The sequence below is a fragment of the Wolbachia endosymbiont (group A) of Oxytorus armatus genome, from assembly GCF_964027005.1.
In the GTDB taxonomy this organism is placed as follows: Bacteria; Pseudomonadota; Alphaproteobacteria; order Rickettsiales; family Anaplasmataceae; genus Wolbachia; species Wolbachia pipientis.
In genome coordinates this window covers 864,813-920,069 of the sequence record NZ_OZ034719.1, presented here as the reverse complement: position 1 = coordinate 920,069, position 55,257 = coordinate 864,813, and the positions used below count along the sequence as shown (strand labels likewise).

The following is a 55,257-nucleotide window of genomic DNA, read 5'->3' as shown; positions in this document are numbered from 1 at the left end:
TGGAATAGACCCTGGTACCACTACAGAATAAGGTGGCACTTCGCCGTAAAATACCTTGCTAGTTTCTCTATCAATAATCTTTGTTGATGCCCCAATAAACACACCTATGCCAAGGACTGATCCTTCTCTCACTACCACACCCTCGGCCACTTCGCTACGTGCTCCAATAAAGCAATTATCTTCTATAATGACAGGTGAAGCTTGAATAGGCTCAAGAACTCCACCTATTCCCACTCCACCGGAAATATGACAGTTTTTTCCTATTTGCGCACAGCTACCAATCGTTGACCAGGTATCTATCATTGTTCCTGAATCAACATATGCACCAACGTTGATAAAACTTGGCATTAGAACAACATTTGTACCTATATAAGCAGATCGGCGAACAAAACACCCAGGAACTACTCTAATTTTTAACCGGCGAAATTTCTCCTCATTCCATTCACTAAACTTGTTACCGATCTTATCAAACCAGCAATTAGTATTATCTATTATTTTATTTTCTTCGGTGAGAAAATGTAATAATATTGCCTGCTTTATCCACTTATGTACTACCCATTCTCCACTTGATAGCTTTTCTGCTACTCTAATTTTGCCACTATCAAGGAGCTCAATTACCTCTTTAATTGCTATTCTTGCTGTTTTCTTTAGATTACAGTCATTAAATTTTTCTCTATTTTTCCAAATATCTTCTATCTCACTCTGTGCTTTTTTTAGTTGCAAACCTTCCATTTGTTATATATATATTGATATTAAATTTGTAGCTCGTATCATTTGGGCTTGTTACTACTTTATACGTAAGTACTATGAAAATACAATGTTATAATTGTACTAAGACTTATTTAGTATCTCACGAGCAAATAGGTGCATCTGGAAGAAAGGTAAAATGTACGAACTGCAATCACATATGGTATGAATATCTAGAAGAAGTGTCAAACAAACAGCACTCTGCTAATATACAGGAAAAAAAAGTTAGTGGAAGGAATTTTTTACAAAATCTAGCATTTACCACTCTAGCTTTTGCAACAGCTACAGGGTTATGCGTCGTAATTGCTAACGGCATCTTTCCTAGAGAGATGAACAAAGCATACAAAACGATCAGTTCATATAAGGATTCAATAAGCTATAAATTAGGGTACAAAAAAGAACAAACAGAAAGTCCAAATGTAAAAAAACTTGCTGTAAATAAGTTTTATCAAGACTACCTTTTTTTATCTAATTTAAGATCTAGTTAAATAGGCATACCGATATCGGTCTCTAGCTACTCAGATGGTGCTTAGGGTGACAGAGTTTTAAAAATAAGTTATTTTTTAGCAAAAAAGGCAGCTCATGAGTATTAAAATTGCACCTTCTATACTTTCAGCAGATTTTGCAAAATTAGGGGAAGAAGTAAGAAAAATTAGCGATTTAGGTGTGGATTACATACACATAGACGTTATGGATGGGAATTTCGTTCCAAATATTACAATTGGTCCTAGCGTTGTTTCTGCAATACGTAAATATAGCAATCTTCCTTTTGATGTGCATTTAATGGTCAAATCTCCTGGTAACCACATTGAAAGCTTTATAAATGCTGGTGCTGATATTATCACTGTACATGCAGAAGCAGAGATACACCTTGAGAGGTTGATAAGAAAGATAAAGTCATACAAAAATGTAAACGACGAAAAAAAACCGATTCAAGTTGGAGTTTCAATTGTTCCTTCAACTTCTCCAAGTGTGCTTGAATACATAATACATGAGCTAGATATTGTGCTGATTATGACAGTCAACCCTGGCTTTGGAGGGCAGGAATTTATTCATTCACAGTTGAACAAGATATCTACTATAAAAAAAATGATACAGGAGCGTAATCTTAAAACACAAATTTCAGTAGATGGTGGAATTAACTTTTCTAACGCAGCTGATATAATAAAAGCAGGTGCTGATATTTTAGTTGCGGGATCGGCGATATTCAAGGCTGAAGATATTAAGAAGGCCGTAACCGATCTTAAAAATCTATTGTTGTGACCCTATATAGCTAAAGTGGCTTAGGTTTACCTACAATTTGAAAAACAACAAATTCGTCATTCCGCTACTCGTTAGCGGAATCTATGCTGAGATACCGCGGCGGTATGACGTAGAAAAACCTTTCTTGGGTTGTATCCGTTCAGCTAAGCGGTGTGAGAGATGATAGATAAGAGGTTTTGGAAAGCCCATTTGTTTCCATGTCAAGTATAATGAAATTATCCGTTCAAGTTCCCCGCTTCGATTGGGTAAAATATGAATTTTTGCGATAAACGACATAATGCCGTATCTGCTGTTCAGCATGGTTGTTTGTCAGCGGAATGTTTTCTGGGTCATCTAAAAAATTCCACATTATTCTTTCAGATTTCAAAATATTTTTTGCAACTCGAGAAGCTCCAATTGCTTCAGGTAAACGGCTTCAAGTAATATAGCCTTTCTTATAATAGTCCGAATGCGATAAGATATGTGTTTATGGCTATAGCAGGCCAGTAGCATATTACGGTCTGTTCGGATTATTGTAAAAAGAGCTATACCTTGTACGTTTTCGCAATTTTCTGGCACGTCTGGTAAATCTAAAAACATCTATCTCATTTTTTAGCAAGGCCTTTTTTAGTGCAAATAATTCAGTGGCTACGTTTCTTAAGTAACAGCCCAGAACTTTAACTTCAACTATGTGCTAATCTTTCAAAATCTCTTGATAAATGTGCCCAACAGATTTGCCTGTTCTTATCGGCAAAGTAGTTGTATGCTGCGTACCTGTCGTAAGCTATTGCGATTGCAGAACTTACTATTTTGTAAAACCTTCATTCCTCTTGACTCTGTCAATTTTATAAAACTTGCTGTATTACTGGCAAACATCCAGCACCAACCAAGTTTACCTTTGTTATAATGGCTCGTTTCATCGATATGCAGAACTTCACTTTTACTTACTTCTTGCTCGATTTGCTCATATGCTTCTTGGCATTTTTCTGCAACTCTAGCCTCGCTATTTGACACGCTACCAACACTGATGTCCAGGTTGAAAATATTTTTTATAATATTTGCTACTTCTCTTTTCGAGTTCTTGTAAAATCCGCTCAGCGCCGCAATTGTTGACTTAACTTTTGGACCAAATGTATCCGCAGTAACACCTTCTGGTAGCCTGCTACTTTTTCTTTTTCCACACTTGCAACAGCGGCCATTGGTATTCCACAACATAAGCTGGCAAATCAACTTTTTGATGAATGTATGGCTCTTTCGATATCGCAATTTCTCCTCCGCACTCGCAAGAACTCTATTTTCACCACTTCATCTGCTTCCATTTTAGGGCGATACTTTCCTTCATGCCCAATCTGTGCCCCTATTTTCCTGTCACTTTTTTTCTTTTTCTTCTTTAGCTTGTATAACTCTTTTGAGCTCGGTATCGATGAATTTTGTGAATTCAGACCTAGTCTTTCTTTCAATTCAGCATTTTCGATTCTTAGCGCCTTATTCTCAGATCTAAAATTTTCGTTTTCTATCTCTAACCTCTTTATCTCTGCTTTTAGTTGCTCTATCTCTATTTTAAAGCTTTCACAGAGCTTGAGAAGACTAGCTAGTAGATCAGACATATTTACCACACATACTACTTGTGATATTATGTTTTTAGCACTCCTTGTCTACTTTTTATTTTACCGCTCCGCTGAACGGATACCTTTTTTTTACTGTTTGAGTATGTAAGGATTATGACGACCTATCCCAAACCTCAACTATATCCTCACTAAACTCTATTATCTTTGTTTTTTTAAACTGATAACAGTTGTTAATGAATTGAATCCCTAAATCTCCTACAAAAGGAGTGGCATCATTGCCTAAAATTTTACCACTGCGGCATATTATCAACCTGTCGATTAAATTACACTTTAATAGTTCTGTGATTAACACTCCTCCACCTTCAACTAATAATCTTGTTATACCAATTTCTGAAACAAGTTTTAATGCCATGTCCTTTAGGCAAACCTTACCTGCGTTGCTTGAATTAACTACTAAGTAGTTAATGTTTTTTATTTTTTTCTCTACTTCTTTATTTGTGATGACCCAAGTTATTACTTTGTCTGCAGTCTTTGCAATGTTATGCTCTTCCTTTAATCTCCCTTGACTATCTATAATTAGCCTTATTGGCGATCTACCTCCGAGTCCTGGTAATCTGCAAGTTAAGAGTGGATCATCATTAATAAGAGTATTGCTGCCAATCATAATTGCATCATATTTCGTTCTGAGCTCATGCACCCAGTTTCTCGTATTTTCACTTGTTATCCATTTGCTATCGCCTGTAAATGTTGCGATTTTTCCGTCAAGAGTTGTTGCGACTTTGCAAGCTATAAATGGTCTATGTAATTCTTTAGTGGTGAAAAAACCGACATTCAGTTCTTTTGCCTCTTTTTGCATAATACCTTGCTCAACTTCAATTCCTGCTTCTTTCAGAGCTTTCATGCCTCTGCCTGAAACTCTACTATCTGGGTCAATAGTTGCAATTACTACTCTTTTTATGCTAGCTTTTATGATTTTTGCAGTGCAAGGCCCCGTGACTCCGTGATGACAACATGGCTCAAGAGTGATATATATAGTTGCGCCATGAGTTGAATCTTTAGCGTTTTGCAAAGCGACTACCTCCGCATGCGGACGCCCACCAATCCCTGTGTATCCCTCACTAACAATTGTACCATCCTTTACAATAACACACCCGACAGCAGGATTTGGTGCAACATTTCCAAGATTTTTTTCTGCAAGCCTTAATGCAATTGACATGAAATGATCATCAGTCATTAGAAAGAAGTCATTTCGTATGAGGTATCAAAAATTCTTCTGTGCTCGTGTATAGCAAATCTATCTGTCATACCTGAGATATAGTCACATATTATTACTGAACGCTGAGATTCACAAGCGAGTTTGCTCCACTCTGTGGGAAGTAATCCTGGGTTTTCATAAAAACATTGAAAGAGTTCCTGTATTATGCGTTTTGCTTTGTTCATCGTTCTACTCAGTTTATAGCTTCTGTATATTTTCTCCATGTTGAATCTTTTCATTTCTTTTGTAGCATTCGCAACTTCTGGTGAAAATGTGACTAGCATTTTATTTAGACTTCTTACGTCTTCTACGCTTTTTATTTTGTGATCTTCAATATTTCTTTCAGTCTGAGAAACAACATCACTTATCATAGTTCCTATAGTTCCACTCAGTGATTCATGTATGAGTTTGCTCTGAGGCAATTCTGAATATCTGCTCCTTATGTCTTTAAACATTTTTTCAATTAAAGGAACATTCAGCAAATCTTCGATGGTTACTAAATTCGCCCTGAGTGCATCATCAAGATCGTGAACACTGTAAGCAATATCATCGGCAATTGAAGCAACTTGCGCTTCAATGCTTGAAAATTCTTCAAGTTTTAGATCATATTTTTTGTTGTATTCTAATAACAGCTGATTACTTGTAGAAGACTCCGCGTTTTGACCAAGCAAGGGACCGTTATGTTTTGCAACTCCTTCAATCACCTCCCAACTTAGATTCATACCATCAAAATCAGAATGTTTTTGTTCAAGATAAGTTAAAATCCTTATAGCTTGAACATTATGATCAAACTCATACTTCTCGTTATCAAGATTCAAATCTTGAATTGATTTCTTTAGAGCATCTTCACCTGCATGACCAAATGGAGGATGACCAAGGTCATGTGCAAGCGCTATGCATTCAGTGATATCCTCATTTAAGCCAAGTCTACGCGCAATGGACCTTGCAATTTGTGCAACTTCAAGGCTATGAGTAAGCCGAGTGCGATAGTAGTCGTGCTCATAATTGATAAAAACTTGTGTTTTGTACTCCAATTTTCTAAACGCATTAGAGTGAATGATACGGTCCCTATCACGCTGAAAGCAGCTGCGATTCTCATCTTCTGGCTCTTTGAAGTATCTCCCTTTTGTTTTGCTTGGAAAACATGCATAATTTAATAGAAAATTATTGTTTGACATGTAAAATTTCTACTATAATAAGTTATCAATAATAAACGGTGGTTACTATGTCAACAAATTACAACATCAACTTAACTGATAATGCACTAAAAAAAATCCACTCTCTTGCAGAGCAGGAAGGAGATAAGAGTTCCGTTTTACGGGTTGCAGTTTCAGGCGGTGGATGTTCTGGCTTCAAATACAATTTTCTTATGGATCAAATGAATAAAAATCTATCTTTGGATGATGAAGATGATGATTACGATGATGAGTTTGATGACGAAGACGAAGATGATGATTATGAAGAAAGCGAGGACTATAGAAGCCATTCCAGTTTTAGCGAAAAAGGTAAAGATATAGTAATTAATGATGAAAATGGTAATCCTGTATTAATGGTTGATAATTGTTCAGCAAAATTTTTAAATAACTCAGTTATAGATTATACTGAGGATCTCAGTGGTTCTGGTTTTCAAATAAAGAATGCCTTTGCTAAGTCTCAATGTGGTTGTGGTAACAGTTTTTCGGTTTAATTATTACTAAAACTTAGATGCCTTCTGGATCTTTTAAACATGGGTGGTAATGTAGCACTAGAACTAACTTCCGTAGATAAAAGCTTCAAGAACAATTCTGCTGTTGTAAAGGATATCAACTTAAGTGTCACAAGAGGGCAAGTAGTAGCGCTGATTGGCGATTCAGGTGCAGGGAAAACAACTATATTGCAAATCGCAGGCTTGTTGGACAAGCCAACTTCAGGTATAGTTACGATAGATGGAATAAATTGCACACAAGCCAGTAATAAGCATAAAACTCATGTAAGAAGAAATTTTCTTAGTTTTGTTTATCAATTTCACTATTTGTTACAAGAGTTATCGGTGTTGGAAAATATTATGCTTCCTCAACTCATTGCAGGAAAAAGCAAAGCTGAAGCAAAAAAAAATTCGCAAGCAATGTTGGAAAAATTTGGTCTGGAAAACAAAGCAAGCAGCATGGTATCTGAAGTTTCGGGTGGGGAAAGGCAGAGAGTTGCAATTGCAAGAAGCATTGTAAATTCTCCAAAGCTTTTACTTGCAGATGAGCCAACAGGAAACTTAGATCCAACAAATTCTTTTAACGTGTTTTTACTGTTACATTCATACGTAAAGGAAAATAACAGCTCTATGCTTATAGTAACACACAATCATCTCCTTGCAGAAAAGGCAGACTGCATTTTCCAATTGAGAGATCGATCATTAGTGAAGTTGTGAATAGGAAAAATAGCACAATTTCTATGCCTTATACTTATCTAACCAATGATCATTAACAGAGTACAACTCGCATGAAATGCTTTCATTGCTTTTTATACACGGACTTTTTAACTTACGCTGTTTACTTAGGGAACACCCCGATAACATAAACACAGCTAAAACAAAAAATAATAGCTTTTTAAACATAACAAAACCTTTTCATTTATATTACTACACTCATTTCTCTTGTTTGTAAAGATTAGGCATATTCTTTTACCCTTACCTCTTTTTTGACCTTTTGAAAAGAAATAGTTGCACTATTCAAGCGCAGTTTTATATAATTGTCCACGATTTGAGTCACTTCCTCTTCTTTATCCTTTAGAAAGTGATTAGTATCATCTATTATATGGTATTTCATGTGATCACTTCTTACTGAATTTATCAACCTTTTTGCTAATTCTGTTACATCGCTTTCTTCTGAGATTGTATCATTACTGCTTTGTATTATAAGCCCAGAAACTGGACAGGGAGAAAGAAAAGAAAAATCGTACTTAGTTACCGGAAGAGAAAGAGCAATAAAACCCACTATCTCAGGGCGGCGCATTGTTAGCTGCATAGCCACCCATGCTCCAAAAGAAAAACCAGCGATCCAAATTGGAACATTGCTAGGATTATGTTCCTGAAGCCAATCAATGGCTACCGCAGCGTCAGTTAATTCTCCTATACCCTTATCAAAAGTTCCGGTAGATTTTCCCACACCACGAAAGTTAATCTTCAATGCAGAAAAATTGTTATCGATAAAAGACGTATATGTACTATGTACAATTTTACTATCCATATTACCACCATATTGAGGATGATGATGTAAAACCAGCACAACCGGCGCGTTGGCATCTTTGCTTTGGTGGTATTCACCTTCTATCTTTCTTGTTGCATTATTCAAAAAAACTTCAACCATGGTAACCCCTAATAAGAACCCGCTTGACAGGTATTAATGACGTGAGTTATTAATTATGTATTAATTTCGCTGTTTTTGCAATAAATTTTTTATCGTGTTAAAGCTAACGTACATAGTTATGGCTATAGTTGATGGTAAACTTATTTAAGTGACAGATGAGTCCATTCTCTTTAGAAAATAGTGGTTGCGTATATGCTGATTACAATGCAACTGCTCCAATTAGTGAAAATGTAAAAAAAAGTATATTTGAGGTCTTGTTAAAACAAACGCTCAATCCATCATCACTACATAAAAGAGGACAAGAAGCGAGGAAGATTCTTCAGGATGCAAGAGATAACGTACGTGGTGCTATTGGCGTCTCAAGTGATAAAGAAATAGTTTTTACGTCTGGTGCAACTGAAGCGAATAACCTTGTTATGAGAGGAATAGCAGGCTACCTGCATATAATTTCAGCTATAGAGCATCCTTCAATTCTTAATTCTGCATGTAATCCATATATAATACCTGTTAATCAGGAGGGCATTGTTGACTTTTTAGAGCTAGAAAAAATTCTAAGCGAACTTAAAGGAAACAAAGCAATAGTTTCAGTTATGATGGCAAATAACGAAACAGGAGTTATTCAACCTATTGAGGAAATAGCTAAAATAGTACACAAGTTTGGAGCAATTTGCCACACTGACACTGCTCAAAGTGTTGGGAAAATTAAAGTTAATATGGAAGATCTAGGAGTGGATTTACTCACTTTATCCGCCCATAAATTTGGCGGTGTAGCAGGCAGTGGAATTTTAATATTCAATAAAGAACTTGCGATAGAACCTATTATAATAGGTGGTGGACAAGAGAAGGGATTTCGTGGTGGTACGGAAAATATTGTTGCAATTGCAGGCCTTTCTGCTGCACTGCAAAATATTCCAGATCTTCTATCAAAAATGGATGAAGTAAAGGAGCTACGCGATCAATTAGAGTGTGAATTATTAAATCTTGCCAGTGACATAAGAATCTTCGGTAAAAACTCTAAGAGGCTGCCAAACACAAGTTTTATTTATATGCCAGGAGTAAAGAGTGATGTGCAGCTTATGCATTTTGACTTGAATCATATTGCAGTTAGTAATGGCTCCGCATGTTCTTCTGGAAAAGTTGAGCCTTCCCATGTTTTGCTTGCAATGGGGGCAACAAAAGAGCAAGCAGAGTGTTCAATTAGAATCAGTATAGGTCCAGAAACTAAACCACAAGACATAAAAAAAATAGTGGATTGTTGGTATAATATCTACAAGCAGAACTCCTTGGTATAGATAATACGTGATATCATGCAGGGAGCTATAAATTAGATGTAAAAAATTCCTTTACAAGTTTCGCCAGCCCCCTTATCATAACAGTGAAGCTATTTATTTATCTTCGCAATCTGTGCAGGTTAATGACAAAAAACTTAGGGTATTTGGCGTCTCATGTTTAATTTTTCGCACTACGTGCATCGCATGTCTTTAAAAATTTCTAGGTTTTTACCTATATAAGCTGAAACGCGCTTACAAAGCGTTTAAGACAGCAAAAAACGTCAAATTGACAAGGGAGAATTTGAATACTAGCTACCCTAGGGTTTCTTTGCCTTTTTTCCTGCTTGGTAAATTTCTTAAACACTTGCGGTGTAGGTTAGTTGCAAGTTAAAAGCAGCTAAATCGCTCTTAATCAAGCGTTTTAGAATAAAAAAAACGCCGATATTTTAGTACATAGTAAATAGCCAACCACCACGGGGCTTCTTTTGCCTTTTTTTTATTTAGTAAATTTCTTAAATATTTATGGCTAAAGCAATTTAAGAGACTGAAAATGGTGTCATTTCAGTGCCCCTGTAATGTCATCCCAGTGCCCTGACTACTTGGATCCAGGAATTTTATTAAGTTGGTGAGCATAAAAATAGCTGTTTTACGTTAAAATACAATGTTTTGATGATTATGGAAAGGCTGGATTCCAGTGCCAAGCACTGGAATGACATCCTCCCTTATGGAAATTGCTCTCAAATCACAATGTTCGTACAGCTATGGAATGAATCGCGGTATGACGGTTATCAGTAAACATGAATTACTTTAACTATGCAATCAGGCTTCCTAAAAACACTTTGTAGCCAATCAATTCTTGAGTATAAAAAGAATTCCTTTAATAATAAGGTATGCTAATCAGGAATTTAATAAAACAAGCAACTCAAGTAGGAAGCAGTGAAAATGCAATACGGTATGTCGAATATCTCTATCAATTTGAGAAGTTTAGAAACACATTAAACCTCACTTTATCACTAATAAAGCAAAACAGGCTCTCATTTGAAATATACCAAGAGGGATTAGTGGATATGGAAGAGGGAGTGTGTAAGACAATCAGGTCTTCCAGTGTAAATAGATATGTTATTGTACTGAGGAAGTCAAACCCATACATTATAGTGCATGAACTTTCACACATGGTTGAAAATGAACTGAACTTAAGTTTGGAACAGGAATTTCTCCATAAAGTTTACCAGGATATTGAGCAGAACCTAAAGCAAGCAAGTATTCTTGTGCAGAAAATTATCGGCCAAGTTATATTTAAGGAGATACAGGCTTATCAAACTGCAAAATCACGTGCATCTGAATTATTTGCACGCTATTTTGAGCTATTTGCTTGGGCGCAGGAGGTTTACCCTAAAGATAAAGAATACTTAATCCGCACTCAAGACTTAAACAAAGTGTTCCTTGCTACTGGCCAATGGAAAAAGAGCTACCTTGATTCACAAATGATGGAGAGAATAGATAAGGAAATCAAGGAATACAGCAATAAAACTGCCACTAAAGACGTAACCAAAGTGCAAAGCAGTTGGACTAATAAATTTTCTCCTGGGGGCAAAAAAATTAGCTCTATATTTGGAGATGATGATTAGCTTATAGTGCAGGTTTTCCTACGTCATCCCGCGATTCATTCCACGACTGTACGAACGTCTAGTTTAGTGATAAAATGTATATAACTATTGATGTCATTCGAGCATTTACATTTGTTACATCAGCACTCACATTTGTCATCTCAGTCTCCTCTTCCTGTCATCCCAGTGCGTGACACTGGGATGACGAGAGAGGAGACCTGGAATAACAAGAAAGTGCTCCATCTCAATAGCGCAATGTTCATACGATTGTAGATTCATTCGCGGTATAGATCCCGCTAACAAGCAGCGGGATGACGGTTGTCGGTAAATCTTTTAGCTGTAGAAGTTAACTTTGCAGTTAACTTCTACAGCGTTTCAAGATATAGTTTTGATAATAAAGTGCTCGAATATACATGAAAACCATTTTAGCTGTTGAAACAAGCTGCGACGAAACTGCAGTAGCGATTGTAAATAGTGACAAGCAAGTCCTTGCTCACGAAATTCTCTCCCAAGCAGAACACAAAAAACGTGGTGGGGTGATCCCTGAAATAGCTTCACGTGCTCATATGAAGCATTTAAGTGGTCTAATAAAAAGCGCCGTGGAAAAATCTAACCTTAACTTTTGTGACCTCAATGCAATTGCAGCAACATCAGGACCAGGACTCATAGGTGGATTAATAGTTGGTACAATGATGGCTAAAGCAATTGCGCATGTAGCACAAAAACCGTTCATTGCAGTGAATCACTTAGAAGCGCATGCATTGGTTATTAGGTTACTGCATGAGGTAAAATTTCCATTTTTAGTCCTACTAATATCAGGTGGTCACTGTCAATTTTTAATTGCACAGGATGTAGGTAAATACATTAAACTTGGAGAAACGCTCGATGATTCACTAGGAGAAGCATTTGATAAAGTTGCTAAGATGCTGGGTTTAAGCTACCCAGGAGGCCCATTAATTGAAAAGTTGGCTAAAAAAGGCAATGGCACAAGATTCAAACTGCCAAGGGCAATGATAAAACGTTCTGGATGTAACTTTTCGTTTTCTGGAATTAAAACAGCAGTAAAAAACTTAGTGCAAGAACTGAAAATGAGCGAGCAAGATGTGTGTGATGTATGTGCTTCGTTTCAAGAGTGTATTAGTGACATACTGCTGGACAGGGTTAGTAATGCGATTATTATAGCCGAATCTTTAAATATCAAAATCAATGACTTTGTGATTACCGGCGGAGTTGCAGCAAATAATTTCTTGAGAGAAAAATTAAAGCAACACATAAACTTAAACATATTTTTTCCTCCCAACAACCTATGTACAGATAATGCAATAATGGTTGGATGGGCAGGAATTGAAAGGTTACAGAAAAATTATATAGATCCACTTAATTTTGCACCAAGACCTAAGTGGGAGTTAGAGAGTTATTAAAAGCTCTCAATTCTGAATTATAGCTAAAGTGACTTAGGTTCTCTAATTGCACATAAGTCAACAATAATTTTCACACAAATCAAAACAGCATATCTTCTCCATAATCCTTGGTAATTTTACATAAGTTAAAAGTAGCATATGGTTCTTTCCGCGGTCTGAGATGACAATAAATTTGTCAAGCCGCATTATACTTGTTAGGCGGAAGTGGACGGCAACATATTTACCACGAAGTCTAACTAAGTTCTTGCTTGTCCCTTCCATCGGCATTGCTATCTTTATTTTCAATAAAATTATTGTCCTATGCTCTTTTGATGTTTGTTGATAATAAAATTCTGTTTTATCAACCAACATCCTATGCATAATTACAGCTAATTTTCTTGCTACTGCTACAATTGCTTTTTTCATTCCTTTTTTCTTCGCAACCCCAGTTTTTTAATTTAAATGTCCTCTTGGTAACTGTAAGCATTGTTTGTGCAGCTTCATATAACATACTTCTACATTCCGCTGGTCCCATCTTTGATATGCTGCCATGCCGATCAACTTCTCCAGAAGAATATTGCCTTGGTGTCAACCCTATATATGCTCCAACTGTATCAGATTTCTCAAACCTATGTGGGTTATCAATTGCAGCTTTATACGTCATTGCTACTATAATCCCCACTCCTGGAACAGTAGTTAACAATTTACAATCATCGTCTTTTTCACCTTGTTCTGAAAGCATTTTGTCAAGCTTTCTTAATGACTTTTCTATTGCTTCCAAACTACAAACTAACGCTTCAATTGAACTCCTACTGATTTCATCCAAATTATTTATTGCCTCTTGTATTCTTAAAGCGAAAGTTTCAAATTTTGATCCTTTATCGACCATGTATCTTCAACAACTCTCTTATTGTTCCAATAACCTGCTGTTTGCTACACATTAGCTGTCTTCTGCTTCCAAGCGCTATTTTAATTTGACAACTGATTTTACTAACACTTCTCATCATCTGCGCTATACCCCTCGCATCGTTTTTATCATTCTTATTGATTCTTGCAGACAACGCTGCTGCCATATGCCTTGCATCTACACAAATTACTGGTAATCCAAAACTCCTTAACTCTTTGCACATTGATATTGACAACTATCCACTTTCTATTCCTATGGGTTCGTATTTTTTGCCTTGGCTAATCTGCTATTGCCTTACTTTCGCTTGCAACAACTTCTTCCTTAACAACTTTTCCTTTCTCATCAACGATACTTATAAAAGTTTCTTTTAATGAGATCGCTATAATATTTCATGACCTACTGTAAAAGTTTAAATTATTTTTGAAGAACCAATTCATTGAATTTGTTACTTCGTGCTAAAATGATGGACTCCATCATTCAATAGCAATTACAGTATGTTTAGCTATAATTTGAAAAACAAAAATTCGTCATTCCGCTACTAGTTAGCGGGATCTAGAGGTACCGCGGCGGCATGACGTAGGATTGCTGTCATCCCGCTGCTTGTTAGTGGCTAAGAGATACTGTGAATAAATCACGGTATGACGGTTAAGTATCCCGCTACGTGTTAGCGGCTGAGATAACGCGAATAAATCGCGGGATGACGTGTTGCTTGGGTCAGCTATAGAAGCAAAACTCATCATTTTGAAAGAGGAGGAGATTTTTCCGGACCCTCAGCAGGGATTGATTTTGGATCTGATAATTCTGTATTTACCTTGATTGGCTCTAATGGAGTTTTCTGCTCTTCCGGTTTATCATCTGGAATTGGAACAGGCCAATCCATAATGTTTTGCGGTATAACTTCTGCTTCTTTAGCTTCTTTTTGACCTGTTGAAGATGATGCATCAACTCCTGCATTTTTAGTAACTTCTTGTTTGAGTTGTTTATTTTCTTCTTGTAATTGCTTTAAATTTTTCTTTAACTCGTCAATCTCTCTTATTTTTTGTTTTAATTGTTCAGATATAGTTAGTTTGTCTCTAGTCAATTTTTTGTTTTCTTGTCTTAACCCACTAGCTGTTCTGCTTGAGTTGTTGTTTACAGCTTGTATACCTTGGTCTTGCTGCTGCATGCTTGTTCCTCTACTTTCATATTCAACTTCAGTTTGAGTTGCCTGACCTTTTTCCTGCTGTAATATGTTCTGCAGTTGCTCTAGACTCTCTTTGGCAGATTTCAACTCTTCTTGTAACATATCTTCCTTTTCCTTAAGCTGACGTTGAAGCTTTTCTATTTCCCCCTTCGTATTTTCTTCGCTTAGCTCATCTGCAAGTGATCTTCCAGGTTCAAGTTGTCGAATTTTCCTCTCTAAGTCTTCCTTTTCTCTCTGTAATCCATTTAATTCTTTAGACAATTGGTTCGCCGTTTCAGCCAATGTATTGTTTTCCTTTTTTGTTTCCATTAACTGTTCTGCCAACTGCTTTTTATGATCATCGTTTAAACCTTCCACTATTTTCTTCAGGTCATTCTCCAAATTTGCATTCTTTTCCTTTAGTACAGTTAAATTAGCTTCACTTTGCTTCAATTTTCTCTGTAATTCTTTATTTGCCTCATTTGTTTCACCTTCCTTATCTTTCAACTGATCATTTAAGTTCTTTATTACATCATTTTTATCCTGTAGTTCTTCCTCTTGTTCCTTTATTCTTTGACCTCTTTCAAATATCGCTCGCTGTTGTTCATTGACTTTATCTCTCAAGGAGTCACGTTCTAATCTTAGATCCTCAAGCTGCTTTGCCTGCACTGCAAAATATTTAGCAAATGTTTCTTTTTCTTCCTCTAATTCCTCAACTTCATCTTTTAATCCTTCTTGCTCATACTCTTCTTCATCACCAGACATATCATCCTCAAATATTTCATCTTCATCACTAAATTCACTGCTGGTGGATATAGAACTTCTACGTGAAGAAGGTGTGCTAGGAGAGGAATACCCACTGCTGCTTGGTGTAGGTGACTGTGGTGATATATGTAGATCTTTTGTAAATATTTCCTCTGCTGGTACTTGCTGATCGTCTACACTCTTGGATATGCCAGTAAAAGCTTGATACAGAGTTTTTCCGTTGATAAAAACTTCTTTATTTTGTCCAACTAACTTTAATACTTCTTCTGAACTCGTTATTCCTCCAAATTTTGGCTCACCAATAACACTCTGTATACCACCAGAATCCAATTTTACGGTCATGCTACAGTCTATGCTGTTACCTTCAGAATCCTTAGCCTGCCAATTAATGGTCATTTCACATGAGCTTGAACCAGTAAAATCATAGTGCCTTTCGCTGCCTTTTTTGGTTGCAGTTATTTGACTATCTTTCCCTAAAGATATGTTATAAACCTTACCTTCACTGCTAGCTCTTAAAATATTGCTAATTTCTATTGGTTTTTCTTCATTTTCAAATCTAATTTTGAAGTCATTATCCTTTGTTGGATACACTAAGAAATTTTGACCAGGCAGAGACGACTTGAGTTCTTTATGCGTTGCGTCTATTGATTGCTCAAATTTTTGGAACTCCTTTTCCCACTTTAAATTTATCTGTCCTGTAATGTTCTCATCTTTGCATAAAGGACCAATGAAGTACCAGATGAGATTTTCTTCCTTTAGTTTTTTTATAAAATCCTGAAGATCGTTGCAAGATTCAATGACACTTAAAATATCGTTTTTCTTCTGTTCATCTACATCTAAACTTTGACTTTCAGCTATAAATACATTTTCGTTTTCCTGTGGCATAATTTTACATTTTAAAAAATATACTATAATATTAACAGATTTCTTTAAAAAATCAACTAATTGTTGGATAAATAAACTTGAGCATTTGGCCAAAATGTTATATAGTAGTCACTTCAAGAAGTACAGTATGGACAATACCATTATAAGAAAATACGATATTAGAGGTATAATAGGCAAAGACTTGCAGATTAATGATGGGTACGAGATAGGTAGAAAGTTTGGCCAAACCGTAGTTAGTGTTTGTGTCGGCTACGACAGCAGAATAGATTCACCAGGTATAGAAAGAGAATTAATTAGGGGCTTAACTTTATCCGGTGCAAATGTTATACGCGTTGGACTATGCTCTTCACCTATGCTTTACGCTGCAACACAAATCACACAGGCGGATCTTGGTATCATAATAACTGCCTCTCATAACCCCAGCGAATATAATGGCTTTAAATTTTTTAGTAATAAAAAAGTCTTCTCAGATCAAGAAATGAAGGAAATTATAAGCAGTCCAATTAAAAACAGCACAAGAATTGGAAGCTTAATTAACATAAATATATATAGTGAGTACATTAGCATATTGAAAAGTGCAGTGAAGAATAATACTACACAGAAATTAAAAATAGCCTGGGATTGTGGAAATAGTCCAGCAAGTGGAATTATAAGGTATATTGAAAAGATCTTGCCTGGTCATACGCACATCGTAACCAATAACTCTATAGATGGGGCATTTCCACTGCATGATCCAGATCCCATAGAGGAAAAAAATCTTGCTCAATTAATTGACATTGTGAAGGAATATGGATGTGATCTTGGCATTGCGCTAGATGGCGATAGCGATAGGGTGCGCTTAATTGATAATAAAGGCAACGTTGTTTCCAATGACCATTTATTTATAATTTTTGCACGTGAAGTGTTGGAGGAATATCCAGAAAGCAAAGTTATTGCTAACGTAAAAATGAGTATGAAAGTGCATGATTTTGTTAGCAAGTTAGGAGGGCAAGTTATCACCTGTGCTACTGGACATTCACTAGTTAAGAAGAAGATGGTAGAGGAAGAGGCAAAGTTTGCTGGTGAATTAAGCGGGCACTTCTTCTTTTCTGAGCTAAGTTTTGATGATGGGCTATATTCTGCTGTTAAAGCAGTTGACATTTTGCTTAAGAAAAACCAAAGCCTATCTCAGGTGATTGAGGATTTACCGAAGTTATATATCACTCATGAAGTGAAGATTGTAGTGAAAGATGAGAAAAAGTTTCAAATAATTGAGTCAATAAAGAAAACACTGGAGCAGCAAAATATTGTATTTTCAGATCTTGATGGTGTTAAGGTAACCGATAATAAAGGTTGGTGGCTTCTTAGGGTATCAAATACGCAAAACTGCATTACAGCAAGATGCGAAGGAGAGACTTTAGAGGGTTTTGAACTTACTAAAAAGGTTTTGTTCCATTACATTGATGAAGCAAGGTCTTTAAATTGTAGCTACTCACAGAAATAAATTTGATTTATAAAATTGACATGAAAGTATAAAGATAAATAGGCTAAATGTACTTATCATCTGGTCAGGCTGCAGCATTATTTCGTGTAACCGTTTGCGGGTCCACTTAATTCTGCAATTCTTTGATCTCACTCATGGGGAGGCCAGTAAACTTAACAATAGTGGTGACATCAACATTATTAGCTAGCATTGTTTTTGCAACTTCAATTTTTCCTTCCTTTTTAGCATCATCAAGTTTTTGTTCAAGAACAGCCCGTTCATCACGAATACGTTTTATTTCCTGTTCGTAGGCAATAAATTCTTTCTCTGACCAGTTGAATCTATTTAGTTCTTCATATGCCTTTTTAATTATTACATCACTACCTATTATCTTTTCCAATTCTTCTTCGCTAGTTTCATCTGCATATTTAAAATAATAGATCCATTTTTCAACTATACTCTCCAATTGGTCTTCTTTAGTTTTAGGAAATTTTGGTAACTCAATAAATGTAAAATAAAAATCTTTTAAATCATGTTCATAGCTATCTTTGTCTAACATTACATGATCTGACTTATACTCAGATTTATTAGGAAAGAGAATACAATCAGCAATAGCTATAAAAATGATTTCTTTAAGACCCTGATATTGATCACCTTTATCAGCTTGCCTTGAATAAGCTTTAGCAGCGTAATATTGAGCGCGTTTTTCAAAGCCTTTAGTTTTGGCAACTTGCATTTCGACTATTACTTGCACCCCATTTTCATCCCTGCAAAGAACATCAACGATACTTTGTTTTTTAGAGGCAATTTCAGCATCTTGAATAGTGCTGAGGAATTCTATTTCTTTTATTTCATCTTTGCCAGTGAACCCCAAAATATCATTGAGAAAGTGAATGAGGATGTCTTTATTTTTTTCAGTACCAAAAATACGCCGGAACGCAACATCATTCTTGGGGTCGAGAAATTTAGAAAGAGCCATAAAAAAATTTTTAAATGTATCTTTATATTATATATTCTTATTGATAATAATTCAATAATTTGTCATCTTTTTTGTTAACTTTACTGATGTTGCCAGAAGGAACGTTGTTGCCAAATTTTGTAAAATTTATTATCCTAAGGTTTCAAGTCTTCACAGGTTTATTGGAACTATATGTACAATGTGTTTATCAGTGAAAATCCGGAGAAAATGATGGGGGAAAAGTTAATACATTACTTTAGCCAGGGTAAATGCGAAGGCAATGCAGAAATGAAAAATCTGCTGGGAAGAAAGGGGGCAAATTTAGCAGAAATGTGCAATGTTGGCATTCCTGTTCCACCTGGTTTCACAATTTCCACCTCTGCTTGCAAAGTCTATTATCAAGACAATAGATCTTCTGTTATCCAAGTAGCTGACTACTCGGATCCAGAAAAAAATGTGGTCACGCACTGGAATGACATATGTAGTGGAATTAAAAACTACATGACGATGCTCGAAAATGACATCGGTTGTAAATTTGGGGATTTAAATAATCCCTTATTAGTTTCAATACGCTCTGGTAGTGTTAGTTCAATGCCGGGCATGCTTGATACTATTTTAAATGTTGGTCTAAATGATGAAACCGTTGTTGGGCTTGCAAAAAAAAGTGGCGAACGTTTTGCTTACGATAGCTACTGCCGTTTCATCATGATGTACTCCAATGTTGTACTACAGCTTGATCATCACCTATTTCAAGATGTTGTTGATAATAAGCAGCAAAAGAGTGGAGCAAAAAGCTTAGCTGATCTTGATGTTGATGTTTTAAAAGAAATTGTTAACAATTTCAAAAGGATAGTACATGAAAAAATAGGAAAACATTTTCCGCAGAACGTTGAAAAGCAATTGCTCAGCTCAGTGAATGCAGTATTTGCTTCTTGGAAAAATGATAGGGCTGTTTCCTATAGAAAAATACATAATATTCCTGAAAACCTTGGAACAGCGGTCAACGTGCAAGCAATGGTTTTTGGTAATTTAAATGATAATTCTGCAACTGGTGTGATATTTACACGAAATCCTTCAACTGGGGAAAAAAAGCTTTTTGGTGAGTTTTTGGTTAATGCTCAGGGTGAGGATGTGGTTTCTGGTGTTTATACTCCTATGCCAATTGACGGAGAGCAAAAAAACACCATGGAGAAGTTGCTGCCAAGTGTCTACCTGGAATTATGCGCGGTATGTGAAAAACTTGAAAGGCATTATAAAGACATGCAGGATATCGAATTTACTGTACAGGACGGTAAATTATGGATTTTGCAGACTAGGTCTGGCAAGCGCACGGCTGAAGCTGCTATTCGCATAATAGTTGATATGGTAAACGAAGGAACGATTACAAAAGAAGAAGGAATATTGAGAATTGATCCAAAAACCTTTGACAATTTATTGCATCCAGTTCTTGACGTTAAGAGTGACCAAAAAGTAATAGGGAAGGGGCTACCTGCTTCTCCAGGTGTTGCTTCTGGATATGTAGTGTTTAGTGCAAGTGATGCTGAAAAAGCTGCAGAGCAGGGTAAAAAAGTGATTTTAGTAAGGTCAGAAACGAGTCCTGAAGATATTAATGGAATGAATGCTGCAAGCGGCATAGTAACAGCACGGGGAGGGATGACCTCGCATGCTGCTGTTGTAACCCGTGGAATGGGTAAGCCATGCATTTGCAGTGTAAGTGGACTTTATATCGATAAAGATGGAATTTTCTTTTCTGTAGGGGATACAAAAGTAAATAAAGGTGAACCAATTACCATCAACGGAGGAACAGGGGGGGTTATGCTTGGCATTCTCCCTACAATTTCACCTGAGTTATCGCAAGAATTCAAAACGGTAATCAACTGGATAGATGAAATCAAAACGGTCAAAGTGAGAGCGAACGCTGATACTCCAAAAGACGCAAAAATTGCAAAAGAATTCGGTGCAGAAGGTATAGGCTTATGTCGCACAGAACATATGTTTTTCGCTAGTGATAGAATCGAATTCATTCAAAAATTGATAATAGCTGACGATGAAAATGAAAGGGCAAATGCGCTCATTAAACTAGAAGAAATGCAAAAGTCTGATTTCAAAGAAATATTTTCTATTATGGAGGGCAGGGAAGTCACTATACGGTTGCTTGATCCACCTTTGCATGAATTTTTACCCAATGATCAGTCTACTATAGAAAAAATTGCCAAATCACTTAGTAAGTCAGTTGAGTCAGTAAAAAATAAAATAGCACAGTTATCAGAAAAGAACCCAATGCTTGGCCATCGAGGTTGTAGACTTGCTATTTCTCATCCTGAAATATATAGCATGCAGATTAGGGCAATACTTAGTGCTGCAAGTGAATTAAAGAAAGAAAAGAAGATAGAAGTGGAACCTGAAATCATGATTCCTTTTATCATGAGTGAGAAAGAGTTTGTTCTGATATGCGAGCTAGCAAAGAAAGAATCCTCTGTCATCTCAGCTAGGATCAAGAAGCAGATTCCAGCGTCACGCGCTGGAATGACATCAGACAAGGCGTACTCAATTGGAACAATGATAGAACTGCCACGAGCGGCACTGATTGCTGATAAGTTAGCAAAACATGCAGAATTCTTTAGTTTTGGCACTAATGATTTAACGCAAACGACCATGGGACTTTCAAGAGATGATTCAGTTAATTTCCTCGATTCTTATAAGGAAAGCAACATATTCGAAAACGACCCATTTGAAGTGCTGGACATCGAAGGGGTAGGGGAGTTAATCAAGATGGCCATTGAAAGAGGCAAAAAAACCCGAAAAGAAATAAAACTGGGTATATGTGGAGAGCATGGAGCAGATCCAAAATCTATAGAGTTTCTCATCGAATCAGGGGTGGATTATGTTTCATGCTCACCCTATAGAGTACCGGTTGCAAAGTTAGTGGCAGCACAGTTTAGTGTTAGATCTAAATTTGCTAGGTAAGTATAGTGGCAGTGTTGGCTACTCATATGGTTTGAGCCCACCAGAGGGTGTCGTTCCAGCGCGTGACGCTGGAATCTAGTTTTTATTATGGCCTTCTGGATCCCAGTGTCTAGGCACTGGGATGACATCCTGTTACACGTTCAACTTCATTCTCTCTCATCTCCCTATAACTTGGTAATGTAGAATTTTTTACATGCAACCCGGTGTATATTGCAACCAAAGCAGCTATGACACTGCAAACTACTGCACCAGCTACAAATGGAACCATCACAGCAGCAGTAATGAATAATCCTGTAATAACAACTCCAACAACATCTTTTGTCAATGAGGTGTAAAAATCCTTTTTGCTCTCTTTATATTTAGTTTCTTGTTCATTTGGCATAGAAAATTGAGAATTTGTGAAGACATTTTTATTATTATCACAATCTGATATAGTAGTTTTGCCGGTATTTGTTTCTATTGTTAATACAGGCGTTTCGTTTTCGTTACTATGACCTGGCTGATCATTAACACTACTTGACACAGGTTGGTTAGCATTTGCTTCTGTTACTATAGGAGGTGCTGGTACTATATTTTCTTCTACATTCGATGTTTCTGGTGTAATAAAATTTAATAGTATCTGAGTAATTTCTTCAACTTGTGTAATTTGTTCTTTATCCATGGCCACCTTTAAAGCCTTTTGCATGTTTTCATCATTTACATGACCTAACAATAATTTAACTCCCTGGACATACTTTTGAGTAACAGCACAGAGCAAAGCGTTAAATTTTTCTTCTTCATTAAACTTACCACTATCCAGGAGTATTCTTACAACATCAGCTTGCTTAGTCGTTATAGCTTCGCTCAATCCAGCTTTTACATGTTTGAATTGACCAGTATTGCCTTCAGTTTTCAACTCTGTGAGTAATTTAATAATGTGTAGAAATATAGCACGATCATTGGTGTTGTCTGTAATATTAGGTCCCTTTGAATTAACAATATGCCCAAGTAAAGTATAATGATATTTATTTGTTTTTTTTATGTTTATCCTATTTTCTTTGAGCTTCTCACCAAACTCCTCAGCAGTTATATTAGGATTGTTAGTTACAATTTCCTTTATCTTTTCATAAGTCATGTCAAATTTTACCACTATTACTATCTAATTTATTATAGCAACTTTCCCAAAACCAGTCAAGGCATATTGCAGTTTCAAGCAGCATGATATATATTCAATGCTTTATTTATAGTTCTTGAAGCAAATGATGGAAGATTTAGCCTATAAATTAGTTAAAGTGACCGAAGCTGCAGGACTTGCTGCATATAGACTAGCAGGCTTCGGCGATGAAAAAAAGGCTGATCAGGTTGCAGTTGATGCAATGCGAACAGTGTTAAATTCTATGGAAATAAATGGTACTATCGTAATTGGTGAAGGTGAGAGAGATGAAGCACCGATGCTATATATTGGCGAGAAGATTGGCACTGGAAATGGTCCTGAGATCGACATTGCTGTTGACCCACTTGAAGGCACTACAATCTGCGCTCACCATAAACAAGGTGCAATGTCTGTTCTTGCTGCAACGAAAAAAGGTGATTTTTTACACGCACCTGATGTTTATATGGAAAAGATAGCAGTAGGAAAAAATCTTCCAGAGGGTGTAGTCTCACTAAAAAATAGCATTGAAAAGAATCTAGACAATTTAGCCAAGGCAAAAGGATGTAAAGTAAATGATCTTACAGTAACTATACTTAATCGTGAAAGGCACAATGAATTAATATTAAAAATCAGGAAGTTAGGAGCAAAAATTAAACTAATAGATGATGGTGATATTGCGGCCGTAGTTTCACTAGTAAATGGCAATCATGATATGTATATCGGAATAGGAGGGGCACCAGAAGGGGTGCTTGCGGCTGCAGCGCTGAGTTCAATCGGTGGGCAGATGGAAGGAAGATTGATATTTGACACAGATCAGTTAAAAGAAAGAGCAAAAAATTTAAATATTGATGACCCAGAAAAAGTCTACGCCGTAAAAGATATGGCAAGAGGTGAATCAGTGTTCATTGCAACTGGAGTAACAAGCGGAGAACTTGTGGATGGAGTTGATAACGTCTGTTCAACTAGTTCTTTAATAATTCTACCTAATAAGCTGATAAAGCTGCAAACAATGCAGAACTTATGTTAGCTTTTTTAGTTTCTAATTTTAGCTTTACAACATTTAGCATTAAGATATAATCAAGTTTACTTATAACAATAGAGGTGTGAAATGTTTTCTAGTATTATAAATCTATTTAATGGTTTGTACAAAAATTCGAGTACCAAGGAAAGTGAAGAAAAGTTGACTCTTCTATCTCCTCAAGCAAATCTTCAATTCGATGAGACTCAGGTACAAAGTGTGCTCTCAGATTTTGAGGAATTGGAGTTTAAGGATAATAAGTGTTTTGACAAAATAGCAGACGATTATGAAAAGAAGGGGAAGAGTTCCCTCTTTAATTACGTGATATTGAATAAGCGGAAAGAAATAATCGATATATTAGATAGGAATCTTCCTCTCCTCGAAGAACAGGAGGAGTTTAGAAAGAAATATGGTCAATATGTTCTTCAAATTGACAAAGGAATGAGTTATGGAAAAGAACTTCAAGATGGACTTCGGTCTTTTGAAGATAGGGCAGAAAAAGTATTATCAGATTTTGAAAGATTGAATTTTGATTTTAAGGATAATAAGTGTGAAGATTCTTCTGATTCCGTAAATTATAATAACGGTTGGCCGGCAGATCCATTTGACAAGATAGCAAATTATTATCGAGAGGATGATATTTTCCTTTTCAATTATGTAGTATTGAGTAAGCGAAAAGAAATAATGGGTATATTGGATAAGAAGCTTACTTCTAAAGATCAGGAGGAGTTAAAAGAAAATTTTAAAAAGAGGTTGGGTAGATATCTTATTCGAATTGGTGAAGGAATGAGCGATGGACAAGAATTTCTAAAAACTGGTAGTGCAATTGCTTTCTTTGATGTGTGTTATGTGCCATGTCCATATGCAAACCGTCTTCTTAATCATTATGACCATCTTAATATCAACATTACTAAACCTGAACAAAGTTTAGAAACCAGTCGTCTTTTCACTGAAAAAACTAAAAGAATGGAAGAAGAGAAAAGCGAGGTAAAAAGAGCAAAAATATACAGCAATGGTGAAAGAATAGTAACAATTGAGAAGAATGAGAAACAACAGAGGAACTACTCCTTTACAAAATTTGCAATATGTGACATCGAAATTAGTTGGGGTGCAAAAGATGAATCTGGAAAAGACCTTAACTGTACTGTTGTTCTAAATATAAATTTAGGTCAAGTTAGTATTAAAAAATCAACTATTGACGGTAAAGATGTTGAACCAAAGAAAATTTTAGAGTTAGCTAAGCAAAACGAGGCTGTGCTTATAAAAGGTAAAGCTTTACATGAAGTTTTAGCAGCACATTTCATTAAGCAAACACCATGTGAGGAAAAGAAGGATATGCAATCGCACGAGAATATCGTTGTACCTGGTTCCGGTGCACCTCGCTCTATTAATGAGGAAATAACTGTAGAGCATCCGTTCGGGAAAGCGGCAAATAAAGATAATCATAGAGAAATGTGAGTTTACAACAAATGGTGCCATGAAAGTAGCTGATACATAACTGTACGAACGTTTGTTTGCGAAGAAATGTTATAGCAGGTTTTGCCTCAAACACAAAGGTGTCATTCCAGTGCTTGACACTGGAATCCGGCCCTTTTACGCAGTCCCATTAAAAACGTTGTATTTTAACGTAGGATTAGCTACTTTTATACTCACCAATTTAATCTCTAATCAAAATTCCTGGATCCCAGTGTCTGGGCACTGGGATGACATCCTCCCTAGTGGATTCAAATCACAATATTCGTATAGTAAGCACTGACCACTTTTGCTTCAATATTTGCGATGCCCCTGAACAGATACAATTATTCTATTATCAGGAGGATGCCATTAATCGCTTTATATAATGCTACTTGTAACACTTATGCCCTGAACGGAGACAGTTTAGGCTGTTATGCCTGGCGGCTTTGTTGGAATAAGTTTTTCAACACTGCTAACAATAAAATTGATTGTATCGTCAGCTACCTTATCGAATTTATCATTTATCTCTTTTCCTATTTCTTGATTTTTAACATATTCGTGTAGAGCTAAAGCAGTTATAGCTGCACATGCTGCAATTAAGCCAGTTTGTGCTATAATGAATAGTGATAATCCTCCTACGAATATAGATGTTAATCCAATAGCCAGGTTTATAATTTTACTTTGTGTTGTTTGTTGCGTCGCTTGGCTTTGATCTGCCTGTTTATCCTCTAAAGCATTCGATATTGTTTTTAAGGCAACTTTTATCGCTATTGCTGCAACTGAAACCATAATTAGCCCTATAGCTATTTTTGCTAAAAGAAGAATCGACGGTAGCATCATTACAAATAATAGCGCGCCAATTCCTCCAGCTAACCACTTCTCATTTATTTTTTTTGATTGATTTGTACCAGTGTTCATTATTACCCTCCACTTTACTTATGATTTACCTATATCTAATACGAAATATGAAGGTAGTCAACTATATATTTTATATGAAAGATTGTATTAAAAGTTTTTCATGTTATTTTTTGCTGCTTCGTGGTTAAATTTGGAATTTTAGAAAGAGTTACGTATTATTTGAAATTCTTGTATACTGTTTTGAATCAGTTAAATAGATAATGAAGTGCAGGACGCAGTTTTAATTTTACAAGATGGCAAGTGCTTTTGGGGAAAATCAGTAGGTAAAAAAGGCAAGTGCATAGGCGAGGTTTGTTTTACCACTGGTATGACCGGTTATCAGCATACTATAACTGATCCTTCTTTTGCCGATCAAATTATAACGTTCACTTTTCCTCATATTGGTAACATTGGAATAAACCATAAAGATAATGAAGGAAAGAAAATTTTTGCAAGTGGTGTGGTTATGCGTGAACTTTCTTCTATGTCCCACCCTTCTTCATATATCAGTTTAAATGATTGGTTAGAGAAAAATAACGTGATTGGGATATCAGGAGTTGATACTAGAGCTTTAACAAGACATTTGAGAGAACATGGATCTCAAAATGGAATGATATGCTCATCGAGTAAGGCGCATGCATTAGACAAATTGAAGGAATACAAACCTGTAAATGGGATAGAAATAACTAATAAGGTTAGTTTAAATAACAGTTTTGAAAATAATAGACTAGCGGAGCACTTTGTCATCCAAGTAGCTGACTACTCGGATCCAGCAAAAAATATATGGATTCCAGTGTCACGCACTGGAATGACATCAGATAGAGCTATTGACCTTGATGCAAAATATAGGATTGTAATCGTTGATTTTGGCGTAAAAATCAGTATAGTTTCACGCTTAATAGAACTTGGTTGTACAGTTGAATTAATCAGACCAAGCACAGGTTTTGCTCAAAAAGTGTTGAGTATGAATCCAGATGGTATAGTGCTTTCAAATGGTCCTGGTGATCCGCAAGAAATAGGAGAAAGTGTAGTTTCAGAAATAGACATTATTATAAAATCTAAAATACCAATTTTTGGCATATGCATGGGCCATCAATTACTTGCGATTACTTTGGGGGCAAAGACCATCAAGATGGATATAGGTCACCGAGGGAGTAACCATCCAGTTTATGATGTAATTAGTGGAAAAGTTGAGATCACTAGCCAAAATCATGGTTTTGTTGTTGATTCAGCTTCTCTTCCAAGTAATGTTGAAATTACTCACATTTCTCTATTTGATAATAGTGTAGAGGGAATAATGATGAAGGATTACCTAGTCTTTTCTGTGCAATATCATCCAGAAGAAGCGCCAGGTACCCATGATTCGCATTATTTGTTTAGGCGTTTTATTGGCAATATTGTGTTATATAAAATGAAATCTGCATGATTTTAATCAGGGTAGGTTTTATTGCTTGATTTTTTAATTTTAGGCGTTTAGTATTAAATACAATAAGAGCTTAAGTTAAGATGCTAAAATAGTATTCTCTTAACAAATTTTTGCGGAGGAGTGACCGAGTGGTTAAAGGTAACAGACTGTAAATCTGTCCGCGTGAGCGTACGTAGGTTCGAATCCTACCTCCTCCATTGTGCGGGTATAGCTCAATGGTAGAGCTCTAGCCTTCCAAGCTAGTGACGTGGGTTCGATTCCCACTATCCGCTCTTTTTTTTGTTGTATTTTTATAAAATCAACATATTATTTATTGATGTATTTGTATTTTAGGTAGAAAAGTTTAAATTATGACAGCAATAGTGGAAGCATTTGGAAAGCCGCATGTAAATGTGGGAACAATAGGACATGTGGATCATGGGAAGACGACGTTAACAGCGGCGATAACGAAGCATTATGGAAATTTTGTAGCGTACGATCAGATAGATAAAGCGCCAGAAGAAAGGAAGAGGGGGATAACGATAGCAACAGCGCATGTTGAGTATCAGACGGAAAAAAGGCATTATGCACACGTTGATTGTCCTGGACACGCTGACTATGTAAAGAACATGATAGTAGGTGCAGCACAGATGGATGCGGCGATATTGGTAGTGTCAGGGGTTGATGGGCCAATGCCACAAACGAGAGAGCATATATTACTGGCGAAGCAGGTAGGTGTTGGATATATCGTGGTGTATATAAATAAAGCTGATGTTGCTGATGCTGATATGATAGATTTAGTAGAAATGGAAGTGAGGGAATTGCTGAGTAAATACGGATTTCCAGGGGATGAAGTGCCTGTGGTGGTTGGTTCAGCACTCAAGGCGCTGGAGGATGACAGCAGCGAATATGGAAAGAAATCAATAGACAAATTGATGGAAAAGTTAGATGAATATGTGGCGGTTCCACCAAGGCCTGTGGATTTACCATTTTTACTGCCAATCGAAGATGTATTTTCGATATCGGGGCGAGGAACAGTGGTAACAGGAAGAATAGAGAAGGGAGAGATAAAGACGGGAGAAGAGATAGAGATAATAGGTTTAAAAGCAACACAAAAGACAATATGTACAGGTGTTGAGATGTTTAAGAAGTTGCTAGAGAAGGGGAGTGCAGGGCTCAATGTAGGAATATTGCTGAGAGGAACAAAAAGAGAAGAAGTGGAGAGGGGGCAAGTATTAGCAAAACCGGGGACGATAACACCGCATAGAAAGTTTAAGGCGGAGGTTTATATATTAAAGAAAGAGGAAGGAGGAAGGCATACACCATTTTTTGCGAATTACCAGCCACAGTTTTATTTAAGGACAACGGATGTAACTGGGAGCATAAAATTGCTAGATGGGAAGGAGATGGTAATGCCAGGAGATAATGTGAGTGTAGAAGTAGAATTGCAAGTACCGATAGCAATGGATAAGGGATTGCGTTTTGCGATAAGAGAAGGCGGTAGAACTGTTGGTTCTGGTGTTGTTTCTGAAATTTTGGAGTGAGTGTAGTAACTAAGATGAAGCAAGATATATATATTAACATTAAGGCTTTCGATTGTTCTTTATTGGAGGAGTGTGTTCGAAAATTTGTTGATGAATTAAAGCGGTCCAGTGCAAAATTATCTGGTCCGATTGCGTTGCCAAGGAAAGATTCTAAATTTATTGTTAATAGATCTCCTCACGTTGATAAAAAATCTCGTGAACAGTTTGAAATGAGAACTTCTAGGCGTTTGATTGTTTTACATGATCTTACTCCTACTATGATGCAGATGCTTACAGGTTTATCTTTTTCTGCTGGCGTAGAAGTGGATTTAAAAGTCAAGGAAGTTAAGGTTTAGGAGAAGGAAATGAAGAGAATAAATTCGCTGAGGAGAATTGGTTTACTAATGATGAATATTGGTCATACTGCTATGTATTCTGACAATAGTCGCATGGCTGTAACTTTATTGCATCTCAGCGAAACTTATATTATTGATATAAAAGGACAAGATAAATGTGGCTATAATTCAGTCATTTTAGGCACAGGAGATTTTAAAAATATAGCAAAACCTCAGTTGGAATATTTAAAGAAAAAGGGTATAAATAATAAATGTAAGTTATACGAAAGTAGATTAAATGACCTGTCGGGAATAGAATGTGGTAAAAAAGTGGGAATCAATCATTTTGTGGTTGGTCAATATCTTGATATTACGGGTTATTCTATAGGTAAAGGATTTGCTGGTGTGATGAAGCGGCATAATTTCAGTGGGCTTAGGGCATCTCATGGTGTTTCTATTGCTCACAGATCACAAGGTTCCACTGGCCAATGTCAGGATCCTGGTAGAGTATTCAAAGGAAAGAAAATGGCTGGTCATTTAGGTAACAGCAGGATAACTGCACAAAATATGAAGATATTATCCATTGATCATGAAAATAGTATAATTGCTGTGAAGGGTAATAATGTTCCTGGGTTTAAAAATTCCTATGTTTTTGTAAGAGATGCAGTTAAAAAATCTTTACATAAAGATGTTCCTTTTCCGGTAGGTTTACTGTTAGATGTAAATGATGATGCTAGTAATTTGGTAAGTTAGTTATGGAATGTAATTTAGTTAATCTATCTAATGATAATGTAGGTACTGCTCAGCTCAATCCTTTGATATTTTCTGCTAAGCAAAAATTGAGTATTTTGCATGATATAGTGAGATGGCAATTAGCGAAGAGAAGAGCTGGTACTCATAAAACAAAAGGTATTAGTGATGTCTCTGGTACAACAGCTAAACCTTATGGTCAAAAACGTACCGGTAGGGCAAGACAAGGGAGCTTGCGATCTCCTCAATTTAGAGGTGGTGGGATTATTTTTGGCCCTGTTGTGAGGAGTCATACTTATTCTCTTAATAAGAAGGTACGCAAATTTGGTTTAAAAATTGCTTTATCTCTAAAGTATTTAAATAATCAAGTAATTATTCTGGATAATTTAAATATTGATGTGAAGAAAACGTCTGAAATGTGTAAATGTATTAAAAATTTTAAATTTTCTTCCTTTTTGATAGTTGGTGATTATGGAGATGATTTGTTGCGTGCGGCTAAAAACTTGCACTATGTAGACTTAATCAAACCTATTGGGTTAAATGTTTTTGATATATTGAATCACGAATGCGTGATGTTGACAAAGGATACTTTAAAGCATCTTGAAGGTAGATTGTTATGATCAAATATAATAATATAATAAAATCTCCTATAATTACAGAAAAGGCCTCTTTTTTGAGGGAGAAGTTTAATAAATATTCTTTGTATGTTTTTGTAAATGTAAATAAGCGTCAAATAAAGTTGGCAATAGAGTCTCTATTTGATGTTAAAATTTCTTCTATAAATGTTGTTAGAATTAAGCCTAAATATAGGCGTTTTAGGGGTGTGATTGGTTGTAAAAAACAGAAAAAGAAAGTTTATTTTTCTTTGATGGATGGTCAAAAATTAGATATAATGAGCGTTTAGTATGGGTATGAAATTTTTTAATCCTGTTACTCCGTCTTCTCGTGGGACTGTGTTAGTAAGTAAAGTTGGTTTATCAAAAGATGAGCCAGAAAAGTCTCTTACATCCGGTAAAAAGTCCAGTGGTGGAAGAAATAATCATGGTAGAATTACAACTCGTCATAGGGGTGGTGGTCACAAAAAGAAGTATAGAGTGATAGATTTTAAGCGTAATAGAAGTGGTCAAGGTATAGTTGAAAAAATAGAGTATGACCCAAATAGAAGTGGGTTTTTGGCGTTAATATCATATAAGGAAGATGATATTAAGTCTTATATATTAGCTCCTCAAGGTATGAAACCAGGTGATGTTGTTACAGCTGGGAATGATGCTGATATTTTGCCAGGGAATTGTTTACTACTCAAGCATATACCTGTTGGTTCTTTCGTTCATAATGTTGAGCTGAAGCCAGGTAATGGTGCTGCGATTGCTAGAGCTGCTGGTTGTTATGCACAAATCGTTGGTCGTGATGGCCAATATGTTTTATTACGACTCAGGTCTGGTCAAATTAGGTTGATTTTATCTTCTTGCAAGGCTACTATTGGTGTAGTATCTAACCCTGACCATAAGAATAGAAAGTTGGGTAAAGCTGGGAGAAGTAGGTGGCTTGGGATTAGACCTACTGTACGTGGAGTTGCAATGAATCCGGTTGACCATCCTCATGGAGGCGGGGAAGGAAAAACCTCTGGTGGTCGTCATCCTGTTACTCCTTGGGGTGTTGCAACAAAAGGAAAGAAAACTCGAAGGAGAAATAAATCTAGTGATAAGTATATAAAACAATTGAAAGGTTAGTTTATGAGTAGATCTGCATGGAAGCCTCCTTTTTGTCATCCTTCTATATTAAAGTCGGTGAATAATGCTTTAAACAAGGGGTTTGTTAACATGGCTATAAAAGTTCATTCCAGGGCTTCTGTAATTCTTCCTAATTGTTTAGGTTTAAAGTTTGCTGTTTATAATGGTAAGGATTACATTCCTGTGAATGTTAATGATCAGAATATGATAGGTCATAAGTTTGGTGAGTTTTCACCCACTCGTAAATTTACTGGGCATAGTGGTGATAAAAAGGCGACAAGAAGGTAATTGATATGAAAAACAGAGATGTAATAGTTAAAGCTGGTTCTAGGGTTTTAAAATCAACTCCTCGTAAATTGAATTTGGTTGCTGGTTTAGTACGTAATAAAAAAGTTTCTTTTGCCACTGTGCAATTAAGATTTTGTGAAAAGAAAGCTGCAGGTCTTATAAGGAAGGTATTAAATTCTGCGATTGCTAATGCTCAAAATTATGGATTGGATATCGATAATTTATATATAAAAGAAATTTTAATAGGTAAGTCTCTTACTTTGCGTAGGGTATGTCCAAAAGCTATGGGTAGAGCTAATAGAGTTAGTAAACGTTATAGTAATATAACTGTAAGATTGGGGGAAATTATATGATTCATAAAAATAGAAAATTAATAAGGAAAGTGCAAAAATATGGGAAACGTTAATCCTAAAGGATTTAGGTTAAAAATAATTAATACTTGGTCATCTATTTGGTATGCTGAGAAGGGTTATAAACAAGGGTTGCATCAAGATTTATCTATTCGCAGTTATATAAATGAATCTTTTAAGCATGCTGGTGTTTCTAAAGTAATTATAGAGCGTACGATCGATTTGGTATCTGTAATAATACATTCTTCTAGACCTGGAGTGATAATAGGTAAGAAAGGCTCGGATATTGAGAAGATAAAGCAAAAGATAGCTGAAAAAGTAAAAAATAATGTGGAAGTGAATGTAGTAGGGGTTAAAAGGTCTGAAATAGATGCAGTTTTAATATCAAACAGCATTGCACAGCAGTTAGAAAAAAGGGTTTCATTTAGAAGAGCGATGAAAAAAGCTATTCAAAGTTGTTTGAGGATGGGTGCTAGAGGTATTAAAGTAAGTTGTTCTGGGCGCCTTGGCGGAGCTGAGATAGCTCGTACTGAGTGGTATAAAGAAGGCCGTTTGCCTTTGCATACTTTACGTGCTAATATAGATTATGCTTTTGCTGAAGCAAAAACTATATATGGCATCATAGGAGTTAAGGTCTGGGTTTATATTGGTAACTAATTAGGTATATTGAAATGTTTATTCCTAAAAAAAGTAAATATAAAAAAGTATTTAAAGGACGAATTAAGGGTAACACGAAAGGTGGTAGCACATTATCTTTTGGAGATTATGGTCTAAAGGCTATGGAAGCAGGTAGGATTCAATCTAAGCATATTGAAACTGCAAGGCGTGTAATATCTAGAACATTAAAACGCTCTGGTAAAGTGTGGATAAGAATTTTTCCTGATACCCCTGTTAGTAAAAAGCCGGCGGATGTGCGTATGGGTAAAGGGAAAGGTAGTGTTGAGTTTTGGGTATTTAAAGCTAAGCCCGGTAGAATGTTGTTTGAAATTAGCAGTGATGTTCCCATGCATTTAGCAAGATTGGCGCTTGAAAAGGCAACTGCTAAGCTTCCTATGAAGTGTAAATTTGTATCTAATCATAATTAAATGGAGTTGCAATGGATATAGCTGACATTGAATCGAGGTCCTCGCAAGAATTGCATGAAATTCTTGTGAATTTGAGAAAAGAGTTTGTTAATTTGGTTTTTCAAAAGAAGCTGGGCCAGTGCAACAATATTTCGCGTTTTAGCTTAATAAGAAAGAGCATAGCTCGTATTTTAACTACATTAAATAAAAGAAGAAGAGAGGAAAAGAATGCCTAAAAAGGTTTTTTGTGGTACTGTAACTAAGGCTAAGTGTGATAAGACTGTAAAGGTTTCGGTATTACAAGTGTATAAGGATGAGCTGTATAAAAAGGTTATAAAAAAATACAAGAAGTATACAGCACATGATGAGAATAATAGTTGTAAAGAAGGGGACAAGGTTTTAATACAAGAACACAAGCCTATTTCTACTACTAAAAAATGGGTTGTTGTTAATAGCTCACATTGAATAGGATATTTATATGATTCAAAAAAATACATTGTTGGAAGTAGCTGATAATTCTGGCGCGCGTGCAGTGCTTTGTATTGGTTTATTGGGTGGTAGAAAGTCTGCATCTATAGGTGACACAGTTATTGTATCTACTAAATCTATTACTCCAAGAGGGAAAGTTGAGAAGGGAAAAGTATATAGAGCAGTTGTGGTGAGGGTGAAAAGCCCTATTAGAAAATCTGATGGTTCTGTAATTCGTTTTTCTAGCAATGCTGTAGTTTTGATTAACGATCAAGGTGAACCACTTGGCACTCGGGTGTTTGGTCCGGTAAAAAAGTTATCATCTGGTTCTTTTATGAAGATAATGTCATTAGCTGTTGAGGTTTTATAATGAGTGCTAAAATAAAAAGTGGTGACGACGTTATAGTTTTAACTGGTAAAGATAAGGGAAAAATTGGTAAGGTAATCAAAGTTATAGCACGTGATGCTAAAAAGAAAGTAATTGTTTCTGGAGTGAATGTGCATAAGAGACATACTAAACCAAAAGCTGGTAGTAGTGGTGGTATATTAAATAAAGAGTTAGCTATTGATATATCCAACGTTGCAACATTGGACCCTAAATATAAAACTCCAACTAGAGTGGGGTTTAAGGTTATAGACGGTAGAAAAGTGCGTTTTGCAAAAGTTTCTGGAGAAGTGATAGATTAGGTTGATATGTTTAAAGAATTGTATAAAGATAGCATAGTAAAGTCCTTGAAAGATAAGTTTAATTACGGCAATATAATGCAAGTGCCTAAACTTGTCAAGGTGTGTATCAATATGGGCGTTGGAGATGCTGCTACAGATAGTAAAGCAATAAATGAACCACTTGATAGCCTATATTTGATTGCTGGGCAGAAGCCTTTATCAACTTTTGCAAAAAAATCTATTTCTGGCTTCAAGATCAGAAAAGGTGCTACAGTAGGTTGCAAAGTAACTTTGCGTAGAGATAAAATGTATGAGTTTTTAGAAAGATTGATATATATTGCTTTGCCAAGGGAAAAAGATTTTAGAGGATTTAGTGTGAAGCAATTTGACGGTAATGGTAATTTTTCCTTTGGTATAAAGGAACATATCTCGTTTTTAGAAATAGACTATGATAAAATAAGTAAAATTAGAGGTATGGATATTAATATTATAACAAGTGCAGTTAGTGATAAGGAAGCAAAGGAATTATTACTGGCTCTTAAATTTCCTTTTTTTGATTAATTGAGAGGAGAAATATATGGCAAAAAAATCTATGATAGAAAGAAATCTTCGCAGAATAAAGTTGTGCGATCAATATAAAGAAAAAAGAGAAAAATTGAAATCTATAATAAATAATAAGAATTTGTCTATTGTAGAAAGGTTTACAGCTCAAAATAAATTAATTAAAAAATTGCCTAGAAATTCTTCTAAAACCAAAATTAGAAATAGGTGTGCTTTAACTGGGAGACCAAGAGGAGTATATAGAAAATTTGGTTTATGTAGAATTGTTTTGCGTGATTTATGTTCTTTTGGGCAAATTCCAGGAGTTACAAAGTCTAGTTGGTAAATATAATATAAGGAGTATATTGTGGCGTTATCTGATAGTATTGGTGATTTTTTAACAAGGATACGTAATGCTCAATTGGCAATGCATAGGGCAACAAGGGTACTATTTTCTAAGATGAATTCTTCTATATTGGAGATTTTAAAAGAGGAAGGGTATATCCTTGATTATGAAAAGCAAGTTGTAGATAATTTACCTTCTTTCATTGTAAAATTGAAGTATTATGAGAAGTCACCTGTAATTAGTGACATAGTTAGGGTGTCAAAGCCTGGTTGTCGTCGTTATTCTAAGTATAAGGACATTTCTAAAGCATATAATGGTCTTGGTATTTTTATTATATCGACACCCAAAGGAGTGATGACTGATTATAATGCACATAAGTTAAAGGTTGGTGGAGAAGTTTTGTGTCGTGTGTTTTAAATAATAGGAGAAATTCATGTCTCGTATAGGTGCTGCTCCTATCAATATTCCTGCTGGTGTTTCAGTTGAATATAATAATGGTAGTATGTTAATAAAGAGTGCTAAGGCTGAAAAGGAAGTTAGCTTGATCAGGGATGTTGTGTGTCAGATTATTGATAATCAGCTATTGCTTTCTGTTGATCAAGATAAAGATAATTATGATAAAATAAAGCCTATGTGGGGCACTTATAGGAGTAATATTAATAATATCATTAACGGCATGGTTGATGGTTTTTCTGTTAATCTTGAGATTAACGGTGTGGGATATAAGGCAGAGTGTGATGGTAAGTATTTGACTTTATATCTTGGTTATAGCCATAATGTTAAATATAAAGTGCCTAAAGATGTTGAGATTAAGTGCATAAAGCCAACTCACTTAGTAGTTAGTGGTATGGATAAGCAGAAGGTCTATATGGTGGCGTCTGATATATGCAAAATTAGAAAATATGATCCTTATAAAGGTAAGGGTGTTGTAATAAAAGGCAAATTTATGCTGCGTAAGGTTGTAAGTAAAAAGAAGTAATAAAAATGAAAAGATCGTATAATTTTTTAAGTAATTCTGAAAAAAGGAAGTTACGTAATAGAGTGAAGCTTGACAAGAGCGCTGAACGTTTACGTATATCCATATTTAAATCTAATAGGCATTTTTATGTCCAGTTAATTAATGATGTAAAAGGAATAACTCTCACTTCAGCTTCTACTTTGGATGCTAAAATTAAGGATGTATGTAAAGGGAAAGTCAACGCTGAAACTATAAAACAGGTTTCTTCTTTAATGGTTGAGCGTCTGTCTGGCATGAAATTAGAGCAGCAGCTTACGTTTGATCGTGGAGCGTATAAATACACAGGATTAGTTTCTCAATTTGCTGAGGCTTTAAGAAGTTCTGGATTTGAATTTTAGAAGGTTTTGAATATGGCTATAAAGAATTTACAAAATAATAATGATTTATCAGAGCTTTTAGTTTCGGTACGAAGAGTGACAACGGTTACCAAAGGTGGTAGAAGATTTTCATTTTCAATTTTGGTTGTTGTTGGCGATGAGAAGGGTAGGGTAGGGTGTGGAATAGGTAAGCACGCAGAAGTTGCTGAAGCAAGAGTCAAAGCTGTAAATGCTGCAAAGAAATCAATGATTAGAGTGTACTTGCGTGAAGGTAGAACTTTGCATCATGATATTAAAGCTAAATTTTGTTCTGGTGAGATAGTTTTAAGAACCGCAAGAGCCGGAACAGGTATTATTGCTGGTGGAGCGATTAGATCAGTTTTTGAGGTGTTAGGTATAAAGGATGTGGTAGCTAAATCCACTAGATCAAATAATCCTCATAACGTTATATGTGCGGTGTTTAAGGCTTTTGATAGTATGTTATCTCCTCGTCAGGTAGCAAGCAAAAGAGGCAAAAAGATTAGCGAGATAGTTGGAAACAGGTAAAGTATGAATAATGCTGTAAAATTAAACTCTATATTTACTAAATTATCTAAGAAAAAGAAGCCTAAGTTGCTGGGTAGAGGTATCGGTTGTGGTAAAGGTAAAACATCCGGTAGAGGGCATAAAGGGCAGAAGGCTAGAAGTGGAGTTTCTATAAATGGTTTTGAGGGTGGACAACAGTCTATATATACTCGTTTGCCTAAAAGAGGTTTTAAGCCTATACGTAGGAGCATATACTCTATAATTAATGTTGGCGATATACAGCGCTTAATGGAAGCTAAAAAAATAGTGGAAGACTCTGTTATAGATAAGGAGAGGCTGTATAAATTAGGTTTTATAAAGTCTATTAAGGATAAAATTAAACTTCTTAATAAAGGTAAGTTGAGCGAAAAATTTGTGTTTCATGTTGATTTTGCGTCAGAAGCTGCAAAAAAATCTGTAGCTTCAGTTGGTGGTAGTGTGGAAATACTATCGTAAGTCATGGGCAATAAATCAGCATTTAATAGCTTGGATCCTACGTTGTTATATAAAGGCGATTTATTAAAGCGTATATTTTTTACGCTAATAGCTTTAATTTGCTATCGCTTGGGTACTTATGTGCCTATTCCTGGAATTAATCTTGATGTAATTAATGATATATTTCCCAAAGATGGCTCAGGCGTTTTTGGAGTATTTAATTTATTTTCTGGTGGTGCATTGGCTAGAATGACAATTCTAGCATTGAACGTTATGCCATATATAATGGCTTCTATCATTATTCAGTTACTTTCTTCTGCGATTAAAGAAATGAAGGAAGTTAAGAATGATGGAGAGTCAGGCCGTAGAAAGATGAATTCTTATATACGCTATCTGACCATAGTAATTTGTGTATTTCAATCAATTCCAATTTTGGTTGGATTGGAAGGGATGAATAGGGAAGGGGTATTGGTTGTAATCGAACCTGGTGTTATGTTTCGTACAATAGGTGTTTTCAGCCTTTTAGGTGGAACTATGCTTTTAATATGGCTTGGTGAACGAATCAGCGCTAGCGGTATAGGCAATGGTATCTCATTAATCATTTTCACGGGTATAATATCAGAGTTACACAGCGCTTTGTCATCTTTGTTAACGTTAAATAAAAACGGTAGCGTATCGTTATTTATTATCCTTTTTGTTTTGGTATTGTTTTTTTTGCTGCTACTCTTAGTCATTTTTGTAGAGTCTTCTTATAGAAAGGTTATTGTTCAACATCCTAAAAAGCAATTTAAAAGATTACATAATGACGATTTTACTTATATTCCATTGAAGATTAATTTATCTGGTGTAGTACCAACCATTTTTGCTAATGCAATTTTATTGACACCTATTTCAATTGCAAATTTCTATAAGGGGCACGCTTTTTCTGATTTTATTTTGAATTACTTTATGGCAAATAAAGTAGTATATATTGTAGCCTATTTGGTGCTGATAGTATTTTTTAATTTTTTCTATACCAATTTTATATTTAATCCAGAGGAAAACGCAGATTTTCTTAAAAAAAATGGTGGTTTTATACCTGGTAGAAGGCCTGGGAAACATACTTCTGATTACCTTCAAGATATAGTTTTTAAGTTGACATTCATTGGCTCTGCGTATTTGGTAGTCATATGTACTGTACCTGAAGTTATGAGATATTATTATGATATACCATTTATTTTTGGTGGGACGAGCTTACTGATTATAGTGAACGTTATTACTGATACTATTATGCAAATACAATCTTATATTTTTTCAAATAGGTACGACAACTGGATAAAGAAATATGAGTCTAAAACGAGGAAAGTAAGATGATCATTACGATTTTTGGTCCTCCAGGTTCTGGTAAAGGTACTCAGTCAAGCTTGTTAATAGCAAAATATAATTTAAAATTAATTTCAGTAGGGGATTTATTAAGGAATATTATATCTAGCAGTAGTGAGTTAGGTAAAAAAATAAAGGGTACCGTGGAATCTGGTAATTTAATTCAAGATGAAATTATATGTGGATTATTACGTGACCAGCTTGCATTAGTGGATGATAATTGCTTATTAGATGGTTTTCCGAGAAATTTAAACCAGGCTCATTTTTTGACTCAAGTTTTGCAAGAAAAATATAATAGGGATGTTGACATTGTAGTTGAGCTGCAGCTTGACGATAATATTGCAATCGATAGGTTAAAAAATCGTCTCGCGTGTTTGGACTGTAAAAGCATATATAGTGTATCTTCTTTTAAGAGTACTACTTGTGCTAAATGTAAAAGTACGAGGTTAGAGAAAAGAATTGATGATGCTGATATGTCTGCAATTAATAAGAGAATAAGTGAATATCACCTTCAAATGAAAGGTTTACGCGAGTATTATAAAGGCAAATTATTAACAATTGACGCTAATTTGAGTGTTGATGAGGTAACGCAAGAGATTGAAAGTAAAATTTCTTGTAATTTGGTTTGACTCTGAGTTGTTTTATGGTATAAATTAAGAGTTGTTATTAATAAAGTATCGAGGTACCAGTGGCACGTATTGCAGGCATAAATATTCAAGTGAGGAAATGTGTTCCTTTTGCATTAACTTATATATATGGTATAGGTATTGCTACTGCGAATGTAATTTGTCACGCTTGCGAAGTTGATAAGCGCAAACGTGTTTCAGAATTACGAGATGAAGATATAGAAAAGATCAGCGGTTTCATTAGACAAAATTATGTTATAGAAGGTGAGCTCAGAAAAGAAGTGGCTATGAACATAAAATCTTTAGTGGAAATGGGATGCTATAGAGGGGTGAGACATAGAAAAGGTTTACCTGTGAGAGGGCAAAGGACTCATACTAATGCTAAGACTCGTAAAGGTAGATCTCGGTTGCCTATTGCTGGGAAAAAATAAAATTTATTATTATTGTGAGTTTTAATGAAAAAAGTCAAAACGGTTAGTAAGAGTAAGAAGGAGTTTATTACTGGTGTTGTCCATATTCGTGCAACTTTTAATAATACTTTTGTAAATGTAACTGATGTTCATGGTAATACGCTATGTCAAACTTCTGTGGGTGCATGTGGTTTTTCAGGTTCGAGAAAATCCACACCTTATGCTGCAGGTAAGGCTGCGGAGTCTGCTGCGAAGAACGCAATGGAGAGATTTGGTATGAAGGTTGTCTCTGTAATAATTCGCGGTCCTGGCTTTGGTACCGAAGCTGCGGTTAAAGCACTTCAGAGCTGTGGGTTGACTGTGACTTCAATTGCAGATAAAACCGCAATTCCTCATAATGGGTGCAGGTTAAGAAAAAAAAGAAGAGTATAGGATATTTGAAAAGGTTGTTTTATGTATTATAATAATGATGTTTCTCTCTGTAGCAATTTAGATAAATTGATTAAACCTAGTTCAGTTAAGGTAATATCAGATGATTCAAGTGAAAAAAGTGATATAGTGCTAGAACCGTTGGAAAGTGGTTTTGCTTTAACATTAGGTAATGCATTAAGACGTGTAATGTTATCTTCTCTTAAAGGTAGTGCTGTTTATGGAATAAAAATTGAAGGTGTAACTCATGAGTTCACTTCAATTCAAGGGGTGAGAGAAGACGTAACTGATATAGTATTAAATATGGGTATGTTGAGGTGTAAATTAAATGGTGCTTCTAATAAATGCTTAAATTTAAACGCTAAAGGGCCTTGCCAGGTATTAGCTGGGATGATAGAAACTGATGATCAATGCTCTATTGTTAATAAAGATTTGTTAATATGTACGCTGGGGCAAAATGTGGAGCTTAACATGACCATATATGTGGCTAGCGGAAAAGGTTATCTTCCTGTAACTAAATATAAAGAAAATGAACTTTTGAAGCTTATGAGTGAACAGGATTTAATTGGTTTTATTCCAGTTAATGCTTTGTATAGCCCTGTCAACAGGGTTTCGTACAGGGTAGAGAACAGTCGTGTTGGCCAAGTGACTGATAAGGATAAGCTGATATTGTCAATTGAAACTGATGGTACAATTTCTCCGAGTCAAGCTGTTGACTCTGCTGCAAGAATATTACAGGAGCAACTTCAGCCCTTTATTAGTTCTGATGTAAGTTATAAAAAATCGCAGGTTTCTTCGTCTAGTGGTGCTAAAGATTTGGGTTATGACCCTGTCTTATTGCGTAAGGTAGATGAAATGGAATTATCTGTCAGGTCTCATAACTGTCTGAAAAACGAAAACATCACTTATATAGGTGATCTTGTGCAAAAGACAGAAGGTGAAATGTTAAGAACTGCTAATTTTGGCAGAAAGTCTTTGAATGAGATTAAGGCAGTTTTGACTAATTTTGGCTTGTCTTTGGGTATGAATGTGCTAAACTGGCCACCTAAGGATATAGATGAGTTGGCTAAACAACATACTGATGAAGATTAGGTGATATATGAAACATGGAATAAAAAAACGTAAACTATCTCGTTGTACTGAACATAGATTATCGACGTTAAAGAATCTATCTATCTCATTAATTAACCATGAGCAGATTGTAACTACTTTACCAAAAGCTAAGGAACTTCGTCCATATGTCGAAAAGTTTATTACAATTGCTAAGAATAAGAATACTTTACATGGTAGAAGACTTTTGCTTTCACGCCTTCATAATAGTAAGTTAGCAGTTGATAAGTTATTAAACGTCTTAGCCAGCCGTTATCAAGATCGTAAAGGTGGGTATTCTAGAATAATAAAATTTAGCACTCGAAAGGGTGATTGCGCTTCAATGGCAGTGATAGAACTGGTTGATAGGGATATTGCAGCAAGAGGTAAGGTTTATAGTAAAAATAAAGAAGGAGGCAAAGTAGTTACACAAAGTTAATTGTTATCATAATTGTTCTTCTTGTGGTAAGTAGGTTACGCTACTTTGTAGGTTACTTTGGCGAGTTATTAGTTTTAGTATATTTAAAACTGAAATGGTATAATGTTATAAAACGCCGTTACCGTTGTAAGTTCGGTGAAATTGACTTAATTGTATCTAAAAAAAAGGAGCTGATTTTTATAGAAGTTAAAACAAGTTTACTTGGAAAAGAAATACCGATATCTCATCTTCAATGTCAGTCTATTATAAATTCTTCTAAGTATTTCTTAAGTAAAAACCTTAGTTTTTTAGATTATTCAGTCAGATATGATTTATATTTTCTTTCCTTAAAGAGAAGACCTGTTTATATAAAAAATGCTTGGATTGAAGAATGAAAGATTTGTAGCTGAATTAATTTAGATTTACTGGATTTAATATGAAAAAGACCCAATACAATAATTTAGTTTCATCTTACGCTAGAGTGCTATTTCATGTCTCAGGAAGCAGGTTAGGTATTATAAGGAAAGAAGTAGAATTTTTGTTGGCTTTTTTTAAGGATCAACGTGATGTTTTTGTGTACCTATCTCATCCTATGATTTCTTTTGCACACAAAAAAGAAGTGATGCTTTCTATAAATGAGCACTTGAGTGAGAATTTAGTAAAATTTATTATGGTTATATTTGCAAATAAACGCTCTAGTTTATTGATCCTTATATTAGAAAAATTCTTAAGTCTTGCAAGAGAAAATGAAAATGAATTCGAAATTACTATAAAGTCAGCAGAAACTTTAAAGGAATCTGATATAAAAATAATTACTGAATCTTTGAGCTTTCTTGGTAAAATAATAAAAGTAAGCAATGTGGTTGACCCTTCTATACTAGGTGGCTTCGTAGTTAGGTATGGTTTTAATTTGATCGATGCTTCGCTAAAAAGTTACTTGGATAGGTTAGTTGACTTAAGTAAAATGGAAATATTAAAAGTAAGGAATTTTGTATGAAGAACAGTATGAATGTTTCTGAGATAGCAAGTATAATAAGAGAAAAGGTTGAGACGTTTGATAATCCTATAAAGCGGGAAAATATAGGTGAAGTAATTTCAGTAACAGATGGTATCGCATTGGTTTATGGGCTGGAAAAAGCAAAATTCGGTGAAAAGGTATTTTTTGCAAGTGGTGTAGAAGGAATAGTTCTCGATTTAGATCATGATACGGCTGGAATAGTTGTGCTTGGTAATGACCGTGATGTGAAAGAAGGGGACGTTGTAAAATGTAGTGGTGATGTTGTGCAGGTGCCTGTAGGGCATGAATTGTTAGGGAGAGTTGTAAATGCGTTGGGCCATCCTATGGACGACGGTGGGGAAATTAGAGCCAAAAACAGAATGGATATAGAATCTAAAGCGCCAGGCATTATTGATCGTAAGTCTGTGCATGAGCCACTGCAAACAGGAATTAAAATTATAGATTTGCTAATTCCAATAGGTAGAGGGCAGCGTGAATTAATTATTGGTGATAGACAAATTGGTAAAACTACTATTGCGCTTGATACTATTATCAATCAGAAGAAGATTAACGATGAGGTAAACGAAAATCAAAAAGTTTACTGTGTTTATGTTGCTATTGGGCAAAAAATTTCAACAGTAGCAAAAGTGGTAAATAAGCTGAAAGAAAGCGGAGCATTAGAGTATACAACTGTAGTTGTGGCTAGTGCATCTGACTGCGCGCCTATGCAATTTTTAGCACCTTATGCTGGTTGCACTATTGGGGAATTTTTCCGTGACAATGGAATGCATTGTTTGATTATATATGATGATTTATCTAAGCATGCTGTGGCATATAGGCAGATGTCTTTATTGCTCAGACGTCCTCCTGGTCGTGAAGCTTACCCTGGAGATATATTCTATGTACATTCTCGCTTGCTTGAAAGAGCTGCTAAAATGTCTGATAAAAAAGGGCAGGGTTCTTTAACTGCTTTGCCAATTGTCGAAACTCAAGCTGGTGATGTATCTGCATATGTGCCAACAAATGTTATTTCAATTACCGATGGGCAGATCTTTCTTGAGTCTGAATTATTTTATAAAGGATTTCGACCTGCAGTAAATATAGGTTTGTCAGTTTCACGGGTTGGTTCTGCTGCACAACTAAAGTCTGTGAAGAAAGTTGCTGGTTCTATAAAGCTAAGCTTAGCTCAGTATAGAGAATTAGAAGATTTTGCAAAATTTGGTTCTGATCTTGATGCTAGTGTTCAATTATCCTTGAATAAGGGTAAATATCTTGTCGAGTTATTAAAGCAAAAACAACATTTACCTATGTCAATAGAAGAGCAAGTAGTGCTGATGTATATTTTTTCTAACCTATATAATCAGTTAAGTAAAATACAAATAAGTTACATTAATAAATTTGAACATGATCTTATTAATTATTTTCATACTGTACACCCTGGGGTTTTAAAAAAGTTGTCAAATGACATGAGTGATGATATAAAAGGTGATATTTTTAACATTGTGAGTAATTTCGTTACTCAATTTAATTGCGTTTAGGTGGTGATTATGGCTTCATCCATTATTAATAAATTTCCTATGACGAGGGAAGGTTTTGAGAATATGCAAGCCGAACTTGAAAAATTAAAGGAAGAAAAACCTTCTGTGATACAGGCTATTTCTGATGCTCGTGATCAAGGTGATTTGTCTGAAAACGCAGAGTATCATGCAGCACGGGAAAGGTTAGGTTTTATTGAAGGCCGTATAATGGAGATAGAAAGTAAGCTCTCACATGCGGAAGTAATAGAAGTAAAAAATTTGTCTGGTGATTCAGTAATGTTTGGTGCAACTGTGACATTAAGCATGTTAAGTGATAATAACGGTGAAGTGGAATATGTTTATAAGGTTGTAGGCGAATATGAAGCTGATGTTTCAAAGCAGTTAATATCTACTAGTTCACCACTTGGGAGTGCCTTAATCGGCAAAAAAGTCGGTGAATATGTGGAAGTGACAGTGCCAAATGGAGAGAAATTGTATAAAATAGTTAAGATTGAATTTAAGTAAATTATTATGGTACAGGCCACTTATGCTTCAATGAGTCTACCAGGTATTTCTTCTGTGGAAGATGTATTAGAGGATGCTCGTTCCGGTAAATTATTCATTTTAGTTGATGATGAAAGTAGAGAGAATGAAGGTGATTTGGTTGTCTTAGCTGAAAAAGTAAAACCAGAACATATGGCTTTTATGGTTAGATACGGTACTGGTATTGTATTTTTAGCTATGACAAAGCTTCATATGAGTAAACTAAATCTTGAGTTTATGAGGAAGAGCAATGTAGATGAAAAGCTTACTCCTCATACTGCATTTACTACGTCAATTGATGCGCGTTATGGCATTACAACAGGTGTTTCTGCTCATGATAGAACGCATACGATACTTACTGCCATTGATGAAAAGAGTACTAAGGACGATATTATTACTCCAGGGCATGTTTTCCCTATTATTGCAAATAAAGGCGGGGTTTTAGCACGCAATGGTCACACTGAAGCAAGTGTTGAAATAGCAAAGTTGGTTGGTCTTAATCATGCAGCTGTAGGGTGTGAATTAGTGAATGATGATGGCTCTATGATGCGCTTACCTCAGTTGCTTAAATTTGCTGAACAACATAAAATTAAGTTAACTACCATCGACAAACTTATCAGTTACGTTAAAAAATTAAACTAGCGTTTATAAATTTGTATAATTTAAGTGTTAAAATATAGAATTCCTATAAATTATACAAGCACAGAATTTTCATGTTTAGAATTGCTAAGTTTTTGACCTTATTGTTCTTTTTTGCATATTATAATAATGCCTACTCTATTAACATTATTAGAGATAGTGAAGTGGAAGCAATAGTGAAAGAGCTAGCGCAACCTTTATTTTCTGCTGCGGATGTTGATCATGAGCAAATAAAAGTTTTTATAATTAATGACAATTCGATTAATGCTTTTGTAATTAACAATAATAGTATCTTCATTCATTTAGGGCTTTTACGATATTCGGCTAAACCTTATGTCTTGCTTGGTATATTAGCACACGAGATTGCTCACATATCTGCTGGTCATATATTGCAGATGAGTAGTGCTATGGGTTATTTTCAATCGATAGCAATGATTAGTTATATGGTAGGATTAGTTTCTAGTATTATCATTAACCCTCAGGTTGCTGGTGCAATTTTGCTTAGTGGTGTAGCATTCAGTTCAAGGCTATTTTTTAACTATTCTCAAGAGCAAGAAAGTGTAGCAGATAGCTATGCTTTAAGGTACCTTGATGAATCTAGCTATGATAATTCAGGTATGAAAGAGATTTTTGATTATTTTAAAAGTATTGAGCATGAGAACACCGAGGAATATTTCCGCACTCACCCACTTAGTGAGAAACGCATATTTGCTGTACAAAATTATAAGGTCAAAAACAACGTAAAACCAATTTTTGCTGATAAGTTACTAAAGTTTGAGCGTGTGGTTGCAAAGCTAGACTCTTTCTTTGCTCCTATTCATGTGTTATCTAATAAATATGAAAATAATTCTGAGTATGTAAATGCTATAGTTTGCTATAGGCAAGGAAAGATAGAAGAGGCTATTGCTAAAATGAATTCATTGATTCAAGAGTCACGCAATGACCCATACCTATATGAATTAAAAGCAGAAATGCTATACAAAGCTGGAAACTTAAGTGAAGCAATAAAAATGTATGAAGAATCGCTTAGGTATTTATCTGAGAAAAACAGTTATTTAGTGAAACTTGCATTATCTCATACTTTATTATTACACGGTGATGCAAAAAAGGCGATTTTTTACCTGGAGCAGATTTTGAATGTAGAACCAAATAACGCTTTTGTCTGGAAATATTTAAGCATTGCATATAAATGTGACGCTGATACGGCAATGCATTATTTTGCTTTGACAAAAAAGGCTTGTATTGAAGGTAATTCAAAGCAATTTATGAAATACGCTGAGTTAGCTGTTAAAACTCTACCAAAGAATAGCCCTTACTTGTTGCAAATTGAAGATATGAAGCAATTTAATGGGTAACAAAAAAGCATTTCTGCACTTTTTGGATTATTTTTGTCCACACTTTTCCAACATAGTTTTTGCTTCATCGCTTACGTTGGGCATAATTTTCGTTATGATAGTTTTAGCGCCAAAAAATACACCACAGAACATGCCAAGAGCAAAGAGGGCTGGCCACGGCATCCTGCCAAATATTGCAAGCAAAGCTGCACCAATTATTACTACCGTCATAAGTGGACCGCCTATCCCCCAAACATAACCAATAATATTGCATATTACTTTAGTTGTGTCATCCATATCAGGGTCAGCTGCATAACCTGAGAAAGAGAAAAGCAATACTACGCAAAAAACACTAAAAAATTCCATTATAGAGCTCATTTTTTTGCCTCTAAGTAATAAATTAACCTAAACCTACACATTTTTTATTTTAAAGTAAAAATTATAATTTGTCGATACATAAGTGTTGCTACATAAATAACCCACCATTAATATTGAGCACATGCCCTGTTATATATTTTGCTTCATCACTTGCTAAAAACAAGACCCCTGCTGCTATTTCTTCCCCTTTTCCCATTCTTTTCATTGGAATATTATCTAATATTTTTCCCTTTTGTCCTTCATTTAAAACTTCAGTCATTTTAGTATCTATAAACCCAGGAGCAATACAATTTACTGTTATATTACGACTTGCAACTTCTTTTGCTATGGATTTGCTCATAGCTATTATTCCAGCTTTAGACGCCGCATAATTTGCTTGCCCGGCGTTTCCTGTCAGCCCTATTATTGAGGAAATATTTATAATTCTTCCCCAATTATTCTTAATTAGTTTTCTGCATGCTTCTCTACTCAGCTTAAATGTAGAGCTCAAGTTAATATCAATTACTTTTTGCCATGCTTCATCTGTCATTCTCAATAATAAACTGTCTCGCGTAATACCCGCATTGCATACGAGCCCGTCAAAGCCTTCCATCAGCTCACTTGCTCTATTTATTAGTTGATTTACTTCCTCAGCATTTGATAAATCACAAGGGAGTACATGCATGTTTTTTTCATATTGTTTAGCAACTTCTTCGAGCACTTCTTTTTTTGTGCCAGAAATACATAAAGTTGCTCCGGCTTTGTGCATAATTTTTACAATTGCTTGCCCTATTCCGCTTGATGCGCCAGTAATCAGGAACTTTCTGCTTTCCAATTTAAGCATAATAACTTTATATTATCTTAATTCCTAACAGAATATTGACTAGTTGGCAATAGATTTCTTACATAATATAAGTAACTCAGATATTCACAAAATAAAGAAAAAGTTATAATAAAGTTAAACGTCAAAAAATTTTAAAAACATAGTTGATGCAGGAATTGTTACTAAATAGTTTATTCTGGTGCTCTACAGTCTAAATGGAATGCTTAAATTATAGATTCTTTGTTTTTGTGTGTTATCTTGAGTTAACACAAATTCACAGTAGTATTATGATAAGTAAGTTAAAAAAGCTTAGCGCTGGATTTTCTTTGACAGGCTTGATTGGCCATGGTGATAATATAAATATGCAAGGAGCAAAAAATAAAAAGAAGAAGTACCCAAAATTTTTGGATAAGACGTTTGCATTGATTGATGCAGTGATAAATTTTATTTTAAAACGCGAAAGTAATAACGTAAATGAAGTCCTGAAAGTAACATGGGGACCACTATTTTTTGGTCTGGTAGTAATACTCATCTTTTTTGGGATAGGTGGTATTTGGTCGGCTATAGCTCCAATTGACGGTGCGGTGCATGCAGGTGGAGAAGTTATTGTATCTTCAAATAGAAAAATAGTTCAACACTTGGGCGGAGGAATAATAAGCAAAATTTTAGTAAAAGAGGGTCAAGCAGTTAAAAAAGATGAGCCTCTAGTTTTGTTGAGTGATGTTAACGAGAAGGCGAATTTAAGTATCATCAAAGAGAAGCTCTTATCATTTTTAGCAACAGAAGCAAGGCTTCTTGCAATCAGAGTAGATTTGGACACGCTCGAGTTTCCTGATGAGGTTAAAAAATTATCTCACGATGAACTTGTAAATAAAGTGATAAAGAATCAAGTAAAGTTGTTCAACTCTCAGAGAAAGAGCATATTGGGAAAAACAGACATACTGCAACAACGTATAAAGCAGTTAAATGATGAATTAGCGGGGCTAAACTTTCAACTAAATGCAGCTCATAAGCAATATGACTTGATAACTGAGGAGTTGGAAACAAAAAGACAATTACTTGATAGTGGCCATATAAGCAAACCACACATTTTAGCTTTAGAAAAGCAGTTTGCTGAAATTGAAGGCAGAGTTGGACATTACCGTTCTGCAATATCTCAAGTGCAGCAAAAAATTGGAGAGAACGAATTAGAAATTATAAACGTGAGAAATGATTCTCAAGAAAGAGCAAACGCTGAACTTAAGGAAGTTAGTACGTCTATTGCAGACTTGAAAGAGAGACTGATGGTTGCTGAAGATTCATTAGCACGTACAATAATTAAATCGCCTCAAGATGGGATAGTCACAGATATAAGATACCATACTGAAGGTGGTGTTATACAATCTGGAGTTCCGATCATGAGCGTAGTGCCATCGGATGATGACCTAATAATAGATGCTAAAATTCAGACCAGAAACATAGAAGAGATACTGTCAGCACAAAAGAAAGATAGCAACATAGTCTCTATTGATGGGCTAGAAGGGCTAAAGGTTAAAGTTCGTTTAAGTGCTTACAGTGCACGTCGTTTAAGTTTAATTAATGGTATAGTAAGCAATATTTCTCCCGATGCCCTTGATGATCCAAGGCTAGGGCGTTATTATTCAGTACGTGTAGTGATACCAAAACCAGAGCTTGCTCAGTTTAAAAACGTATACCTATACCCTGGTATGCCAGCAGAAGTGTACATAGTTACTCAATCTCGTACTCTTTTATCATTCTTGTTTACGCCTATAATTGCAACAGTCGATAGGTCTTTTATAGAAAGGTAGCTCACTCGTTAAAGTAGTAGTGAAAGTGCCGTAATAAAATTTAGGTACATAATTAGACAATAGGCTTCTTGACCTTACCCAGAAAAAGTGGAGAGAAAGAAAGGAGTTTTTTCGGGTAAAATAAAATTTTGGAGGATTAGAAATGGTAAGAGAATATACGGCAGAATTCAAATTGGAAGCTGTTAAGCTGGCAAATGAACAAAGAAAGGTAGGTCAACCAGTTGCAAAAGTAGCAAGAGATCTAGGAATAAGGGATAGTGTATTAGGAAAATGGATGAAGAAATATAACGAAAAAAAGTCAGCGGCAAATGCATTTCCAGATGTAGCACCTTATGACAAAGAGAGATTTGATTTACAGAAAGAGTTAGCAAAAGTAACAAGAGAAAGAGACATTTTAAAAAAAGCCCTGGCCAGTCAAAAAGAGTAAAATATTTTTTCATAAAAGAGCATATTGAGGAAGGCCGGTTATTTGGGAGGTGATATCAATGGAAACACCAGCCTTAAGTAGGTTTTTTGCGACTTCAATTTTTTCTTCTTTTCTGCCTTCATCTTTCCCTTTCTCCCTGCCCTTTTCATGCCCGATTTGGATGCCTTCTTCTTTCCGCAGATCCATTATCCTTTCTTCGTACGCTATCAGATCTTTCTCATTCCAGCGAAACTTGTCTAACTCATCGTATGCTAGCTTTATTATTGGCGATTTTTCTGCAATATCTTTTAGGTCTTCATCTGTAGTATCTTCTGCATACTTGAAAAAAAAGCACCAGCGCTCTATTGTACTTTCTAGCTGCTCTACTTTGTTTTTTGCGAATTTAGGCAACTCAATAAAGACAAACTGAAAATCTTTTAAGTAATGTCCGTTGGTTTTTATATCTCGTATATTATGAGTGGAAATATACTCAACCTCCTCAGGAAATAGCGTATTATCGGAAATAGCAATAAAGAATACTGTTTTTAAATCGATGTACTCGCCACCTTTTCCAACCTGCCTTGAATAAGCTTTAGCAGCATATAGCTGAGCGCGTTTCTCAAAGCCTCTATCACGAGCGAGCTGCATCTCAATCACGTATCTGAACCCACTAGAATCCTTGCAAAGGACGTCAACAATGCTTTGTTTATCAGAGGCGACTTCAGGATCCATATAGGTGCTAAGAAACTCAACTTCTTGTATAGTATCTATCCCGGTAAATCCTAAGATATCATTGAGGAAGTGAATAAGAATGTTTTTATTTCTTTCGGTACCAAAGACCTTTTTGAAGGTTAAGTCTAATTTTGGATTGAGAAACTTAGAAAGAGCCATAGCAAGAATACCTAAAAAGCATTAATAATTATACACAATTCTGAAGAAATATTCAACTCTTTTATGCTGAGGTCTATTAAAGTGGTAAATTTAGCTGAATTTCAAGAGTTGGCAAAAAACTACCTTCATAGATGATCCTAGAATGCTACTACGCATCTTAGACGTCCTTTTGTACATCTTTTTATATCCCCATCATAAAGCGCCTAAAAACCCCGGCAAATGAATTCATGAATTTAGTAGCTATAAAAAACTTCAAAAATACCTATTTTGGGTGTGAGAGGCTAATCTTCTAAGAAACTCTTTCTGCTAGTAGCTCTTTTTTAATCAAGACACAACCAAATTCACTAGCTTTCTTGCTTAGAGTCTTCACTATTTTTTCCTTATATAACTTTTCATAGTAATCAATGCCCTTCTCTACATATTCCTGTCCATACTTTAGCATACTATAAAAAATGCACGCCAATTTCCTAGCCGTAGCGGTAATCGCTTTCGGTGCTCCTAGTCGTTTTTTTAACCTTCTGCAATATGCACCAATCCCACTGTTGCTTCTTGACACACACTGGGCAGCCATCCTAAAAGCATTTGCAGCACGAGCAATAACTTTGCGAGTTCTCGTCCCAAATACTTTTTCCCCTGTAACTTTATTAGCAGGACTTAGCCCCAACCAAGAAGTAAAGTGCTTCTCTGATGGCCATTTATCGTGGTTCAAACCAACTTCTGAGATAATTGTTTGTATAGTTAGCACATCAAGCCCAGGAACTTTAGTAAAATCAATACCGGTTACTCTATACAGTTCTTCGTGTAAAGGAAAGTCTGGTCTGTTTTTTGAAAACCTATTCTTTATTTTGCTGCATCGCTTATTCTCGTCAGATTTTGTTTCAAATGTTTTGTAATATTGTTCGATGCTTTTGTCGCATTCTGCTATTTTTTCCTGATAAATATTATACAATTCAAATTCTTGCTTTAACACAAATAAGAGTTCCTTTCTGTAGTCGCCTTTTAGCGCTTTTGCCATGGTAGATCTATCATTTCTTATCCGTACATCTCTCAATTCTGATAATTTTTCAGGATTCCTTTCACCTTCAATTATTGCTTTGATAATTTGCATACCGGTCACTCCAGTAATATCACTTATGACTTTGTGTAATTGAACGTTCATTTGAATTAACGCTTTTTGCATACGTAGAATATGTGTGGATGCACTTTCAATCAGGTTGCTACGTTGCCTAACGTAATTACGCAACACACACATTTGATCATCAGGTCTAAACGACCCATGGAGTAATCCATAGCTGTGTAATTGTTGTAACCATTGACAGTCTTGAACGTCGGATTTTCTACCAGGCACGTTCTTAATATATCGTGCATTTACCAATTTTACCTCAAATCCATATGACTCAAGTATTTGAAACAAAGGAATCCAATATACTCCTGTTGATTCCATAGCTACTGTTCTAACTTTACATTTCTTTAACCACCCTGCTAAGTTATGAAGATCAACTGTAAAGCATCCAAATTTTTTGACACGTTGTTCATCTCTTCCTTCAGGTACACATACATAATGTACAGCTGAGCCGATATCAATTCCTGCTGTATCAGGATTCACTATTTCTAGTTTACTTTTTGCCTTTATCATGGTAATTATCCTACTATAACTTATAATGGAGAAGCACTTAAGCTTGGGACGGTTAGATTATACAATCTTCTAATCGAGGTAGTCATAATAGACTCCATCAGTGGTTTAACCGTTCCTCCAAAACCACGCTCCTAAACGGGCACTTAAGCACCATTGATCAGTCGGTTATAACTGCAGAAGTACTTCTTGATAAATTATATATAAAAATTGCTATGGAAGTGAAGAAATAGTTTCTTTCCGGTTTAACAAGATTTTTTTCTTGTTCGACGCTCTTAAATAAGTTCACTACTTATCGTTCTACAGCCAGAATGTCACACAAACGAAAGTTTAATTTGTGCTTACTGTAGACATGGGGTTTTAAATGTGATACTCATGGATGTGAAATCCCACCCCTGAAGATTAGAATTCAAGCAGTTTAGCTTTAACCATATTGATCAGGTGTTGCAAGCCGTTACCTTACACATCTTCAGATAACTCTCGCTTTACATACATGCTCTTGTCCTCCTTCCCTTTCGGGTTAAAGTTAGTTGTTCACCTCGAGGCCATTTATTCTGAACCCCGCTTAGCTCCGCTAAGTATTTCTTAATGCGTACCACGGCGCACCCTCTCGACTCACACAGCTCCCATTATTCAGCCTTTTGTCCCAAACCTAATGTCCAGTGGGGGAGTGTTAAATAAACCATACGCGTCAAGTTAAGGAATGTAGAGAGCTTAAAGTAGATACCCTGGTCTTCCTATATCTGTCTTTCAAAGAAAACTTTGACCAGATTATAGTAAGCTTTTTTAGAAAAATTTTTAAATTATTGACAATATTGTTTAATATCAAAAAGAGCTCTCTAACCCGCCTTTTCAATTCAATAAATGCCTTTGTTAAACTGAGCTCCGTGTTCTTTTTTAGTTTTACACAGCCAATCATTTCGTGAAATACGAGAATAGCACATAATTTTGCGTATAGCTCGCACAATACTCTAAATGGATTTGTCTTTCCTTTTAGTTTATTAAGATTGATATGACTTTTATATAGTTTAAATAGTAATTCGATTTGCCATCTTACTCTATAAACCGTCAATATTTGTTCAGCATTAATTTTACTCTCTGGAACATTAGTTATAAATATTGACCAATCTAATAACTTTTGATTCTTTTGAGAAGATGTATATCCATGTGACTTTGCTAATTTATTAGCCTTTCTTCTTCTAGCCATAGACTGTTCTTCAGTTAGTTTTTGACATATAATTCTTACCTTAATTTTTACTTCCTTTCCTAATAATACTTCTTTTTCTGAAGATAATTGACCTTCTAAATACTCCAATAGCTCTATTTTTTGATTTGTTTCTATATCATATATATTGGTATCAGACTTATAACGACTAACAAAATATGCACCTGCTTCATCAATCTGTTTAAAAGAACTAGGCACAAAGTAGCCCAAGTCAAATATTAGCAAATCATTGGCTGATAAACCGTTCAGATAATCCCTATAACCTTGATCCGACCTTATTCCTTCCATAAAATTTAACTTATCTAGCGCTTGATTCAGGTAATCAAAGACTAACTGTAGCTTTATTCCTGATTTGGTATTATTCTCACAATCTCTATAGCTACTGCCATATCCTTTGTACATATCTTCCATGCTACTGGGCAGGCTAATGTAGCTGCTATCCAATAATTTAACGCTTCCAAATTGCTGTAAAATTTTGCAATCAATCTGTAGACTTTTTTTAAATAAACACAAAGCTTCGTTATACATTTTTTTCATGAACTCAACTGCTTCTTCACTAAACCTAAAATCTAAACCCTGTTTTGTAATTTCTATCGAGTCTTCATTTAGCAATTGGCACATTGTTTCTATGCTGCAATCATCAACTCCTATGTTACCAAAAACCATAGCTTTTATGAATGATGAGCCATTAAGTTTTCTCTTTCTTTTTATAAAACCTACTGCAATTGATATTTCGTCTGCTTTTTCATTAAAGAATTCATTGAGGTCTTTTGATAAGCAAGCTATTCTGTCCATTGTAAGTTCTCTCATTCATATATCCAAGAGAATTTATACCTTATTATTTTCCTTCACTCTATCAACTTTACTTACACTTTTCCTTAACTTGACGCGTATGGTTTATTTAACACTTCCTCA

The 55,257-nt window shown here is 35.4% G+C and carries 62 protein-coding genes, 2 tRNA genes and 1 pseudogene (1 of these 65 cut by a window edge); 49 read left to right on the top strand and 16 right to left on the bottom strand.

Annotated features, from left to right (window positions below; genetic code table 11):
• On the bottom strand, positions 1 to 732 hold the 5' portion of the coding sequence (dapD, locus tag AAGD79_RS04570; protein WP_265043120.1) for a 2,3,4,5-tetrahydropyridine-2,6-dicarboxylate N-succinyltransferase. 99 nt of this gene lie to the left of the window's left edge; the window shows 732 of its 831 coding nt (coding positions 1-732); its start codon is at positions 730 to 732; its stop codon lies off the left edge, out of view.
• 74 nt (positions 733 to 806) lie between these two features.
• Here dapD and AAGD79_RS04565 point away from each other — a divergent pair, with 74 nt between their 5' ends.
• Both AAGD79_RS04565 and rpe read left to right on the top strand, forming a co-directional pair.
• On the top strand, positions 807 to 1,235 hold the full coding sequence (locus AAGD79_RS04565; RefSeq protein WP_265043118.1) for an MJ0042-type zinc finger domain-containing protein: 429 nt from the start codon (positions 807 to 809) through the stop codon (positions 1,233 to 1,235).
• A gap of 94 nt (positions 1,236 to 1,329) precedes the next feature.
• Positions 1,330 to 2,010: a ribulose-phosphate 3-epimerase gene (gene rpe / locus AAGD79_RS04560; RefSeq protein ID WP_264724025.1), complete on the top strand. Its 681-nt coding sequence runs from the start codon at positions 1,330 to 1,332 to the stop codon at positions 2,008 to 2,010.
• 143 nt (positions 2,011 to 2,153) lie between these two features.
• Here rpe and tnpC read toward each other — a convergent pair.
• From tnpC to AAGD79_RS04545, 3 genes and pseudogenes are all read right to left on the bottom strand, one after another.
• Positions 2,154 to 3,596, bottom strand: a pseudogene (gene tnpC, locus AAGD79_RS04555) (IS66 family transposase).
• 112 nt (positions 3,597 to 3,708) lie between these two features.
• Positions 3,709 to 4,791: a bifunctional diaminohydroxyphosphoribosylaminopyrimidine deaminase/5-amino-6-(5-phosphoribosylamino)uracil reductase RibD gene (ribD, locus tag AAGD79_RS04550; RefSeq protein ID WP_265043116.1), complete on the bottom strand. Its 1,083-nt coding sequence runs from the start codon at positions 4,789 to 4,791 to the stop codon at positions 3,709 to 3,711.
• Positions 4,791 to 5,990 (bottom strand): deoxyguanosinetriphosphate triphosphohydrolase, encoded by a 1,200-nt coding sequence (locus tag AAGD79_RS04545; protein ID WP_341811192.1) that lies wholly within the window; start codon positions 5,988 to 5,990, stop codon positions 4,791 to 4,793. The genes ribD and AAGD79_RS04545 overlap by 1 nt, the downstream gene beginning before the upstream one ends.
• A 47-nt stretch (positions 5,991 to 6,037) precedes the next feature.
• On the opposite strand from AAGD79_RS04545, the gene AAGD79_RS04540 reads away from it, so the two are divergent.
• The gene (locus tag AAGD79_RS04540) at positions 6,038 to 6,499 is read left to right on the top strand and encodes a HesB/IscA family protein (protein WP_164224387.1); all 462 of its coding nucleotides are present in this window, start codon (positions 6,038 to 6,040) and stop codon (positions 6,497 to 6,499) included.
• Between the two features lie 39 nt (positions 6,500 to 6,538).
• Positions 6,539 to 7,213: an ABC transporter ATP-binding protein gene (locus AAGD79_RS04535; protein WP_010962776.1), complete on the top strand. Its 675-nt coding sequence runs from the start codon at positions 6,539 to 6,541 to the stop codon at positions 7,211 to 7,213.
• A gap of 238 nt (positions 7,214 to 7,451) precedes the next feature.
• On the opposite strand, the gene AAGD79_RS04525 is transcribed toward AAGD79_RS04535, so the two are convergent.
• Positions 7,452 to 8,150 (bottom strand): alpha/beta hydrolase, encoded by a 699-nt coding sequence (locus tag AAGD79_RS04525; protein WP_151808056.1) that lies wholly within the window; start codon positions 8,148 to 8,150, stop codon positions 7,452 to 7,454.
• A 155-nt stretch (positions 8,151 to 8,305) separates the two neighbouring features.
• Here AAGD79_RS04525 and AAGD79_RS04520 point away from each other — a divergent pair, with 155 nt between their 5' ends.
• The 3 genes from AAGD79_RS04520 (at position 8,306) to tsaD (ending at position 12,449) form a co-directional block, all read left to right on the top strand.
• Positions 8,306 to 9,442, top strand: a complete 1,137-nt coding sequence (locus tag AAGD79_RS04520) for a cysteine desulfurase family protein (protein ID WP_265043101.1) — start codon at positions 8,306 to 8,308, stop codon at positions 9,440 to 9,442.
• A gap of 869 nt (positions 9,443 to 10,311) precedes the next feature.
• Complete coding sequence (locus AAGD79_RS04515; RefSeq protein ID WP_265043099.1) at positions 10,312 to 11,049, top strand: hypothetical protein; 738 nt, start codon at positions 10,312 to 10,314, stop codon at positions 11,047 to 11,049.
• Between the two features lie 392 nt (positions 11,050 to 11,441).
• Positions 11,442 to 12,449, top strand: coding sequence for a tRNA (adenosine(37)-N6)-threonylcarbamoyltransferase complex transferase subunit TsaD (tsaD, locus tag AAGD79_RS04510; RefSeq protein ID WP_341811191.1), 1,008 nt, complete (start codon positions 11,442 to 11,444; stop codon positions 12,447 to 12,449).
• A 352-nt stretch (positions 12,450 to 12,801) separates the two neighbouring features.
• Here tsaD and AAGD79_RS04505 read toward each other — a convergent pair whose 3' ends face one another.
• From AAGD79_RS04505 to AAGD79_RS04495, 3 genes are all read right to left on the bottom strand, one after another.
• On the bottom strand, positions 12,802 to 13,317 hold the full coding sequence (locus AAGD79_RS04505; protein ID WP_065095460.1) for an IS110 family transposase: 516 nt from the start codon (positions 13,315 to 13,317) through the stop codon (positions 12,802 to 12,804).
• Positions 13,307 to 13,558 (bottom strand): hypothetical protein, encoded by a 252-nt coding sequence (locus tag AAGD79_RS04500; protein WP_341811190.1) that lies wholly within the window; start codon positions 13,556 to 13,558, stop codon positions 13,307 to 13,309. Before AAGD79_RS04500 ends, AAGD79_RS04505 begins: the two co-directional genes overlap by 11 nt.
• Before the next feature lie 513 nt (positions 13,559 to 14,071).
• Positions 14,072 to 16,147, bottom strand: coding sequence for a hypothetical protein (locus AAGD79_RS04495; protein ID WP_341811189.1), 2,076 nt, complete (start codon positions 16,145 to 16,147; stop codon positions 14,072 to 14,074).
• A gap of 94 nt (positions 16,148 to 16,241) precedes the next feature.
• On the opposite strand from AAGD79_RS04495, the gene AAGD79_RS04490 reads away from it, so the two are divergent.
• On the top strand, positions 16,242 to 17,630 hold the full coding sequence (locus AAGD79_RS04490) for a phosphomannomutase/phosphoglucomutase (RefSeq protein WP_265043085.1): 1,389 nt from the start codon (positions 16,242 to 16,244) through the stop codon (positions 17,628 to 17,630).
• A gap of 106 nt (positions 17,631 to 17,736) precedes the next feature.
• On the opposite strand, the gene AAGD79_RS04485 is transcribed toward AAGD79_RS04490, so the two are convergent.
• Complete coding sequence (locus tag AAGD79_RS04485) at positions 17,737 to 18,588, bottom strand: Rpn family recombination-promoting nuclease/putative transposase (protein WP_341811188.1); 852 nt, start codon at positions 18,586 to 18,588, stop codon at positions 17,737 to 17,739.
• A 210-nt stretch (positions 18,589 to 18,798) separates the two neighbouring features.
• Here AAGD79_RS04485 and ppdK point away from each other — a divergent pair, with 210 nt between their 5' ends.
• On the top strand, positions 18,799 to 21,534 hold the full coding sequence (ppdK, locus tag AAGD79_RS04480; protein WP_341811641.1) for a pyruvate, phosphate dikinase: 2,736 nt from the start codon (positions 18,799 to 18,801) through the stop codon (positions 21,532 to 21,534).
• A 109-nt stretch (positions 21,535 to 21,643) separates the two neighbouring features.
• On the opposite strand, the gene AAGD79_RS04475 is transcribed toward ppdK, so the two are convergent.
• A complete protein-coding gene (locus AAGD79_RS04475; protein ID WP_341811187.1) occupies positions 21,644 to 22,663 on the bottom strand; it encodes a hypothetical protein in 1,020 nt (339 codons plus the stop codon).
• A 112-nt stretch (positions 22,664 to 22,775) separates the two neighbouring features.
• Here AAGD79_RS04475 and glpX point away from each other — a divergent pair, with 112 nt between their 5' ends.
• Positions 22,776 to 23,693: a class II fructose-bisphosphatase gene (gene glpX / locus AAGD79_RS04470; RefSeq protein ID WP_341811640.1), complete on the top strand. Its 918-nt coding sequence runs from the start codon at positions 22,776 to 22,778 to the stop codon at positions 23,691 to 23,693.
• Positions 23,694 to 23,774: 81 nt separating this feature from the next.
• Positions 23,775 to 25,142 (top strand): hypothetical protein, encoded by a 1,368-nt coding sequence (locus tag AAGD79_RS04465; protein WP_341811186.1) that lies wholly within the window; start codon positions 23,775 to 23,777, stop codon positions 25,140 to 25,142.
• A gap of 420 nt (positions 25,143 to 25,562) precedes the next feature.
• Here AAGD79_RS04465 and AAGD79_RS04460 read toward each other — a convergent pair whose 3' ends face one another.
• On the bottom strand, positions 25,563 to 26,057 hold the full coding sequence (locus tag AAGD79_RS04460) for a hypothetical protein (protein ID WP_010962761.1): 495 nt from the start codon (positions 26,055 to 26,057) through the stop codon (positions 25,563 to 25,565).
• 205 nt (positions 26,058 to 26,262) lie between these two features.
• Between AAGD79_RS04460 and carA the strand changes: the two genes are divergently transcribed.
• The 36 genes from carA to AAGD79_RS04280 all read left to right on the top strand — a co-directional run bounded on the left by carA (position 26,263) and on the right by AAGD79_RS04280 (position 47,220).
• Complete coding sequence (gene carA / locus AAGD79_RS04455) at positions 26,263 to 27,462, top strand: glutamine-hydrolyzing carbamoyl-phosphate synthase small subunit (RefSeq protein WP_341811185.1); 1,200 nt, start codon at positions 26,263 to 26,265, stop codon at positions 27,460 to 27,462.
• Between the two features lie 114 nt (positions 27,463 to 27,576).
• Positions 27,577 to 27,659 (top strand) — tRNA-Tyr (locus AAGD79_RS04450).
• 4 nt (positions 27,660 to 27,663) lie between these two features.
• Positions 27,664 to 27,734: transfer RNA gene (locus tag AAGD79_RS04445), tRNA-Gly, on the top strand.
• Between the two features lie 78 nt (positions 27,735 to 27,812).
• Positions 27,813 to 28,985, top strand: a complete 1,173-nt coding sequence (tuf, locus tag AAGD79_RS04440; protein WP_341811184.1) for an elongation factor Tu — start codon at positions 27,813 to 27,815, stop codon at positions 28,983 to 28,985.
• A gap of 14 nt (positions 28,986 to 28,999) precedes the next feature.
• Entirely contained in the window at positions 29,000 to 29,320 is a 321-nt protein-coding gene (rpsJ, locus tag AAGD79_RS04435; protein WP_012673184.1) for a 30S ribosomal protein S10, read from the top strand.
• 9 nt (positions 29,321 to 29,329) lie between these two features.
• Positions 29,330 to 30,052 (top strand): 50S ribosomal protein L3, encoded by a 723-nt coding sequence (gene rplC, locus AAGD79_RS04430; protein WP_006279218.1) that lies wholly within the window; start codon positions 29,330 to 29,332, stop codon positions 30,050 to 30,052.
• 2 nt (positions 30,053 to 30,054) lie between these two features.
• Positions 30,055 to 30,669, top strand: a complete 615-nt coding sequence (gene rplD, locus AAGD79_RS04425; protein WP_012673183.1) for a 50S ribosomal protein L4 — start codon at positions 30,055 to 30,057, stop codon at positions 30,667 to 30,669.
• Positions 30,666 to 30,953 (top strand): 50S ribosomal protein L23, encoded by a 288-nt coding sequence (locus tag AAGD79_RS04420; protein ID WP_341811183.1) that lies wholly within the window; start codon positions 30,666 to 30,668, stop codon positions 30,951 to 30,953. The genes rplD and AAGD79_RS04420 overlap by 4 nt, the downstream gene beginning before the upstream one ends.
• 1 nt (position 30,954) lies before the next feature.
• Complete coding sequence (gene rplB, locus AAGD79_RS04415; RefSeq protein WP_015589143.1) at positions 30,955 to 31,779, top strand: 50S ribosomal protein L2; 825 nt, start codon at positions 30,955 to 30,957, stop codon at positions 31,777 to 31,779.
• A 3-nt stretch (positions 31,780 to 31,782) separates the two neighbouring features.
• A complete protein-coding gene (gene rpsS, locus AAGD79_RS04410) occupies positions 31,783 to 32,067 on the top strand; it encodes a 30S ribosomal protein S19 (protein ID WP_006279181.1) in 285 nt (94 codons plus the stop codon).
• A 5-nt stretch (positions 32,068 to 32,072) separates the two neighbouring features.
• Complete coding sequence (gene rplV, locus AAGD79_RS04405; RefSeq protein ID WP_341811182.1) at positions 32,073 to 32,420, top strand: 50S ribosomal protein L22; 348 nt, start codon at positions 32,073 to 32,075, stop codon at positions 32,418 to 32,420.
• Positions 32,421 to 32,459: 39 nt separating this feature from the next.
• On the top strand, positions 32,460 to 33,074 hold the full coding sequence (gene rpsC, locus AAGD79_RS04400; RefSeq protein WP_010962753.1) for a 30S ribosomal protein S3: 615 nt from the start codon (positions 32,460 to 32,462) through the stop codon (positions 33,072 to 33,074).
• A gap of 14 nt (positions 33,075 to 33,088) precedes the next feature.
• The gene (rplP, locus tag AAGD79_RS04395) at positions 33,089 to 33,502 is read left to right on the top strand and encodes a 50S ribosomal protein L16 (RefSeq protein ID WP_010962752.1); all 414 of its coding nucleotides are present in this window, start codon (positions 33,089 to 33,091) and stop codon (positions 33,500 to 33,502) included.
• A gap of 11 nt (positions 33,503 to 33,513) precedes the next feature.
• Positions 33,514 to 33,717 (top strand): 50S ribosomal protein L29, encoded by a 204-nt coding sequence (gene rpmC / locus AAGD79_RS04390; RefSeq protein ID WP_006279350.1) that lies wholly within the window; start codon positions 33,514 to 33,516, stop codon positions 33,715 to 33,717.
• Entirely contained in the window at positions 33,710 to 33,946 is a 237-nt protein-coding gene (gene rpsQ / locus AAGD79_RS04385) for a 30S ribosomal protein S17 (RefSeq protein WP_182320424.1), read from the top strand. The genes rpmC and rpsQ overlap by 8 nt, the downstream gene beginning before the upstream one ends.
• 13 nt (positions 33,947 to 33,959) lie before the next feature.
• Positions 33,960 to 34,319, top strand: a complete 360-nt coding sequence (gene rplN, locus AAGD79_RS04380; protein WP_006279348.1) for a 50S ribosomal protein L14 — start codon at positions 33,960 to 33,962, stop codon at positions 34,317 to 34,319.
• Entirely contained in the window at positions 34,319 to 34,636 is a 318-nt protein-coding gene (rplX, locus tag AAGD79_RS04375) for a 50S ribosomal protein L24 (protein WP_006279347.1), read from the top strand. The genes rplN and rplX overlap by 1 nt, the downstream gene beginning before the upstream one ends.
• Positions 34,637 to 34,642: 6 nt before the next feature.
• Positions 34,643 to 35,176 (top strand): 50S ribosomal protein L5, encoded by a 534-nt coding sequence (gene rplE / locus AAGD79_RS04370; RefSeq protein WP_010962750.1) that lies wholly within the window; start codon positions 34,643 to 34,645, stop codon positions 35,174 to 35,176.
• A gap of 16 nt (positions 35,177 to 35,192) precedes the next feature.
• Positions 35,193 to 35,501, top strand: coding sequence for a 30S ribosomal protein S14 (gene rpsN, locus AAGD79_RS04365; protein WP_006279345.1), 309 nt, complete (start codon positions 35,193 to 35,195; stop codon positions 35,499 to 35,501).
• A 21-nt stretch (positions 35,502 to 35,522) separates the two neighbouring features.
• Entirely contained in the window at positions 35,523 to 35,918 is a 396-nt protein-coding gene (rpsH, locus tag AAGD79_RS04360; protein WP_007551150.1) for a 30S ribosomal protein S8, read from the top strand.
• A gap of 16 nt (positions 35,919 to 35,934) precedes the next feature.
• Positions 35,935 to 36,480: a 50S ribosomal protein L6 gene (gene rplF, locus AAGD79_RS04355; protein ID WP_007551152.1), complete on the top strand. Its 546-nt coding sequence runs from the start codon at positions 35,935 to 35,937 to the stop codon at positions 36,478 to 36,480.
• 5 nt (positions 36,481 to 36,485) lie between these two features.
• Positions 36,486 to 36,857 (top strand): 50S ribosomal protein L18, encoded by a 372-nt coding sequence (gene rplR, locus AAGD79_RS04350; RefSeq protein ID WP_341811181.1) that lies wholly within the window; start codon positions 36,486 to 36,488, stop codon positions 36,855 to 36,857.
• Positions 36,858 to 36,869: 12 nt separating this feature from the next.
• Positions 36,870 to 37,382, top strand: coding sequence for a 30S ribosomal protein S5 (gene rpsE, locus AAGD79_RS04345; protein ID WP_010962748.1), 513 nt, complete (start codon positions 36,870 to 36,872; stop codon positions 37,380 to 37,382).
• 3 nt (positions 37,383 to 37,385) lie between these two features.
• Positions 37,386 to 37,856: a 50S ribosomal protein L15 gene (rplO, locus tag AAGD79_RS04340; RefSeq protein ID WP_341811180.1), complete on the top strand. Its 471-nt coding sequence runs from the start codon at positions 37,386 to 37,388 to the stop codon at positions 37,854 to 37,856.
• Positions 37,857 to 37,859: 3 nt separating this feature from the next.
• Positions 37,860 to 39,188 (top strand): preprotein translocase subunit SecY, encoded by a 1,329-nt coding sequence (secY, locus tag AAGD79_RS04335; RefSeq protein ID WP_341811179.1) that lies wholly within the window; start codon positions 37,860 to 37,862, stop codon positions 39,186 to 39,188.
• Positions 39,185 to 39,826, top strand: a complete 642-nt coding sequence (locus tag AAGD79_RS04330) for an adenylate kinase family protein (protein ID WP_007550178.1) — start codon at positions 39,185 to 39,187, stop codon at positions 39,824 to 39,826. Before secY ends, AAGD79_RS04330 begins: the two co-directional genes overlap by 4 nt.
• Before the next feature lie 59 nt (positions 39,827 to 39,885).
• On the top strand, positions 39,886 to 40,254 hold the full coding sequence (gene rpsM / locus AAGD79_RS04325; protein WP_341811178.1) for a 30S ribosomal protein S13: 369 nt from the start codon (positions 39,886 to 39,888) through the stop codon (positions 40,252 to 40,254).
• Between the two features lie 24 nt (positions 40,255 to 40,278).
• Positions 40,279 to 40,665, top strand: coding sequence for a 30S ribosomal protein S11 (gene rpsK / locus AAGD79_RS04320; RefSeq protein ID WP_015589137.1), 387 nt, complete (start codon positions 40,279 to 40,281; stop codon positions 40,663 to 40,665).
• Between the two features lie 21 nt (positions 40,666 to 40,686).
• Positions 40,687 to 41,754, top strand: coding sequence for a DNA-directed RNA polymerase subunit alpha (locus AAGD79_RS04315; RefSeq protein WP_012673178.1), 1,068 nt, complete (start codon positions 40,687 to 40,689; stop codon positions 41,752 to 41,754).
• A 7-nt stretch (positions 41,755 to 41,761) separates the two neighbouring features.
• Complete coding sequence (rplQ, locus tag AAGD79_RS04310; RefSeq protein WP_007550873.1) at positions 41,762 to 42,190, top strand: 50S ribosomal protein L17; 429 nt, start codon at positions 41,762 to 41,764, stop codon at positions 42,188 to 42,190.
• 23 nt (positions 42,191 to 42,213) lie between these two features.
• Positions 42,214 to 42,564, top strand: coding sequence for a YraN family protein (locus AAGD79_RS04305; protein WP_012673177.1), 351 nt, complete (start codon positions 42,214 to 42,216; stop codon positions 42,562 to 42,564).
• A gap of 41 nt (positions 42,565 to 42,605) precedes the next feature.
• On the top strand, positions 42,606 to 43,166 hold the full coding sequence (atpH, locus tag AAGD79_RS04300) for an ATP synthase F1 subunit delta (protein ID WP_010962742.1): 561 nt from the start codon (positions 42,606 to 42,608) through the stop codon (positions 43,164 to 43,166).
• Complete coding sequence (gene atpA / locus AAGD79_RS04295) at positions 43,163 to 44,704, top strand: F0F1 ATP synthase subunit alpha (protein ID WP_012673176.1); 1,542 nt, start codon at positions 43,163 to 43,165, stop codon at positions 44,702 to 44,704. Before atpH ends, atpA begins: the two co-directional genes overlap by 4 nt.
• A gap of 9 nt (positions 44,705 to 44,713) precedes the next feature.
• Positions 44,714 to 45,208 (top strand): transcription elongation factor GreA, encoded by a 495-nt coding sequence (greA, locus tag AAGD79_RS04290; RefSeq protein ID WP_007549342.1) that lies wholly within the window; start codon positions 44,714 to 44,716, stop codon positions 45,206 to 45,208.
• Positions 45,209 to 45,214: 6 nt separating this feature from the next.
• The gene (ribB, locus tag AAGD79_RS04285) at positions 45,215 to 45,868 is read left to right on the top strand and encodes a 3,4-dihydroxy-2-butanone-4-phosphate synthase (protein ID WP_265043045.1); all 654 of its coding nucleotides are present in this window, start codon (positions 45,215 to 45,217) and stop codon (positions 45,866 to 45,868) included.
• Positions 45,869 to 45,939: 71 nt separating this feature from the next.
• On the top strand, positions 45,940 to 47,220 hold the full coding sequence (locus AAGD79_RS04280) for a M48 family metalloprotease (protein ID WP_341811177.1): 1,281 nt from the start codon (positions 45,940 to 45,942) through the stop codon (positions 47,218 to 47,220).
• Between the two features lie 27 nt (positions 47,221 to 47,247).
• Here AAGD79_RS04280 and AAGD79_RS04275 read toward each other — a convergent pair whose 3' ends face one another.
• Positions 47,248 to 47,577, bottom strand: a complete 330-nt coding sequence (locus tag AAGD79_RS04275; RefSeq protein WP_155968336.1) for a TrbC/VirB2 family protein — start codon at positions 47,575 to 47,577, stop codon at positions 47,248 to 47,250.
• Between the two features lie 88 nt (positions 47,578 to 47,665).
• Positions 47,666 to 48,400 (bottom strand): 3-oxoacyl-[acyl-carrier-protein] reductase, encoded by a 735-nt coding sequence (gene fabG, locus AAGD79_RS04270; RefSeq protein WP_341811176.1) that lies wholly within the window; start codon positions 48,398 to 48,400, stop codon positions 47,666 to 47,668.
• A gap of 266 nt (positions 48,401 to 48,666) precedes the next feature.
• Here fabG and AAGD79_RS04265 point away from each other — a divergent pair, with 266 nt between their 5' ends.
• Both AAGD79_RS04265 and AAGD79_RS04260 read left to right on the top strand, forming a co-directional pair.
• The gene (locus AAGD79_RS04265; protein ID WP_341811175.1) at positions 48,667 to 50,187 is read left to right on the top strand and encodes an HlyD family type I secretion periplasmic adaptor subunit; all 1,521 of its coding nucleotides are present in this window, start codon (positions 48,667 to 48,669) and stop codon (positions 50,185 to 50,187) included.
• A gap of 142 nt (positions 50,188 to 50,329) precedes the next feature.
• Positions 50,330 to 50,614, top strand: a complete 285-nt coding sequence (locus tag AAGD79_RS04260; RefSeq protein ID WP_041573518.1) for a transposase — start codon at positions 50,330 to 50,332, stop codon at positions 50,612 to 50,614.
• 9 nt (positions 50,615 to 50,623) lie between these two features.
• Here the strand turns inward: AAGD79_RS04260 and AAGD79_RS04255 are convergent, their stop codons facing one another.
• The 3 genes from AAGD79_RS04255 to AAGD79_RS04245 all read right to left on the bottom strand — a co-directional run bounded on the left by AAGD79_RS04255 (position 50,624) and on the right by AAGD79_RS04245 (position 55,137).
• Positions 50,624 to 51,484 (bottom strand): Rpn family recombination-promoting nuclease/putative transposase, encoded by an 861-nt coding sequence (locus AAGD79_RS04255; RefSeq protein WP_341811173.1) that lies wholly within the window; start codon positions 51,482 to 51,484, stop codon positions 50,624 to 50,626.
• Between the two features lie 289 nt (positions 51,485 to 51,773).
• A complete protein-coding gene (locus tag AAGD79_RS04250; RefSeq protein ID WP_341811129.1) occupies positions 51,774 to 53,120 on the bottom strand; it encodes an IS110 family transposase in 1,347 nt (448 codons plus the stop codon).
• A 688-nt stretch (positions 53,121 to 53,808) separates the two neighbouring features.
• On the bottom strand, positions 53,809 to 55,137 hold the full coding sequence (locus AAGD79_RS04245; protein ID WP_341811172.1) for an IS4-like element ISWosp9 family transposase: 1,329 nt from the start codon (positions 55,135 to 55,137) through the stop codon (positions 53,809 to 53,811).
• Positions 55,138 to 55,257 lie beyond the last annotated feature (120 nt).

Excerpts from the sequence above, each read along its gene's own strand:
- AAGD79_RS04490 (WP_265043085.1), top strand. The coding sequence starts at position 16,242 with ATGTTATATAGTAGTCACTTCAAGAAGTACAGTATGGACAATACCATT.
- AAGD79_RS04540 (WP_164224387.1), top strand. The coding sequence starts at position 6,038 with ATGTCAACAAATTACAACATCAACTTAACTGATAATGCACTAAAAAAA.
- rpsE (WP_010962748.1), top strand. The coding sequence starts at position 36,870 with ATGGCTATAAAGAATTTACAAAATAATAATGATTTATCAGAGCTTTTA.
- tuf (WP_341811184.1), top strand. The coding sequence starts at position 27,813 with ATGACAGCAATAGTGGAAGCATTTGGAAAGCCGCATGTAAATGTGGGA.
- rpmC (WP_006279350.1), top strand. The coding sequence starts at position 33,514 with ATGGATATAGCTGACATTGAATCGAGGTCCTCGCAAGAATTGCATGAA.
- AAGD79_RS04315 (WP_012673178.1), top strand. The coding sequence starts at position 40,687 with ATGTATTATAATAATGATGTTTCTCTCTGTAGCAATTTAGATAAATTG.
- rplD (WP_012673183.1), top strand. The coding sequence starts at position 30,055 with ATGGAATGTAATTTAGTTAATCTATCTAATGATAATGTAGGTACTGCT.
- rpsK (WP_015589137.1), top strand. The coding sequence starts at position 40,279 with ATGAAAAAAGTCAAAACGGTTAGTAAGAGTAAGAAGGAGTTTATTACT.
- AAGD79_RS04495 (WP_341811189.1), bottom strand. The coding sequence starts at position 16,147 with ATGCCACAGGAAAACGAAAATGTATTTATAGCTGAAAGTCAAAGTTTA.
- AAGD79_RS04255 (WP_341811173.1), bottom strand. The coding sequence starts at position 51,484 with ATGGCTCTTTCTAAGTTTCTCAATCCAAAATTAGACTTAACCTTCAAA.
- rplN (WP_006279348.1), top strand. The coding sequence starts at position 33,960 with ATGATTCAAAAAAATACATTGTTGGAAGTAGCTGATAATTCTGGCGCG.
- AAGD79_RS04245 (WP_341811172.1), bottom strand. The coding sequence starts at position 55,137 with ATGGACAGAATAGCTTGCTTATCAAAAGACCTCAATGAATTCTTTAAT.
- fabG (WP_341811176.1), bottom strand. The coding sequence starts at position 48,400 with ATGCTTAAATTGGAAAGCAGAAAGTTCCTGATTACTGGCGCATCAAGC.
- AAGD79_RS04250 (WP_341811129.1), bottom strand. The coding sequence starts at position 53,120 with ATGATAAAGGCAAAAAGTAAACTAGAAATAGTGAATCCTGATACAGCA.
- rplV (WP_341811182.1), top strand. The coding sequence starts at position 32,073 with ATGAAAAACAGAGATGTAATAGTTAAAGCTGGTTCTAGGGTTTTAAAA.
- AAGD79_RS04515 (WP_265043099.1), top strand. The coding sequence starts at position 10,312 with ATGCTAATCAGGAATTTAATAAAACAAGCAACTCAAGTAGGAAGCAGT.
- AAGD79_RS04275 (WP_155968336.1), bottom strand. The coding sequence starts at position 47,577 with ATGAGCTCTATAATGGAATTTTTTAGTGTTTTTTGCGTAGTATTGCTT.
- rplB (WP_015589143.1), top strand. The coding sequence starts at position 30,955 with ATGGGTATGAAATTTTTTAATCCTGTTACTCCGTCTTCTCGTGGGACT.
- rplF (WP_007551152.1), top strand. The coding sequence starts at position 35,935 with ATGTCTCGTATAGGTGCTGCTCCTATCAATATTCCTGCTGGTGTTTCA.
- ribB (WP_265043045.1), top strand. The coding sequence starts at position 45,215 with ATGGTACAGGCCACTTATGCTTCAATGAGTCTACCAGGTATTTCTTCT.
- secY (WP_341811179.1), top strand. The coding sequence starts at position 37,860 with ATGGGCAATAAATCAGCATTTAATAGCTTGGATCCTACGTTGTTATAT.
- AAGD79_RS04330 (WP_007550178.1), top strand. The coding sequence starts at position 39,185 with ATGATCATTACGATTTTTGGTCCTCCAGGTTCTGGTAAAGGTACTCAG.
- glpX (WP_341811640.1), top strand. The coding sequence starts at position 22,776 with ATGGAAGATTTAGCCTATAAATTAGTTAAAGTGACCGAAGCTGCAGGA.
- rplR (WP_341811181.1), top strand. The coding sequence starts at position 36,486 with ATGAAAAGATCGTATAATTTTTTAAGTAATTCTGAAAAAAGGAAGTTA.
- AAGD79_RS04460 (WP_010962761.1), bottom strand. The coding sequence starts at position 26,057 with ATGAACACTGGTACAAATCAATCAAAAAAAATAAATGAGAAGTGGTTA.
- tsaD (WP_341811191.1), top strand. The coding sequence starts at position 11,442 with ATGAAAACCATTTTAGCTGTTGAAACAAGCTGCGACGAAACTGCAGTA.
- rplE (WP_010962750.1), top strand. The coding sequence starts at position 34,643 with ATGTTTAAAGAATTGTATAAAGATAGCATAGTAAAGTCCTTGAAAGAT.
- ppdK (WP_341811641.1), top strand. The coding sequence starts at position 18,799 with ATGGGGGAAAAGTTAATACATTACTTTAGCCAGGGTAAATGCGAAGGC.
- AAGD79_RS04260 (WP_041573518.1), top strand. The coding sequence starts at position 50,330 with ATGGTAAGAGAATATACGGCAGAATTCAAATTGGAAGCTGTTAAGCTG.
- rpsJ (WP_012673184.1), top strand. The coding sequence starts at position 29,000 with ATGAAGCAAGATATATATATTAACATTAAGGCTTTCGATTGTTCTTTA.
- AAGD79_RS04465 (WP_341811186.1), top strand. The coding sequence starts at position 23,775 with ATGTTTTCTAGTATTATAAATCTATTTAATGGTTTGTACAAAAATTCG.
- rpsQ (WP_182320424.1), top strand. The coding sequence starts at position 33,710 with ATGCCTAAAAAGGTTTTTTGTGGTACTGTAACTAAGGCTAAGTGTGAT.
- AAGD79_RS04505 (WP_065095460.1), bottom strand. The coding sequence starts at position 13,317 with ATGGTCGATAAAGGATCAAAATTTGAAACTTTCGCTTTAAGAATACAA.
- rplQ (WP_007550873.1), top strand. The coding sequence starts at position 41,762 with ATGAAACATGGAATAAAAAAACGTAAACTATCTCGTTGTACTGAACAT.
- atpH (WP_010962742.1), top strand. The coding sequence starts at position 42,606 with ATGAAAAAGACCCAATACAATAATTTAGTTTCATCTTACGCTAGAGTG.
- AAGD79_RS04485 (WP_341811188.1), bottom strand. The coding sequence starts at position 18,588 with ATGGCTCTTTCTAAATTTCTCGACCCCAAGAATGATGTTGCGTTCCGG.
- AAGD79_RS04545 (WP_341811192.1), bottom strand. The coding sequence starts at position 5,990 with ATGTCAAACAATAATTTTCTATTAAATTATGCATGTTTTCCAAGCAAA.
- AAGD79_RS04565 (WP_265043118.1), top strand. The coding sequence starts at position 807 with ATGAAAATACAATGTTATAATTGTACTAAGACTTATTTAGTATCTCAC.
- AAGD79_RS04535 (WP_010962776.1), top strand. The coding sequence starts at position 6,539 with ATGGGTGGTAATGTAGCACTAGAACTAACTTCCGTAGATAAAAGCTTC.
- ribD (WP_265043116.1), bottom strand. The coding sequence starts at position 4,791 with ATGACTGATGATCATTTCATGTCAATTGCATTAAGGCTTGCAGAAAAA.
- atpA (WP_012673176.1), top strand. The coding sequence starts at position 43,163 with ATGAAGAACAGTATGAATGTTTCTGAGATAGCAAGTATAATAAGAGAA.
- AAGD79_RS04420 (WP_341811183.1), top strand. The coding sequence starts at position 30,666 with ATGATCAAATATAATAATATAATAAAATCTCCTATAATTACAGAAAAG.
- greA (WP_007549342.1), top strand. The coding sequence starts at position 44,714 with ATGGCTTCATCCATTATTAATAAATTTCCTATGACGAGGGAAGGTTTT.
- AAGD79_RS04525 (WP_151808056.1), bottom strand. The coding sequence starts at position 8,150 with ATGGTTGAAGTTTTTTTGAATAATGCAACAAGAAAGATAGAAGGTGAA.
- rpsS (WP_006279181.1), top strand. The coding sequence starts at position 31,783 with ATGAGTAGATCTGCATGGAAGCCTCCTTTTTGTCATCCTTCTATATTA.
- AAGD79_RS04520 (WP_265043101.1), top strand. The coding sequence starts at position 8,306 with ATGAGTCCATTCTCTTTAGAAAATAGTGGTTGCGTATATGCTGATTAC.
- rplP (WP_010962752.1), top strand. The coding sequence starts at position 33,089 with ATGTTTATTCCTAAAAAAAGTAAATATAAAAAAGTATTTAAAGGACGA.
- AAGD79_RS04265 (WP_341811175.1), top strand. The coding sequence starts at position 48,667 with ATGATAAGTAAGTTAAAAAAGCTTAGCGCTGGATTTTCTTTGACAGGC.
- AAGD79_RS04500 (WP_341811190.1), bottom strand. The coding sequence starts at position 13,558 with ATGTGCAAAGAGTTAAGGAGTTTTGGATTACCAGTAATTTGTGTAGAT.
- rplX (WP_006279347.1), top strand. The coding sequence starts at position 34,319 with ATGAGTGCTAAAATAAAAAGTGGTGACGACGTTATAGTTTTAACTGGT.
- rpsN (WP_006279345.1), top strand. The coding sequence starts at position 35,193 with ATGGCAAAAAAATCTATGATAGAAAGAAATCTTCGCAGAATAAAGTTG.
- AAGD79_RS04280 (WP_341811177.1), top strand. The coding sequence starts at position 45,940 with ATGTTTAGAATTGCTAAGTTTTTGACCTTATTGTTCTTTTTTGCATAT.
- rplC (WP_006279218.1), top strand. The coding sequence starts at position 29,330 with ATGAAGAGAATAAATTCGCTGAGGAGAATTGGTTTACTAATGATGAAT.
- rplO (WP_341811180.1), top strand. The coding sequence starts at position 37,386 with ATGAATAATGCTGTAAAATTAAACTCTATATTTACTAAATTATCTAAG.
- rpe (WP_264724025.1), top strand. The coding sequence starts at position 1,330 with ATGAGTATTAAAATTGCACCTTCTATACTTTCAGCAGATTTTGCAAAA.
- rpsC (WP_010962753.1), top strand. The coding sequence starts at position 32,460 with ATGGGAAACGTTAATCCTAAAGGATTTAGGTTAAAAATAATTAATACT.